We start from the raw sequence: 56,383 nt of genomic DNA, 5'->3' as shown, positions 1-56,383 counted from the left end.
CGGCTCGGGCTGCCCCCATCTGCCAGGAACCACGACCTGGCGCTCACCGACCCGCCGTACACACCGGAGGGCACGGGCCTGTTCGTGGCACGCGCCGTAGAGGGCCTGAAGGAGGACGGGCGGGTCCTGCTCGCGTACGGTACGAGCGACCGCACGCCCATGCTGGCCTTCAAGGTCCAGCAGGCGCTGTCGGACCTCAACCTCACCTACGAGGCCATATATCCCGACTTCAACCGATATTTCGGGGCAGAAGCCATCGGCTCCGCCGCCGATCTGTACATCCTCCGCCCCACCACCAAGACCCGCCCGGCCGTGACGTCCCGCCTGACCCGCCAGGCCACCGCCATCTACACCCAGGGCCCGCAATCCATCGAAGCCGCCAAGCCCCCAGCCCAGAAGTCCCCCGCCCCCGAACCAACCGGTCCCACCCCTGACCTGCTGGTGGGCGACTGGCCCAAGGACCTGGCCCAACCCCGGGTCAAGCTCTCGACCTGGCTGGCCAAGCCGTACGCCGCCGCCCCGGACCGCGTCGCCATAGCCCTGCCGCCCGGCTTGGAGGCCGCGCTCCCCCGCCTGCTCCTGGCCACCCGCGCCTCCCACGTACGCGTCCTCTGCGCCGACCTCCCGCCCCTGCCCGACGTGCTGTCCGCCGTCTACGAGCTGAGCACCGACGGTGGCGTACTGGACGCCGTACGCCTCCCGCAGCCCGGCGGCGACGCGGCCTCGGTGCTGCGCAGGATCCTGGACAACGGGCACGCCAAGCTGGCCAACACCTGGCGCGAGGCCCTCATCGCGGTGGCCCGCGCCCAGGGCTCGACCCTGACCAAGAACGAGGCCCGCACCCTCATCCGCGAGGCGGCCCCCTGGTCGGAGGACCTGACCCCGCTGGAGGCCCCCCTCCACTGCCTGTCCAGCCTCCCGAAGGCGGTCTCCACAACGGTCGCGGCCCTGACCACGACCACCTGACCCCGCCACTACCTTCCGGAGTCAGTTCGCCGTGCTCTAGGTCGTTGGCCTCATGTCGCCGTCTCAGGTCGCGGCGACGATGCGGCCCTGGACCACGCGTCCGAGGCCGTCCAGCGCGACCAGGGCGGCGACCAGGTCCTGGGCGGGCGCGGGCCCACCGGCCCAGCTCACCGTCACGTAGTGGCCCATCGCCCGGGCCTGGGCGCGGCTACCGGCGGCGTCGAACAGGATGCTCTGCCGTACGAACCCGTCCTTGCCCAGCGCCGACACCAGCGCGTCGGCGGCGCGCCCGTCGGTCAGGTTGAAGATCACGAACTGGCCCGCCATCGAACCGCCCTTGTACGTGGCCTGGAGCGCCTGCGTACAGCCCATGGCCGAGGTTCCCCAGAGCACCTCGTCACAGTCGGTGAACTGCTGCGTGGCGTCCAGCCGCATGGTGCCCAGGGTCTGGGTGGCCGGGGTGAAGACCTCTTGGATGGTCAGGGGGGCGGCGTCGTTCTGGCGGGCGTCGATGGCCGCGTAGAAGGCGGAGGTCGGCTCGGCGTGGAAGCTGGCGGGGCGGGGATCGTCACGGCGCAACCACAACCACCCGGCCACGGCGATGATCATCACGTTGGCGATCACGACGGGGATGACGACACGGCGGGACATCAGGAGGACGGTCCCGTGATCGAGACGACGCGGCGGTAGACGGCCTTCTCGGCCCCGCGCAGCGCCAGGGTGAGGGAGACGAAGTCGTCCTTGGGGGTGGGCTCCGTGCCGTCGGTTCTGCCGAGCCACACCAGGCCGACATAGTGGCCGAGGGCGTAGCCGCCCGCCTCGGAGTAGCCGCCCGCGGGGAAGACCGCCTTGGAGGAGGCCAGCGGGTGTGTCCACCCGCCCCGGTAAAGAGTCTTCAACGACTCGACCAGATCAGAGGCCGACTGGCCGTCTTTGAGGTTGAGTAACGTGTACTGGCCGATGTAACGGCCGTCGGAGCTGGCGTAGAGGCCGCGGGCGGCCTGGGTGCATCCGGCGTCCGACGCCTGTTCGAGGAGGTTCTCACCCCAAAGCGCCGCTGAGCAGTCGGCGTCGAGCTGCTTGGCGACGAGTTTGAGCTTGAGCTTCTTCGAGACCGGCAGCTCACTCTGGCCGAACACCTCCTTCTCGGTCAGCGCCCGCTCGTCCTTGGCCCTGTCCGCCACGGGGTCGAACAGCTTGGGCGAGCTCCAGCCGTGGAACACCTGCGGCAGCGTCGTGTCGGGCCCGAGCACGGCCGCGCTGGCCCTCCCCTCCGGCGAGTAGTCGCCGATGGAGCCGACCAGCGCCACCAATCCGACCGCGCTCGCCACCAGGCCCGCGACCGCGGCGATGATGACGAGCAGCTTCTGCTGCTCCGGCCGGAAGCCCCAGTCGGTGAGCAGCGGAAACTCCCAGTCAGAACGAGGGGTACGGCGCCGTTTCCGCGACCCGGCCGACGCCCGCCCACCACCGTCCGCGTCAACCGCCGATTGCCCCCCACCGTCATGACCCGCCGACCGAGCGCCACCGTCATCGCCCGCCAGCCAGCCACCACCGTCGTTACCCGCCGACCGGTTGCCTGCCGACCGCCCACCACCGTCGTTGACTACCGACTGGTTGCCTGGCAACCGGCCACCGCCGTTGCCTGCCGACCAACCGCCGTCATCCTCGCCGCCCGCCAACCAGCCACTGCCATCCGGATCCGCCGACCGGCTGCCACGATCCGCGCCGGTCGTGGACCAGCCACGCTCGTCCGCGCCGCCACCATCCGCCGGTGCCGCCGCCCGGCCGCGACCGCGCATCCGCGCCGCGGCCCGACCACCACGGGAGCCCGCCGACCGACCGCCACCGTCCACGCCCTCGGGCTGACGGCCACCGTCCACCCCCGCCGAACGACGCCCGCCGTCAGCTCCGGCCGAACGACGGCCACCGGCCGGATCTGCCGCCGAATGACGGCCACCGTCCGCTCCGGCCGAATGCCGGCCACCGTCAGCCGCCGCCCGACCTCCACCGCCCGGCTCCGCGGCCGAACGACCACCACCGCCCAGATCCCCGTCCGAACGACCACCACCGGCCGGACCCGAGGCCGACCGACCGCCGCCGTTCGCGCCCGCGGCCGACCAGCCACCACCATCCGTGCCAGCCGCCGACCAGCCACCGCCATCTGTCCCGGCCGCCGACCGGCCGCCGTCCGACCCCGGCGTCGCGCGGCCGCCCGTCGGGGCGGCGCCGTCGGCCGAGCGGCCGGCCCTCGGACCGGTTGCGGCTCTCCTGCGGGCCATCACAATCCCGCCGCCCCGATCATGCGGCCCAGCCCGAACGTGACCGCGGCCGCCACCGCGCCGACCACGAGCTGGCGCAGCCCGGAATACCACCAGGTGCGCGCCGTGACGGCCGACACCAGCGCCCCCGCCGCGAACAGCGCCGCGCAGGACACCACCGCCGACACCGCCAGCCCCTGGACCCCGAACAAGTACGGCAACAACGGCAACACCGCCCCCACGCTGAACGACAGGAACGACGACACGGCGGCCACCATCGGCGACGGCAGCTCACCGGGTGCGACCCCAAGCTCGTTGCGGGCGTGGACCTCCAGAGCCCGGTCCGGGTTCTGGGAGATCTGCCTGGCCACCTCATCGGCCAGCTCGGCCGCCACGCCCTTGTCCACGAAGCTCTGCGCCAGCTCCGCCCGCTCGTCGTCGGGGTGGCGGTCGAGTTCGCTGCGCTCGACGGCGATCTCGGCCTGGGCCAGCTCCCGCTGGCTGGCCACCGAGACGTACTCGCCGCCCGCCATGGACAGGGCTCCGGCGGCGAGCCCGGCGACGCCGCCCAGAGCGATGACCCTCGTGTTGGCGGTGCCGCCCGCGACTCCCGCGATGAGCGCGAAGTTCGACACCAGGCCGTCCATCGCGCCGAACACCGACGGCCGCAACCAGCCTCCGGTGACGTCACGATGCTGGTGGTGGATCTCCGCGCGGCTGTTCATCGCGAATTCTTCTCCTTCGTGACGGATTCGACGTCAGGGGCTGCCGCCTCCCCGCGACCGTCCTCCGCCGCAGAGTCGTCGTCCCCGTCACTCCGGTCCTCAGGGCTTCCGTCATCGCCACTCTCGTCCGCCGCAGCCGCAGCCGCAGCCGCGGACTCGGACTCGGACTCGTCGGATGCCTTACCAGGCTCTTCGTCGGCCTCAGCGCTCTCCCCGGACCCCGCAGACGGCTCCTCAGACGTCTCCTTGGAAGCCCCAGACGCGGCAGAGGTCTCCTCGGAACCCCCGGCCGGGTCGTCCGAGTCCTCTGTGTCCGCCTGGTCGGCCGGATGCGCCGGATCCACGTACGTTGCGGTCACCGGCACCACGATCTCCTCCGAATCCTTCTTCCTGGTCACCCAGAGATAGACCAGCGCCCCAACGAACAACACGATCGCCGTCCACTGGTTGATCCGCAGCCCGAGGAACGTCACCGCGTGGTCCACCCCACCGACCGGGTCGATGCGCAACCCTTCGATCCAGAATCGGCCGAGCGTGTAACCGGCGACGTAGAGGGCGAACAGCCGCCCGTGGCGCAGCGCGAAGCGCCGGCCCGCGAGGATGAGCGCGAAACCGAGCGCCAAGTCCCACAGCGACTCGTACAGGAAGGTCGGGTGGTAGAGGACGCCGGGCTCGCCCCCGTGGTTCGCGTCGATCTCCAGGCCCCACGGCAGCGTGGTCGGCGAGCCGTACAGCTCCTGGTTGAACCAGTTGCCCCAGCGGCCGATGGCCTGGGCGAAGGCGATGCCGGGCGCGACCGTGTCGGCGACGGCGCTCATGGAGATGCCGCGTCTGCGCACGGACCACCAGACGCCGACGGCGCCGAGCGCGATCGCGCCCCAGATGCCGAGGCCGCCCTCCCAGATGAACAGCGCCTGGTAGGGCTCCTTGACCGCGCGGCTGCCGAAGTAGGTCTGCCAGTCGGTGATGACGTGGTAGAGGCGGCCGCCGATGAGGCCGAAGATGACCGCGGGGACCGCGATGTCGACAATCGTCCCCTTCTGGCCACCGCGGGCGCGCCAGCGGCGCTCGCTCAGCCAGACGGCGACGATGACGCCGAGCACGATGCATAGCGCATAAGCCCGGATCGGGATGATTCCGAGATACCAGACCCCCTGAGAAGGGCTGGGAATCGAGGCAAGGGGCATGTCAGGTGAGGGTAGCGGAAGCGAGCCTACTTAGCCGCCTCCGTAATCGCATCGCGCAGTTCCCGCGGGCTGAAGAGTGCCTGATTGTCGATTTCTGTGCCGTTCAACTTCACCGTCGGCGTATGCGTGATCTTCTGCTCGTCCACGATCTTCTTGCTGTACGAGAGCTGCGCGGCGCTGTTCTTCCCCGAGGTGACGCACTGGTCGAAGCCCGGCGCGCTCACCCCGGCCTCCTTGCCCCACTGGACGAGCTGAGCCGGCGTGAAGCCCGCCACGGTCTCGGCGGGCTGGTTCTGGTAGAGCAGGTCGTGGAAGGCCAGCCACTGCTTGCCATCGGCGACGCACCGGGCGGCGCTGCCCGCGCGTACGGAGTTGGACCGGGTCGGCTCCTGCGAGAAGATCGTGATCGGATGGTAGACGACCTTGGCCTTGCCCTCGGCGGCGAGGTTCTTGAACGTCTGGCCGCTCACCCGCTCCAGCTCCTTGCAGGCCGGGCACTGGAAGTCCTCGTAGATGTCGACCACGGGCCTGGCCACGCCCGGCTTGGCCATCGCGACGCTGCCGTCGGCCTGCACGGAGATCGGCGCGAGGGCGGCGGAGGCCTCCTCCGAGCGCGAGTTGCTGACCGCGTACCACCAGCCGAGCCCGACCGCGGCCACCGCGACGGCTCCCGCGGTCACGTACGTCACCACGCGCCTGCGCCTGTCGCGGGCCCGGGCGGCGGCCTGCTGCTCTTTGATCTTCTCGCGGGCCGACTTGGACTGCGTCTTCGTGCGGTGGGCTTTGCTCATGAGTCGTCCTCCCCTACCTCTCCAGTGTCGCCCCCCAGGCCGAGGGCACCGTCGAGCGCGTAGCGTCCCGGCGGGAAACGCGCGGCCCAGGCGCCGAGCAGCACGAGGCCGGAGTCGCGCAGGATGTCGAGCAGGTACGTCGGCTCCTGTCCCTTCCCCAGCTGGCCGCCGCCGCCGAAGCAGCCGCAGTCGATCCGCAGGCCGTTCGCCCAGGCCCAGGCGATGCCGAACACGAACGCGAACATGAGCAGCCCCGCGATCACCGCGGCCGCCCTGGTCAGCAGACCGACGACCAGCAGCACGCCGACCACGATCTCCAGGATCGGCAGGGCGTAGCCCACCGTGACGGCGATCGACTCGGGCAGCAGCTGGTAAGCCTTGACCGCCACGACGGAGTCGGCCGGGTTGCCGATCTTGAGCGCGCCCGCCGCGATCAGCACCCCGCCCAGGACCAGCCGGGCAACGGTCGTCACCCAGGGTACCGCCGAAAACGCTCTAGGTGACGATAGGGACGCGTCCACAGGTCATCTCCTCTGTCTCTGTGCCGGGATGCGCACAGTACCGGGATTCCATCCGACCACGCCGGAGATAAGCGTCACCTAAGCCCCTCCCACCTGGAAGGTTGCGCTTTTTACTCGCTCAAGTTAAAAATTACTTATGCAAGTAAGAAGGGACGGCACCGTCACGAGCTCCGCCAGAAGGGCGCAGATCGTGACCGCGACGATCGCGACGATCGCCGAGCTCGGTTACCACCAGGCGTCCTTCGCCCGGATAGCCGAGCGGGCGGGGCTAAGCAGCACGCGCCTGATCTCGTACCACTTCGACGGTAAGGACGAGCTGATCGGCCAGGCGATCGCGACGATCTACGGGGATCTGGCGGCGTTCATGGGCGAGCGGGTGAGCGCGCAGCGGACGCCGGGCGGCGCGCTGGAGGCGTACATCCGCTCGCTGGTGGAGTACATCAGCGAGCACCGCGCCGAGATGCGCGCCGCCACCGAGATCTTCCTCAACTTCCGCCCCGAGGGCGGCTCGGCGGCGCAGGACGCGGCCACGAACCTGTCGGCGCTCTCCCACATCGAGCGAATGCTGGCCTGGGGGCAGGAGAGCGGCGAGTTCGGGAGGTTCAACACCCGGGTGATGGCGATGGCGATCCAGCGGGCGCTGGACGGGCTGCCGTTCCTGCTGGAGGCCGACCCGGACGCCGACCTGGCCGAGTACGCCGACGAGCTGGCCGGGTTGTTCGCCCGGGCGACCAGAGCATGAGCCCGCGGCTCAGAGGGCTGCTCACCTTAGCGGTGGACATCGGGCTGCCCATCGGGCTCTACTACGTGCTGCGCGCCGCCGGCGTCGACTACCACACCGCGCTGCTGACCAGCTCCCTCATCCCGGGCCTGAGCGTCGTCTCCGATCTCGTACGCCGCCGCAGGCCCGACCGCCTGGGCATGTACATGACGGCGATGATGCTGGGCAGCGCGGCGGTTTCGCTGCTGATCCAGGACACCAGGTTCCTGCTGGCCAAGGACGGCTGGTTCATGGCGGTCGCGGGCCTGTGGTTCCTGGCGAGCGCGCGCGGGCGCCGGGACCGGCCGCCGGCGTTCGTGTTCACCCGGTTCCTCCTCGAAGGGCGGATCGGGCCGAACCGGGAGTCGTGGGACGTGTTGTGGGAGCGGCTGCCGGCCTTCCGCAGGATCTGGCGGGTGGCGACCGTCATCTACGGCACCGGCCTGCTGGTGGACGCCGCCGTACGGGTCGTGATCGCCTACACCCTGCCGGTGGACGGCGTCCCGGGGATCAGCGGCGTGCAGTACGGCGTCTGGCTGGCGCTGATGCAGGTCGCCATCAACGTCTACCTCGTGCCCACGGGCCTCTACAACCGCTACTCCAAGCTCTACGCGGACCTCAGCCGCACGCCGGCGGATCCGGCGCCGCGCCCAGGTCGGTGACGGAGAAGTCGTCGAGGACGAAGTCGGCCCCGGCCTGCTCCGGCTCGAGCGAGCGCAGCCCGACCCACACGTCGCCGCACCCGGCGACCACCCGCTCGGTGAACCCGGCCGTGCTGCGATGCTCGGGGATCGGCGTGCGCCGGGTCTCGACGCTGGAGCCGCCCTTGTCGTAGCCGGTCACCCACTGGTAGGTGTCCGGCAGCGCGTTCTGGCAGTTGAACGACACCTCGTACGCGTGCCCGGGCTCGAACCGCGCGGTCCACGGCAGCGTTCGGTAGATCAGCCCCTGCCGCTCCTCATGGGCCTTCAGCGACCAGTCGCCGCTCAGCACGTCGTCGACCGCCTTGCCGTTCCACCCGGCCTGCGTGTACGGCTCGTGCCGCTCGGCCAGGTGTGTACGCGCGTCGAACGAGCCGCCCGCGTCCCCCTTCACGAACGGTCCCCAGCCGGGCTCGGCCGACTCGAACGTCTCCACCGCGCCCGCCGGTTCCCGCTCGAACACCCGCACGTCGTCCACCCGCACGTCCCCGGCAGCGGCGGCGGCGGAGATCCGCAGCGAAACCGGCCCGCGAGCCGCGGTGAACGTCACCTTGACCCGCTGGAAATACGTGTCGTGCTTCTCGTCGGAGGCGATGTAGTTCTTGGCCGTCGACCGCTCGACCCTCACCGACCGCCCACCGGCCTCCAGCGTGGTCGCCCGCGTCCGCCCCGGCTCGACCTCCACGAACGCCGACGCGGTGTAGGTCCGTCCCGGCTGGAGTCCGCGCAGCCGCTGCTCAAGCCGCGCGTGAGCGCCGCCGCCGAGCACCGCGACCTGTCGGCCCAGCTCGTCCTTCCGTACGCTCACGGGCCCGCTGACGGTCCACCCGTCGAGGGCGCCGCCGTTGAAGCCGGGATCGCGCACGCCGCTCCCCTGCCCCCAGTCCGGCTCGGCCTGCCGGGGCGCGTCATCGGGATAAAGGACATAAGGCACCCCTGCCTCGGCCCGCAGCGTGATCTTCCCACCGACCGGACTGACCGTGCCGGCCCGCACGCGCCCCTGGTCGGTGAGCCGGTAGACGGTCAGCACCCGGTCGGCGTCCCACGTGGTCTCGCCGCCCGCCGGGTTGTAGTGGTACAGCTTCCCTTGCCACGGCAGCAGGTACGTGCCGCCGTCGAGCACCTTGCGCCCTCCGGCGAACCATGCACGCCTGCCGTCCCGATAGGTCCCCCGCACACCCCCGCTGAAGACGATCTCGTCGGCGTTCCAGTCCATGATCTGGTAGTGCTGGAGGAACTTGGCGGGCAGGTTGTGCTCCCAGATGTTGCGGTAGAAGGCGGTGAAGTCGTTCTCCGCCGTCCAGCCCTCGAACTCCACGATGCGCGCGTTGTCCAGGATGGGATGGGTGTTCCAGACGTCCTTCTCGTCGTTGCGGATGAACCGGATGATCTGCGAGTTCAGCCCCTTGTTGGTGACTCCGCCGTAGTTGAGGTCGTTGGCCCAGTGCGCCCAGAGGGACGACCGTTCCAGCTTGTCCGACCACTCGGTGGTCACCTGCCAGCCCTGATCGCGCAGCTCCGCCAGCGTCCGGTCGGCGACCCAGCCGTACGGCCGGAACACGTCCACGTACAGGACCGCGAGGTTCGTGTCGGTCTCGTCCCGCAGCTGCCTGAACCTCCTGGCGAGGGTGCCTCTGGTCAGGTCGCCGCGCTGGTCGATCAGGTACGCCTGGTCGAGCCAGTTCCAGCCCTTGGCGTCCTTGTCCACGAGCTGCTCGTCGAAGTTCTTCGCCTCGGGGTAGGACTCGGTCGCGTTGACGTGCACGCCGAACGTGGCGTTCCAGCCCTTGCCCGCCTTGAGCAGCGCGTTCAGGTCCTTCAGGCCGCCCGCGCGGCGGTTGTAGTTACCGCCGTAGTCCGGGTGCGCCGCGTCGTGGCCCTCCGACTGGTACCCCTTGAGCAGCGCCAGCTGCCCGAGGCCGTCGGTGGCCAGCGAGATCCGCTTGACGTCGTCGAGCGTGCGCAGGAACGGGTGCGTGGCCTGGCTGGAGAAGTTGAACGGGATGTGCGCGACCACCCGGTCCCTCGTCTGCTCCGCGCCGGGCGCCCTGACGCCGATGCTCCTGAACGCGACCGCGCCGTCCTGCCAGTCCAGGCTCCCGTCGCTGTTGGCGTCGGGGGTGAGCACGACCTTCGCCCAGGGCAGCTCCTCGGTGAACGGCGCGCCGTCGGCGCGGTAGGTCCACTGCCCGCTCCACACGCCGACCCTGACGGTGCCGTCGGCGTCCTTCCTGGCCTGGTGCCAGAACCTGGCCGCATCCCGGTCGGTGACGCCCGAGGGGCGGTCGTAGGTGGAGTTCGACTCGATCGCCGCGGCCAGCCGATCGGTGTTCACGATCGCGTACGACGCCCCGGCCGGGGCCGCGTCCGGCGCCGTGTCCGCCGTGACGGGGGCGAAGACGTCGGCGGTGCGGGTGGAGTCGGGGTCCAGCCGGGTGAACGCGGTCGCCGCGCCCCGCTGCCCGCTCGACACCGACACCAGATCGTGGCCCGGCAGGTCGATCGTGCCGACGCGGAACGCCGCGGTGTCGGCCACCGAGTCGACCTTGAACGTCGTCACCCGGCCCCGCACCCCGATGCTCGCCCCGAGGGAGACGCCTGCCAGGCCGGGGAAGGTCAGCCGGTAACGCGTGGTCGCGCCGTCGTTGCCGGTCAGGGCGACGGTCACCGCGCGGGCCTGGCCGTTCAGCACGACGGCGGGCACCGCCGAACTGCCGCCCAGCGTGGCCCGGCTCGCCCTGTCGGTGTAGCGCAGGATCCGCGGGAAGGCCGGATCCAGCTCCACGCTCAGCGAACCGGAGGAGATCGTGATCGGCTTCGCCACGGCCGCGGAACTGGGCGACCGGTTCTGCAGGGTGGGGCCCGGCGGCGGCGTGCCGGCCGGCGAGGGCTCAGGAGACGGCAGCTCGTACGTCGGCGCAGGCGTGGGTGTGGGATCTGCGGACGCCGGGGCGGCCGTGGCCGTGAGCGCGAGGGCTGCTGCGACGGTTACGGGCCCTGGACGCATAGGTGTAAACCCGCCTTACCTCCGTACGCCCTGGGCCATCTCCTTGGCGAGGGCGGAGATGGACGCCCGGCCCGCGGCCTCGTCGGGCGCGTCGAGGATGCGGCGGATGAACGCCGACCCCACGATGACCCCGTCGGCGTAGGCCGCAACCTCGGCCGCCTGCGCGCCCGTGCCGACCCCCAGGCCCACGCACACCGGCAGGTCCGTGTGCGCGCGGGTCCGCTCGACCAGGCCCTCGGCGGCGACGTTGACCGTCTCCCTGGCGCCCGTGACGCCCATCAGCGAGGCCGCGTACACGAAGCCCGTGCAGCAGTCGACCACGGCCTTGATCCGCGCCTCCGTCGAGCTGGGTGCCACCAGGAACACCGTGTCGATGCCCGCGCCCGCCGACGCCGCGCGCCACGGCTCCGACTCCTCGGGCGTCAGGTCGGGCGTGATCGTGCCCGCCCCGCCCGCGCCGGCCAGGTCTCTGGCGAACCGCTCGGCGCCGTACTTGTCGATGGGATTCCAGTACGTCATGACGAGCGTGGCGGCCCCGGTGGCGGCGACCCCCTCGACCGTGCGCAGCACGTCGGCGATGCGCGTGCCGTTGGTCAGCGACCTGTGCACCGCGTCCTGGATCGTCGGCCCGTCCATGAGCGGGTCGGAGTAGGGCAGGCCGATCTCGATGACGTCGCAGCCGGCCTCCACCAGGGCCGCGGCGGCGGAGATGGCGCCGTCCTTGGACGGGAAGCCCGCGGGCAGGTAGCCGACGAGCGCGGCCCGGTTGTCCGCCTTGGCCTTGGCGAAAACCGTCTGAAGAGTCGTCATGTCTGTCCGTTCGAAGCTCGAGTCTCACTATGATGCCCCGTCGCGGGGCCTTCAGCGCGGGTGTGGCGACTCGTCAGAGGTTGAAGTATTTCATCGCGGTGCCCATGTCTTTGTCGCCGCGGCCTGAGAGGTTGACCAGGATGGTCGCCTCGGGGCCGAGCTCGCGGCCCAGCTCCTGTGCGCCCGCGAGGGCGTGGGCGGACTCGATGGCCGGGATGATGCCCTCGGTCCTGGACAGCAGCGAGAACGCGGCCATCGCCGCGTCGTCGGTGACGCCGTGGTAGGTGGCGCGGCCGGTGTCCTTGAGCCAGGCGTGCTCGGGGCCGACGCCCGGGTAGTCGAGCCCGGCCGAGATCGAGTGGGACTCGATGGTCTGGCCCTCGTCGTCCTGCAGCACGTAGGTGCGCGAGCCGTGCAGCACGCCGACCGAGCCCGCGGTGAGCGTGAGCGCGTGCTCGCCGCTGTCCAGGCCGTGCCCGGCCGCCTCGTAGCCGTGCAGCTGGACGCCCTCGTCGCCGATGAACGCGTGGAAGATGCCGATCGCGTTGCTGCCGCCGCCGACCGCCGCGCACACGGCGTCGGGCAGCCGGCCGGTCAGCTCCAGGATCTGGCGGCGGGCCTCGACGCCGATGATGCGCGCGAAGTCGCGCACGATCTCGGGGAACGGGTGCGGCCCCGCGACCGTGCCGAACAGGTAGTGGGTGGTGTCGACGTTGGTCACCCAGTCGCGGAACGCCTCGTTGATGGCGTCCTTCAGCGTCTGGGAGCCGTTGGTCACCGGCACCACGGTGGCGCCGAGCAGCTTCATCCTGGCCACGTTGAGCGCCTGGCGCTCGCAGTCGACCGCGCCCATGTAGATGACGCACTTCAGGCCGAGCAGGGCGGCCGCGGTGGCGGTGGCCACGCCGTGCTGGCCCGCGCCGGTCTCGGCGATCACCCGCTTCTTGCCCAGCCGCTTGGTCAGCAGCGCCTGGCCCAGCACGTTGTTGATCTTGTGGGCGCCGGTGTGGGTGAGGTCCTCGCGCTTGAGCACGATCCTGGCGCCGCCGGCCTGCTCGCTGAAGCGCGGCACGTCGGTCAGCGTGGTCGGCCGGCCCGCGTAGGTCCGCAGCAGGTGGTCGAACTCCCGCAGGAACTGCGCGTCGTTCTTGGCCTTCTCGTAGACCGCGGCCACCTCGTCGAGCGCCGGGATGAGCGCCTCGGGCACGTATCGGCCGCCGAAGATGCCGAACTTGCCGTGCACGTCGGGGTCGTCGCCGTGCGCGCCGTTGCCGGCCAGGTCGGCGGCGGTCAGGATGGAGCCCTCTTTTGCCACTGTTATCCCTCCGCTGAGTGGTCGGGCCGCGTCGACGGGTGGGCGCCGGCGGTCACCAGCGCCTCCACTGCCTTGCGCGGGTCCTTGCCGGTGACCAGGCTCTCCCCCACCAGGACGGCGTCGGCGCCGCCCCTGGCGTAGGCGAGCAGGTCGTGCGGGCCGCGCACGCCCGACTCGGCAATCTTGATCACATTATCCGGGATCTTGGGCGCCAGCTTCGCGAAGACCTCGCGGTCGACCTCGAGTGTCTTCAGATTGCGGGCGTTGATCCCGATGACCCGGGCGCCGGCGGCGACCGCCCGCTCGAGCTCCTCTTCGGTGTGCACCTCCACCAGCGGGGTGAGTCCGATCGACTCGGCCCGCTCGATCAGCGACACCAGCGCCTCCTGCTCCAGGCAGACGACCATCAGCAGCGCCAGGTCGGCGCCGTGCGCCCGGGCCTCCCAGAGCTGGTAGGAGGTGAGGATGAAGTCTTTGCGCAGGATCGGGATGTCGACCCTGGCGCGGACCGCGGCCAGGTCGTCGAGGCTGCCCCCGAACTTGCGCCGCTCGGTCAGCACGCTGATGACGTGGGCGCCGCCCGCTTCGTAGTCGGCGGCCAGCGCGGCCGGGTCGGCGATCGCGGCGAGCGCGCCCTTGGACGGGCTCGAACGCTTGACCTCGGCGATCACCGAGATCCTGTCACCCCCGAGCGCGGCCATCGCGTCTCTGGGCGCCTGGGCGCGCCCGGCTCGCTGCTTGAGCTCGTCGATCGACTCGGCCTGCTGACGTGCGGCGAGGTCGGCGCGCACCCCGTCAAGGATGTCGTCGAGGACACTCGGCCCTTCCGTCCGCTCACTCACGCGCTTGGGGTCCCTCCGGTCGACAGTGGGGGCGGCGGAGAGTTCGCGTCGCGTCCGCTCTCTGCCTTGTCCTGCGATGGTATCGGCCCCTCCGGGCTCACCTCACCACAGGCCCCCGGGTAAAACAGGGCCTACGGCGCGAGGAACGCCCCGAAAGGCAGATTACGGACGACCCAGTAGACCATGACGATCGCGATGAACCCCCAGAGCCACGCCGGGTGCGCGAGCGTCGTGCGTCTGTGCCTGCCCTGCCAGGCGCGTACGACCCACCGGCCCCACCAGAACAGCAGGAACGGGATCATCGCCACGGCGAGGGGGTTGAGCCCGAGCGCGGCGACCGGGTCGAGGTGGGCCAGCGCGTGCATGGTGCGCAGCGAGCCGCAACCCGGGCAGTAGAGGCCGGTCAGCCACAGGAACGGGCAGGTCGGGTAGTGGCCCGGCTGGTTGGGGTCCACCGCGCCGACGAACGCGAACGCCGACCCCGTGGCGGCCGCAACACCGAGCGGCGCGAGCAGGCCCTTGAGGCGAGCCGTGCCGCGCCGCTCGGTCGTTGCGATGCTCATGCTCCTAGTATCCGCCTTCCGATCGCGCCTCTAGTACGACGTGGTGGAGGGCACGGTCGCGGCGAGCAGGATGAACACGATGACGTAGAAGATGATGACCAGCACCCACCAGATGATGCCGATGATCATGGTGCGCTTCCACCAGGTCTTGGCCTCCTCGGAAGCCTGTATGGCGCCCTGGTAGTCGCCGATCTGCCACTTCGAGTTCACCTGCGACGACTTGACGATCGCCACGATGCCGAACGGCAAGCAGCAGAACAGCGTGGTGAGAATGGCCGGGACCAGATGGTTGTCCGGCGGCTGCTGCCCAGGGGCGCCACCGTAACCGCCGCCACTCGGCGGCTGCTGACCGTACCCGCCGCCGCTGGGGGGCTGCTGGCCGTAGCCACCGCCACTCGGCGGCTGCTGACCGTACCCACCGCCACCGCTCGGGGGCTGCTGGCCATAACCACCACCACTCGGCGGCTGCTGACCGTACCCACCGCCACCGCTCGGGGGCTGCTGGCCATAACCACCACCACTCGGCGGCTGCTGACCGTACCCGCCGCCACCGCTCGGGGGCTGCTGGCCATAACCACCGCCGGGCGGCTGGGCGCCGTAGCCACCGTCGCCCTGGTTTCCGTAACTCATCCTAATGACCCCTCATGTCGCCATCTTTGAGTCGAGTTGCGCGCGGCAGCCTAGCGAGAAACCATCTTCTACGTGGTCTAACGCCCAGTTTGGGGACAATTCGTAATCGGACCGCAAGCGGGTCGTCACGGTCCGGCTACGCTGGGAGTAAGTTACCGGCTGGTTAGTAGCTGTCCACGCTGGACGTGGCGGCGGCGCTGAACCCGATCAGGGACAGGATCATGCCGCCGAAGATGAGCCAGCACAGCAGCCAGATCACGACGGTGATGTACGAGGTGACGAGGCCGCCGACGGCCATGCCCTGGCCTTCCTCGCCGGTCCGCTTGATCCGGTTGAGCGCGATGTGACCGAGGATCACGCCGGGGATGCTGGTGATGCCGCAGAAGACCAGGCCGATGATGCCCAGGACGAGCGAGGCCACCGCCATGCCGTTGGTGGACCTGGGCTGCTGGGGGGCGCCGTACTGGCCGTAGTTCTGCTGGCCGTAGCTGGGGGGCTGCTGGCCGTACCCGCCGCTGGGGGGCATTTGACCGTAGCCGAGCGGCTCCTGCGGATAGCTCGGGGGCTGCTGGCCGTAGCCGCCGCCGCTCGGGGGCTGCTGGCCGTAACCACCTCCGCTCGGGGGCTGCTGACCGTAGCCGCCGCCGCTGGGAGGTTGCTGGCCGTAGCCGCCGCCGCTGCTCGGGGGCTGCTGGCCGTACCCGCCACCGCTGGGCGGCTGCTGGCCATAGCCGCCGCCGCTCGGAGGCTGCTGGCCGTACCCACCGCCGGGCGGCTGGGCGCCGTAACCGCCGCTTCCGCCCTGATCCCCGTAGCTCATGCGCTTGGCTCCTCAAATGTTCGTGGCGAGTTGCAACGGCAGCTTATTGACAAAACGTTTGCCACGTAGACACAGGTTCAGAACCGTAAAGAATTCGTCCTCGCCGAATCTCAGCGGGAATCGGTGGGGTCGTCGCCGCGGTCGAGCGCTTCCCACAGCGACTTGTCGTCTCGGGCCTGCGTCCCGGCCTTGTCCGCGCCCCTGTCGTAGCGGGCCGACATGCCCGCCCACCTGCTCCCGCGCAGGATCGCGACGACTCCCCCGGCGATCATCAGGACCGCTCCCACCGCCGCGACGGCCGGCCAGAGGGGCATGATCTCCCAGGGGAGGTCGGTCCGGACGTGCATGACGTTCCGGTCGCGCAGCCAGCCGGTCACGGTGTCGCCGTTCGTGGCCGCCCACGTCGCCGCCGCCGCGACGGCCCCGCACAGGGCGAGCAACGCTCCGACGACCCGGCGGCCCACGCCCTTGGTCGCCAGCACGGCCACCACACCCGCCAGTCCGGCCAGCGCCACGGGGGTCAGCACGGGGCCGAGCTCACCGCCGGTGGGCGCCACCGCGTCCGCGCCGCCCTCCACGAGCCGCACCCAGATCCGGCCGGCGGCGAACAACACGAGTACGCATCCCAGGGCGGTCCCCAGCACCCACCCCCACAACTCCCCGCGACCCGCCCTCTCCATGGACTCCATCCCGCCTTCCTAGCCGAGCGGGATCTCGAGCTGATCGGCGTCGAAGCACGTGCGGTCCCCGGTGTGGCACGCCGCGCCCACCTGGTCGACCTTGACCAGGACGGTGTCGCCGTCGCAGTCGAGCGCCACGGCTTTGACCTGCTGGACGTGGCCGGAGGTGACACCCTTCACCCAGAGCTCGGCACGGCTGCGGGACCAGTAGGTGGCCCTGCCGGTGGTGAGCGTCCGATGCAGCGCCTCGTCGTTCATCCAGGCCAGCATGAGCACCTCGCCGGTGTCGTACTGCTGGGCGACGGCGGGGACGAGGCCGTCGGGGTTGCGCTTCAACCGTGCGGCAATCTTGGGGTCCAGGGACATGCTGTCCATTCAACCAGCCCACCCACCCGCCTCCACCCTGGCCCAGGGGGTTCATGCACCGCTCGCCCGTAGCCGCCGGCCGGCTGAGCGTCGGACGCGGGTCTCGGGATCGGCGACGTGGCTCCCGTGCCCCTGGCGCCGTTCGCCACCCGGCGCGGGCCGCCGTGAGCGCTGGTGGCTGGGCGCGGGAGTCCGCGATCGGGCGGTCGCGTCAGTCCAGGGCCTGGGAGAGCGTGTCGTAGATCGGGAACAGGGGCGCCAGGTTCGTCCTGCGGAGCCGTCGCAGCACCTGGCCGTCCGGTGCCACCAGGGCCATCGTCCCGTCCCTCTCCCGCAGCGTGGCCAGCAGGCGCACCAGGACGCCCAGGCCCGTCGTGTCGATGAAGGTCAGCCCCGTCAGGTCCACCACCAGCCGGGGGCCGTGCGCCTCCACCGCGTCGTCGAGGCATTTTCGGACCTGGGACACGTTGTCCAGATCCACCTCGCCCGCCAGGCTGACCACCACGAGCTCGCCGTGTTGGCGTCGCGTCATCTCCAGCACATCCACGCCCATGCACCTCACATCCCATCCCGCGGGGGGCAGGCCCCCCGCGTCCCCCCAAAAAGCAAGGAAGAACCGCTCCCAATCGCAGGGAGCAAGCTCCCCGCGCTCCCCCCAAAAAAGCAAGGAAGAACCGCTTCCCAATCGCAGGGAGCAGGCCCCCGCGTCCCCCCCAACAGCAAGGAAGAAGCGCTTGCCATCACGGGGGGCAAGCCCCCCGTGCCCACAGCTAGGAAGAACCACCTGTCGTCGCGGTCCCGCCGAAAAGGTACACCGGTCTGCGCCGGGTCACGGTGGGTTTTGCAGAGAATGCGCTACGTGATGAAGTTGGGCGGAGTAGTTTCGGGTGCGACGCGTGCTAGGGGAGGACACCAAGGTGGTGCACGTCGCGGGCTCCGTCCTCGATCCCGACCTGGGGGATCACGTCTGCCTGCCGTTCGAGGGCGAGCGGGAGCGGATGGCCGCCACGAGGGCGTTCACGATGAACGGGTTGCGCCGCCGTACCAAAGTGATGATCATCACGCACGCCGACAGCCCCGACAGGACGCGTGACTGGCTGGCACCGCTCGTGCCGGGGTTCGCCGACGCGGAGTCCGCCGGGCAGGTGGAGATCCTGGCCTGTGCCGACACCCACTTCACCGACGGGTGTCTCGATCCGGACCGCGTGTACGGGGGGCTGGCCGACGCGAAGGACCGGGCCCGCAAACACGGCCAGCACGGCGTGTACGCCCTGATCGACGCATCCTGGGGCGTGCGCGACGTACCGGGGCAGGCGGCGTTCGAGGCGGCGACCAACGAGCTGTTCGGCGAGCGCTGGCTGGCGGCCGTGTGCCAGTACGATCGCACCCTCTTCCCCCGCGACGCCATCGACCGGGCCACCTCCGTGCACCCGATCTCGCCCGAGCAGGCGCTGCTGCGCTTCGCCAACACCTCCTCGCCCCGCGGGCTGCGGGTCTGGGGGGACATCGACCTCACCAACCGGCAGGCGTTCGCCTCGGTGCTGGCGCGGCTGGAGAACGAGCCCTGCGAGGTCGTGATCGACGCCTCCGAGCTGGACTTCATCGACGCCGGTTCCGCGCAGTTGCTGACCGTCACGGCCCTGGCCAGGCCCCGGGGGTCCACCGCGGTCCGCTGCCGGGACTCCGTCGCCCGGGTGCTGCGGCTGATCAGGGCGGACGAGTTCATCGCGGTACGACGGGTGGGCGATGTGTAGGCAGGTGCTCTGCGCGAGCTTCGCGCGGGGGCGTATCACGTTTCTCCGCAGGGCGGTCGCCGAGCACGCCGCCTACGAGGGGCTGACCGGCAGGCACCTGGAGGACTTCGTGCTGGCGGTCAACGAGATCACCACCAACGCGGTCGTGCACGGGGGCGGGCACGGGCGGTTGCGGTTGTGGTCGCACGACGGGCGGTTGTGGTGTGAGATCACCGACGAGGGGCCGGGGCTGCCGCCGGGGTGGGTGAGCGAGATGCGGCCGCCCACGGGGTTCGAGTGCCGTGGGCGGGGGTTGTGGCTTACGCGGATGTTGTGCGATCAGATCACGATCGTGTCCGGGCCTGGAGGCACGACTGTGACGTTCGCCGCCATCTGCGCCTGATGGCCGCGGGCTACGAGTGTGCCGCCGACACCCAGGACGCGTGCAGGTCGGCGTACACACCGGGCTCCTGGACCAGGTCCCCGTGCGGCCCGCGCTGCACCAGGCGGCCCGCGTCGAAGACGAGGACCTCGTCGGCGTTCTCCGCGGTGGACAGCCGGTGCGCGATCGAGATGGCGGTGCGGCCGCGGGTGACGCCTTCCAGGGCCCGGGCCAGCCGTACCTCCGTGGCCGGGTCCACCGCCGAGGTGGCCTCGTCCAGCAGGAGCAGGTCGGGGTCGGCGAGGTAGGCGCGGGCCAGCGCGACGAGCTGGCGCTCACCGGCCGACAGCGACTCCCCGCGCTGGCCGACGGGGGTGTCCAGGCTCGCGGGCAGGGTTTCGAGCCAGTCGGCCAGGCCCAGCTCGGTCATCGCGAGCTCGATCTCCTCGCGCGTCGCCGACGGCTTGCCGTAGCGGATGTTCTCCTCCAGCGTCCCGTCGAACAGGAAGCCGTCCTGCGGCACCATGACGATGCGCTCGCGCAGGGAGGAGAAGCGGACATCGCGCAGGTCGTGGCCGTCCACCGTGACGCGCCCCGAGGCGGGGTCCATCAACCTCGTCAGGAGCTTGGCGAACGTGGTCTTGCCCGAGCCCGTCTCCCCCACCACGGCGACGCGGGAGCGGGGCGGGATCTCCAGCGAGATCTCGCGCAGCACGGGCACCCCGCCGGGATAGGAGAAGTGCACGTCCTCGAAGGCGACGGAGATGGGGCCGCGGGGCAGGTTCACGCCCTCGTCGCCGGGGTCGGCCACGTCGGGCGGGGTGTCGAGCACGCCGAGGATGCGCCGCCATCCGGCGACGGCGTTCTGCGCCTCGTTCAGCACCTCCGTGGCCATCTGGAGCGGCGAGATGAACATGGTGACCAGGAACAGGAACGCCACCAGCTGCCCCTGCGTGATCTCGCCCGACAGCCCGAGCCGCACGCCGAGCAGCACGATCCCGGCGATGGCGAGGGCGGCCACGAGCTCGGTCAGCGGGAAGACGAAGCCGACGATGGTCTGCGCCCTGATCTGGGCGCTCCTGTTGCCGTCCACGGCCGTGTCGATGCGCTCCCCGGTACGGCGCTCCGACGCGTACGCCCTGATCACGGCGGCGCCGACGACGGACTCGCTGACCGCGGCCAGCATGTCGCCGGTGCGCTCGCGTACCGTCGTGTACGCCCGCGACAACCGCCGCTGAAAACGCGGCAGGGTGATCAGCAGCGGGACGAAGCAACCCCAGACCAGCAGCGTGAGCTGCCAGGAGTAGACGAACATGAGCACGGTGGCGACGAACAGCTGGCCGAACGCCACGATGATCATCAGCCCGCCCCACTGCATGAACGTGCTGATCTGGTCGATGTCGTTGGTGACGCGCGAGACCAGGGCGCCGCGGCGCTCGCTGTTCTGGGTGAGCACCGACAGGTCGTGCACGTGCCTGAAGCCGCGTACGCGCAGGGTGGCGAGGGAGGATTCGGTCGCCTTGTACAGGCGGACGTTCATGACGTATCCGGCGAGGGCCGTCAGCACCACCGCTGACGCACATATCAGGACTGCTCGGGTGATGTACGGGAGGTCCGGGGTGCCGCCCTTGAGACCCGTGTCGATCGTCTGCTGAACCGCGATCGGCACGATGATCTTGCCCAGGGTCGCGACGACGGCCAGTGCCAGCGTGCCCGCCAGCCCCTTGCGGAACTCGGGCGTGAACGACAACCCCTGCCGGATGGTGGCCAGCGCGGAGCGTTCCGAGTTCCCGTGGATGCCCTGCACGGTCATGCGCTGACCTCTTCCCCGGCCTCTTGGGCAGGTATGTCGATGGCGGCGCGCTCGGCTTCCTCGCGCTCGTAGGCGGTCACCAGGTTCCGGTAGCCGGCGCAGCGCGTGATCAGCTCCCGGTGCGGCCCCCGGTCCACGACCCGGCCGCGGTCCAGGTAGACGACCTCGTCGGCCAGGGCGATCGTGGCCATCCGGTACGCGACGACCACGACGGTGGACGCCTCGGCCGCGTCGCGGAGGCCGTACAGGATCTTGGCCTCGACCTGCGGGTCCACGCTGGAAGTGGCGTCGTCGAGGATGAGCAGGCGGGGCCGGCGCACGAGGGCGCGTGCCAGCGCGAGGCGCTGGCGCTGGCCGCCGGACAGCGACGTGCCGCGCTCGCCGACCCGCGTGTCGAGACCGGAGGCGAGCCGGCCGACGAAGCCCTCGGCCTGCGCGAGGCGCAGCGCCGCCCACACCTCCTCGTCGCCCTGGTCCAGGCCTAGCGCGATGTTGCCGCGCACGGTGTCGTCGAACAGGAACGTCTGCTGCGGCACCAGCGCCACCGACTCGGCCAGGCCGCCGTAGGCCAGCTCCCGCACGTCCACGCCGTCGAGCAGCACTTGCCCGGAAGCGGGGTCCACCAGCCGGACGAGCAGCTGCACGAGCGTGGACTTGCCCGAGCCCGTGGGCCCGACCAGCGCGACGGTACGGCCTTCCGGCACGTCGAAGGTGACGTCGTGCAGCACCTCGGCCTCGCCGTAGGCGTACGAGACGCCGTCGACCTCCAGCCTGGCGGGCGTGGCGGAGGAGGTGGCGGCGCGGCCGTACTCCATGGAGCCGGTCGCCTCCAGCACCGCCTGCACCCGCTGCCAGCCGACGACGCTGCGCGGCAGCTCGGCCAGCACCCAGCCCAGCGCCCTGATCGGGAAGGCCAGCAACGTGAACAGGTACGCCACCTGCACCAGGTCCCCGGAGTCGATCGCGCCGGTGGACAGGCGCATCGCGCCGACGGCGAGCACCGCGAGCACGCCCAGCGTGGGCAGCGCCTCCAGCAGCGGGTCGAACAGCCCGCGCACGCGCCCGACCGCGATGTTGGCGTCGCGCAGCTCGTGGGCGCGCCGCTGGAACCGCTCGGTCTCCAGCTCCTCCCTGCCCAGCGTCTTAACGACGAGCGCGCCGTCGAAGCTCTCGTGCGCGATCTCGCTGACCTCCGCGCGCAACTGCTGCGCGCGGGTGGCGAGCGGGCTGAGCCTGCGCTGATAGATCAGGTTAAGTACGGCGATAGCCGGAAAAATCAGGAAACCGACCAGGGCCAGCGTGAGATCCGTGAGTAACATCGCGACCGCGGCCGTGAACAGCATGACGATCACGCCCACCGCCATCGGCAGCGGCGCGAGCGGCGCCCAGGCGGCCTCGGCGTCGGCGCTGGCGTTCGACAACAACTGGCCGGTCGGGTGCTGGTGGTGCCAGGACAGCGGCAGCCGCAGGTACTGCTTGGTCACGTCCCTGCGCGACCTGGCCTGCATGCGGAACTGCAGGACGCCGGCCAGGATGCGCCGCCCGGCCACACCCAGCGACTTGACCAGCGCCGTGCCGATGATGAGGAACGTCCCGGTCCACAGGGCGCCTGAGGCGACGTTCCCCTCGCCGAAGGCCGGCAACACGACGTTCTGCGTCGCCCAGCCGAGCGCCCACGCGGAGGCGACGGTCATGCCGCCGTATAGCGCGCTGGCGACGACGGCCAGCGCGAACACCGCTTTCTCTGTGCGAATGGCCACCCCAAGGACACGAAGTCCTTGACGCATGACGGCCGAGGTGACCTTGCTCGCCACTCGGTGCGGTTCCCTTCAAAGCTGACATTTCTCTCTAAGTCACTATCACGCCGGATCAACCCGTTATTCCCCCGGGTAGGGTGACCTCGTGACTCATGCTCGTGATGAACGCGCCGCGCTCTGCGACCTGTTCGACCGGCTCGGACCGGACGCGCCGACGCTCTGCACGGGCTGGACCACCTCCGACCTGGCCGCCCACCTGGTGCTGCGCGAGCGCAGGCCGGACGCGATGGGCGGCATCGCGATCAAGCCCCTCGCCGGCTACACCGCCTCGGTGCAGAACGGCCTCAAGGCCAAACACCCCTACCCCGAGCTGGTCGATCTCGTACGCAAGCCCGGCGGCGTCTACGCCCTGCTGCCCTTCCTCGACGACGCCGTCAACACGCTGGAGTTCTTCGTGCACCACGAGGACGTCCGCCGCGCCCAGCCGTCGTGGGAGCCGCGCGAGTTGTCCGAGGACTTCGAGCGGCTCATCTGGAAGCGGGTCTCGTCGGGCACCCGGCTGATGTTGCGCAGGGCGCCGGTGGGCGTGGTGCTGCACCGGCTGGGCGGCGGCGTGGTGCTCGGCGGGCCGCGCGGCGGCGCCCGGGTGGAGGTCACCGGGAGGTCGGCCGAGCTGCTGATGTTCTGCTTCGGGCGGCAGGAGCACGCCAGGGTGGAGCTCACCGGCGATCCCCACGCCGTCGACCAGCTGCGCGAAGCCTCACTCGGCGTGTAGCCGTTACGTGTATCGGCGCTCGCCGATGGTGGCCTGTGCCGGCCGTCGCAGCGCGGCGATGAGCGTGTCGCCCGCTGCTCGGCGGCTTCGGGCCGGTGGTGACGCGCCTCGCTGGACGGGCTGCGGGAGCTGGTGAGCGGATCCGGCGGCGCTCGCCGCGCTGTGGGCGCAGATCATCGCCTGGGACCTCTTCGCGGAAACCCGGCGCGGCAGGCGCTCGTCCTTAGTCTCCAGCCCTTACCATGGCAGAGGAAAGAAGCCCCCCGGTTAGGATCATGAACATCTTCACAGAAGATGCCACTGATCGCCCAGATCCGGGTATATACGGCTGGGAACGGACTGCAGGAGGCCCCCCATGCAGGTCAAGAAGGTGATCACCTACGTGGCTGTCGCGTTCGTGGTCTTCTACCTTTTCACCAAGCCGACCGAAGCGGCGGCAGCGGTCAGCGGTGTCTTCGAAGGAATCCTTCAAGGAGCCAACCAGTTGGCCGTCTTCTTTACAAATGTTCTGACCTGACGGATGGTTCTTGTCTGCGTTTGATGCTTCCCCGCGCTGCCGGAACGTGTTACGCAGGCAGGATGAGAGATCGCCCGAGCGGCACCAAGATCAATCAGCTCGATCCCAACGCGCGGCGCATCCTCGAGCGAGCTGAGCTCGAGGGCATCGAGCTGATCCGTTTCCTGTACGCCGACCACGGTGGCGTGATCCGTGGCAAGGCGGCATCCCGGTCCCGGTTGGCCGAGCGGCTCAACACCGGCATCGGGCACACGGTGGCGATGATGGCGATGAACATGCTCGACCAGCTCCAGGACGTCGAGCACATGGGTCCGGTGGGCGAGGTACGCATCGTTCCCGACCCCGCCACGTATGTCCCGCTGCCCCACGCGCCCGGGGCGGCCGCGATGTTGTCGGACCTGTGCCTGCCGGACGGCTCGCCGTGGGGCGCCTGCGCGCGGACGTTCCTCAAGGACGCGATCGCCGAGCTCGCCACCGAGGGTTACACGCTGATGGCGGCGTTCGAGCCGGAGTTCACCCTCGGCCGCCGCCTGCCCGACCCGGCCGGCGGCCACGACCGGCTGGTGCCAATCGACGACTCGCTCTGCTACGCGAGCGCCGGGTTCGACACCGCGCACGACTACACCATCAAGCTCATCCGCGCCCTGGAGACGCAGGGCATGCGCGTCGAGCACTACCACCCCGAGCTGGGCCCGGGGCAGCAGGAACTGTCCGTACGCCACGCGCCCGCGCTGCGCGCCGCCGACAACCACGTCCTGTATCGCGAGACCGTGCGCGGCGTGGCCATGCGCATGCAGATGTGGGCCACGCTGGCTCCCAAGCCGCTGGCCGACCAGGCGGGCAACGGCGCCCACCTGCACCTGTCGTTGTGGAGCGACACCCAGAACGTGTTCGCCGACGACAGCGAGGTGCGCGACGGGTTCATCGGCGGCCTGATCGCCCACCTGCCCGCCCTGACCGCGCTGACCTGCGGCAGCGTCAACAGCTTCCGCCGCCTGGCACCCCGTACGTGGGCGAGCGCGTACGCCGTCTACGGCCCCGACAACCGCGAGGCCGCGGTACGCGTGTGCTCACCGCTCGGCGAGACCGGCGAGCCCAACCTGGAGCTGAAGCCGTCGGACTCCTCGGCGAACCCGTACCTGTCGCTCGGCGCCGTCATCCACGCGGGCCTGGACGGCATCCGGCGCAAGCTCGACCCCGGCGCGCCCGTGGACGTGGACCCGGACACCCGGCCGGGCCACTACCCCCGGCTGCCCGCCTCGCTGGATGAGGCGCTGGACGCGCTGGAGGCGGACGAGGTGCTCATGGAGGCGCTCGGGCCGCTGCGGCGCAGCGCGTATCTGGCCGTCAAGCGGTCCGAGGCGGCCGCATTCGCCGCCAAGGACGTCCCCTACGAGCTGTTCCACCACCTGCGGGTGTTCTGACGCCCAGATGCATGCGCCGGGCCACGGCCACGCATCGGCCCGCCGACGTCGCACCACGTCCAGCCGGCCCGGCTGGAGCGCCGCACGCTGGGGCGCCGCGGCGGTCGTCCGCCTCAGCGCCGTCGCGTCCGCCAAGGCGCAGCGCGCTAGCGGACCGGATAGCCTGCCAGGCGGAGGGTGTCCTTGACCTCGGAGATCTTCAGCGTGCCGAAGTGGAACACCGAGGCCGCGAGCACCGCGTCGGCGCCCGCCGCCACCGCCGGAGGGAAGTCCTCCAGGCGGCCCGCGCCGCCGCTGGCGATCACCGGCACCCGCACCGCCGCCCGGACCGCGCGCAACATCTCCAGGTCGTAGCCGTCGAGCGTGCCGTCGCCGTCCATCGAGTTGAGCAGGATCTCGCCCACGCCCAGCTCCTCACCGCGCGCCGCCCACTCCACCGCGTCGATCCCGGTCCCGCGGCGCCCGCCGTGGGTGGTCACCTCGAACCCGCTCGGGGTGCCCGGCGCCCGGCGGGCGTCCACGGACAGCACGACGCACTGGGCGCCGAACCGCCGTGACGCCTCGGTGAGCAGCTCGGGCCGGGCGATGGCGGCCGTGTTGAGCGAGACCTTGTCGGCTCCCGCGCGCAGCAGCCGGTTGACGTCATCCACCGAGCGCACGCCGCCGCCGACGGTGAGCGGGATGAACACCTGCTCGGCCGTCCTGCGCACCACGTCGAGCATGGTCTCGCGCTCGCCGGAGGACGCGGTGATGTCGAGGAAGGTGAGCTCGTCGGCGCCCTCCTCGTCGTAGCGCCTGGCCAGCTCGACCGGGTCGCCCGCGTCGCGCAGGTTCTCGAAGTTGACGCCCTTGACCACGCGCCCGGCGTCCACGTCGAGACAGGGAATGACTCTTACCGCTACGGTCATGCTCGCAGTGCCTCGATTTCGATCTCGACCAGCATTCTCGGGTCGACCAGTCCGGCCACCCGCACTCCGGTGCAGGCGGGGCGGACCTTGCCGAAGACCTCGCCGATGGCCCGGCCGACGAGGTCGAAGTGGCGCTGCTCCACCACGTAGTAACGCACCATGACGACATCTTCGCAGGTCAGACCACCCATGAGGACGGCTTCGAGGGCGATGTCGATCGCGGTCAGGCTCTGCTGGTAGGCGTCGCCGACGTGGCGTACCTCTCCGTCGACCGTGGCCGTGCAGCCGGACACGATCACCCGCTCACCCGCGACCACGGCGCGGGCGTAGCCGTACCTCTCCTCCCAGATGCCGCCTGAAAACACCCTCAGCCCGGTGCTTTCCATGCCGACACTCATTCGGCCCCCTCCCGGTGAAGCTACACGCGTACCGCGGCCAGTGCGCTTTCCAGAGTAAACGCGTGAGCGTAGAGGGCCCTGCCCACGATGACCCCCTCCAGACCGTTCGGGACCAGGGACGCGAGTGCTACCAGGTCATCGAGGCCGGAAACTCCTCCGCTGGCGATGACCGGCCTGTCGGTGCGGGCGCAGATCTGGCGGTAGAGGTCGAGGTTCGGGCCCTGGAGCATGCCGTCCTTGGTCACGTCGGTGACGACGTAGCGGGGGCAGCCGTCGGACTCGAGCCGGTCGAGCACCTCCCACAGGTCTCCGGCGTCCTCGGTCCAGCCGCGGGCGGCCAGCGTGGTGCCGCGTACGTCGAGCCCCACCGCGATCCTGTCGCCGTGCTCGGCGATGACCTTTTGGCACCAGTCGGGCTGCTCCAAGGCGGCGGTGCCGAGGTTGACCCGGCGGCAGCCGGTGGCCAGCGCGGCGGCCAGCGAGGCGTCGTCGCGGATGCCGCCGGACAACTCCACGTTCACGTCGAGCTTGCCGATCACGCCGGCGATCAGCTCCCTGTTGCTGCCCCGGCCGAACGCGGCGTCCAGATCGACGAGGTGGATCCACTCGGCGCCCGCCTCCTGCCAGGCCAGCGCGGCGGCGAGCGGCTCGCCGTAGCCGGTCTCGGTCCCGGCCTCGCCCTGGACGAGGCGTACGGCCTGACCGTCGACCACGTCCACGGCGGGCAGCAATACGAGCGACATTCAGATCCTCCGGTCGAAGGCGAGGGTCACGACAACGGGTGCGAGCAGCAGGGAGAAGACGAAGACGGCCAGGCTGAGCGTGAACGACCCCCAGACCAGCCACACGATCGCCTGGACGAGCAGGAAACCGAGCGCCACCACGACGTTCTGGGCGCGGTGGCGGCGGGCGATCAGGCCGCCCTGGCGGTAGAACCGCACCGGACGCGGGGTCAGGCGGGCGACCAGAGCGCGCCGGCGGGCCTTGCGGGCCTGCCGCTCCTCGTTGGCCCGGATCGCGCGCGCCCGCTCGGCCTCCCGCTCGGCCCTCCGGCGCGCCCGCTCCTTGCTCACAGGGCCTCCCCTGCGGGCACCTGCACGCGTGTCTGATCGTTCACTCGCCACGCTCGCTCACAGGGTGCCGAGCCAGTTCTTCAGCAGTACGGCCCCCGCGTCGCCGGACTTCTCCGGGTGGAACTGGGTGGCCATGAGCGGGCCGTTCTCCACGGCGGCCACGAACGGCACCCCGTGCTCGGCCCAGGTCACCACCGGCTCGGCGAACCCGTCGCCGGGCCGCAGCTCCCACTCGCGCACGGCGTACGAGTGCACGAAGTAGAAGCGGGCGGCGGCGTCGAGCCCCGCGAACAGGACGCTGCCGTCGGGGGCCTTGACCGTGTTCCAGCCCATGTGAGGCAGCACCGGAGCGTCGAGCCGTTCGACCGTGCCCGGCCACTCGCCGCAACCCTCGGTCTCCACGCCGTGCTCCACGCCCCTGGCGAACAGGATCTGCATGCCCACGCAGATGCCCAGCACCGGGCGGCCACCGGACAGGCGGCGGCCGATGACGCGATCGCCGTGGACGCCCTTGAGGCCCTTCATGCACGCCTCGAACGCGCCCACGCCCGGCACGACCAGGCCGTCGGCATTCAGAGCGGCGTCGAAGTCGGACGTCACGGTCACGTCGGCGCCCACCCTGGCCAGCGCGCGCTCCGCCGAGCGCAGGTTGCCTGACCCGTAGTCGAGCACCACCACTTGAGGACTCACCACCACAGCACCCCCGCCGTGATCGCCATCGCAGCGCCGACCGCGCAGACGACCGCACCGATCTTGAGCCCCTGCCTGAACAGAGAGAACACGCCACCGATCAGGAACAGACCGATGAACACCATCACCCCGGCGGTCCAGTTGTCCGTCATAGCACGCCTTTGGTGCTCGGGACGCCGCTGGCGCGCGGGTCGGGCTCCGACGCCTCGCGCAGCGCCCTGGCCAGGGCCTTGAACTGGGCCTCCACGATGTGGTGCGCGTTGCGCCCGTAAGGCACGTGGACGTGCAGGCAGATCGCGGCCTGGGCGACGAGCGACTCCAGGATGTGGCGCGTCATCGTCGTGTCGTAGTCGGGGCCGATCATCGGCGCCAGGCCCTCGGGCTCGGAGTGCACGAGGTAGGGGCGGCCCGACAGATCGACGGTGACCTGGGCGAGCGACTCGTCCAGCGGGCACGACGCGCTACCGAACCTCCTGATGCCCGACTTGTCGCCCAACGCCTCGCGGAACGCCGCGCCCAGCGCGAGCGCGGTGTCCTCGATCGTGTGGTGCGCGTCGATGTGCAGGTCGCCCTCGGTCTTGACGGTGAGGTCGAACAGCCCGTGCTTGCCGAGCTGGGCCAGCATGTGGTCGAAGAAGCCGACCCCGGTCGACACCTCGACCCGGCCGGTGCCGTCGAGGCCGACCTCCACCAGGACCGAGGTCTCCTTCGTAACGCGCTCGACGCGGCCTACGCGACTCACAGCACTCCTTCCAGGGCGGCACGGAAGGCCGCCATCTCCTCGCCGGTGCCGATCGACACACGCAGCCATTGTGGCGGGCCCACCTCGCGGATGAGCACCCCGCGCGCCAGCAGCCCCTCCCACACCTGACGCCGGTCGGGGAAGCGCCCGAACAGCACGAAGTTCGCGTCGGAGTCGGCCACGGCCAGGCCCTTGGAGCGCAGCCACGCGACGGTGTCGTCGCGCTCGCGCCGCAGCGCGTCGACCGTGCCGAGCAGCTCGGCGCGGTGCCGCAGCGCCACGCGCGCCGCCGTCTGGGTGAGGGTCGACAGATGGTACGGCAGCCGCACCAGCAGCAGCGCCTCCACCACGGCCGGGTGCGCGGCCAGGTAGCCGAGCCGGGTGCCCGCCATGGCGAACGCCTTGGACATCGTCCTGGTGACGATCAGCCTCGGGTGCGCGGGCAGCAGGGTGAGCGCCGACGGCGTGCCCTCGCGGGCGAACTCGGCGTAGGCCTCGTCCACGACGACCATGCCCGGCGCCGCCGCCAGCACCGCCTCGATCGTCTCCAGCGGCTGTGCGGTGCCTGTGGGGTTGTTCGGGGAGGCGAGGAAGACGATGTCGGGACGGTGCTCCTCGATCGCGGCGGTGGCCTTGCCCGGGTCGAGCGAGAAGTCCTCCTCGCGGCTGGCCTCGATCCACTCGGTGCTGGTGCCGCTGGTGATGATCGGGTGCATCGAGTATGACGGCTCGAACCCGATGGCGCCGCGGCCGTGGCCGCCGAACGCCTGCAGGATCTGCTGGAGCACCTCGTTGGAGCCGTTGGCGGCCCACACCTGCTCGGTCGTCAGGCCGTGACCGAGATAGGAGGCCAGGTCGGCGCGCAGGGCGGTGGCGTCCCTGTCGGGGTAGCGGTTGAGCTCACCCGCGTGCCGCCCGATCGCCTCGGCCAGGTCGGCGACCAGCTCGGGCGAGGGCGGATAGGGGTTTTCGTTGGTGTTGAGCCGGACGGGTACGTCGATCTGGGGCGCGCCGTACGGCGACTTACCCCGGAGGTCGTCCCTGATGGGCAGGTCGTCGAGGTTCACGCGGTCTCCGTGGGGGGCTCCGTGGGAACTTGCCAGTCGAAGCGGGCGCGGACGGCGGCGCCGTGGGCGGGCAGGTCTTCCGCGTCGGCCAGGACCGACACGTGGGCCGCCGCACCCGCGAGCGCCTCGCGGGTGTAGTCGACGACGTGGATGCCGCGCAAGAACGACTGCACCGACAGGCCGCTGGAGTGGCAGGCGCAGCCGCCCGTGGGCAGCACGTGGTTGGAGCCGGCGAGGTAGTCGCCGAGGGACACCGGAGCGTAGGTGCCCACGAACACCGCCCCGGCGTTCCGGATTTTTCCCGCTATTTCCCGGGCGTCGGCGGTGTGGATCTCCAGGTGCTCGGCCGCGTACGCGTTCACGACCTCGATGCCGTCGTCGATGGAGCCCACCAGCACGATGCCCGACTGCCTGCCGCCGAGCGCCTCGGCGATGCGCTCGGAGTACTTGGTCGCGGAGACCTGCCCCGGCAGCTCCTTCTCGACCGCGTCGGCCAGCTCGGCGCTGGTGGTGACCAGCACGGCGGCGGCGATCACGTCGTGCTCGGCCTGGCTGATCAGGTCGGCGGCCACGTGAACCGGGTCGGCCGTCTCGTCGGCCAGGATGGCGATCTCGGTCGGGCCCGCCTCGGAGTCGATGCCGATGCGCCCCTTGAGCAGCCGCTTGGCCGCCGCGACCCAGATGTTGCCGGGACCGGTCACCATCGTGGCGGGCGGGCACTCCTCGGTGCCGTAGGCGAACATGGCCACCGCCTGCGCCCCGCCCACGGAGTAGACCTCGTCCACGCCCAGCAGCGCGCACGCGGCCAGGATCGTGGGGTGCGGCAACCCGCCGAACGCCTTCTGCGCCGGGCTCGTCACGGCCAGCGAGCCGACGCCGGCCTCCTGGGCGGGCACGACGTTCATGACCACGCTGGACGGATAGACCGCGCGGCCGCCGGGGACGTAGAGGCCCACGCGCTCGACGGGCACCCACCGCTCGGTCACGGTGCCGCCGGGCACGACCTGGGTGGTGACCTCGGCGCGCCGCTGGTCGTGGTGGACCAGCCGGGCCCGCCTGATCGACTCTTCGAGCGCCGCCCGGACCTTCGGGTCCAGCTCGGCGAGCGCCCGGCCGATGGCCTCGGCGGGGACGCGCGTGGTGGCGATCTCGACGCCGTCGAACCTGGCGGTCAGCTCCCGTACGGCTGCCGCCCCGCGATGGCGCACCTCGTCGCAGATGGGCCGCACCTTCTCCAGGGCGGCCTCGACGTCGAGCTCGGCGCGTGGCAGCACGTCGCGCAGATCCTCGGGAAGAGAACCGCGCATGTCAATACGGGAAATCACTCTGACAGTTTACGGAGTCCAGCCCCCGAATCCCGCTCTGTCCATTATCCGGGACGCCGTCCAGGACAATGCCCACGACTCCCTGACGGCCGCAGGGCGGCGCTCGCCGACGCCGCGCCCACGGCCGCCGTCACCCCGGACCGGGCCTGCCGGGGCGTGAGCCGTGGCCGTCACGGGGGCACGGCCACGACCGAGGAAAGCCACGGCCATCACCTATGCCCGCCGCCGGCGCCCGCTAACGCGCCAAGCCAAGAAAAACTTTAAGTAAGTTACTTTTACCCTGGTCGCGTGTCCCGGTCGCGTCCCCGGCTCACGCCTCTCCTGAGGGCTTGTGAGTACTTTCACATTACGTGTCCATTATGTCCGACCCCTTAGGCTGGGCCGCCATGGGACAGTGGCGAGGCCCGGACGGCATCCTGGTCGAGGCGATCATTCTGGACGATCGCCCGCTGCTGCGTGTCTCCCACCGGGTCGACGGCAGGACCTACCTGCGCGGCTACTGCACCACCGTCTCCGAGCTCGGCGAACACGGCGTGGACCTGGCCGAACTGGTCGAAGACACCCCTCTTGACCATCTGTAGACCCCTATCCGCCACTGTCGATCAGGTGGACGGGGTACGGCATGCACCATGGTGCGGCTGCCGGCCTACGCGCCGATGCTGGCCCAGCTCGGCACCCTGACCTCCGTCCAGGGTGCGGACTGGGCCGTGGAGATGAAGTGGGACGGCGTACGCGCCCTGGCCTACGTCGAGGACGGGGCCGTTCGCCTGATGTCGCGCAACGCCAAGGACATCACCCCCGCCTATCCCGAGCTCCAGCTCATGGCCGGCGCCACCGGCGGCCACGCGGCCGTGATCGACGGGGAGATCGTGGCGTTCGACGAGACCGGGCGGCCCCGCTTCGAGGCGCTGCAGCCCCGCATGCACCAGCGCCACCCGACGGCCGTGGCGGAGCTGGCCGGGGCGGTGCCGGTCACGTACATGGCGTTCGACCTGCTGCACCTGGACGCGGCCAGCGTCGTCTCCCGGACCTACATCGAGCGCCGGGAGCTGCTGGAGAGCACGCTCACGCCCGGCTACCGGTGGGAGGTGCCCGTCTGGTTCGCCGACCACGCGGCGCGGGCGTTCGACTCCTCCAGAGAGCTCGGGCTCGAAGGCGTCGTGTGCAAGCGGATGGGCTCGCCGTACCGGCCGGGCCGGCGCAGCAGCGAGTGGACCAAGGTCAAGAACGTGCGCACCGTGGAGGTCGTGATCGGCGGGTGGAAACCGGGCGGCGGGCGGCGCGCGGGGATGATCGGGTCGCTGCTGCTCGGCGCCTACGACGGGCTCGGGCGGCTGGTGTACGTGGGGCACGTCGGCACCGGGTTCACCGAGGCCATGCTGCGTGACCTGCGCGAACGGCTGGCTCCCTTGGAGCGGCCCGATCCGCCGTTCGACGTGCCGGTGCCGCGCGAGCACGCCCGCGACACGCGCTGGGTGGAGCCACGGGTGGTCGGGGAGGTGCAGTACGCCGAGGTCACCGGGGACGGCATGTTGCGCCATCCCTCCTGGCGCGGGCTGCGGCCCGATCGCGAGCCGGACGAGGCCAGCACGACGGAGATCCTGCCTCCGGGGAGGGACGGAGACGCCGCCGTCGGCTGATCGCGACACGCGACCCCAAACTACATTTCGTCTCCAAATGGTGACTTAAAGTGATCGGATAGCTCGTCGATCTGCTCGGGGGGACACTGTGCCCAAGACCTTGGTCACCACGCTGACCACGCTGGCCGGCGTCGCGCTCGCGGCGCCCGCGGCGGCCGGCCAGCCGCCTGCCGCGACGGCCGACCGTCCTCCTGCGGCGGCCACGACAACCGGCTCGCCAAAGGACCAGCAGCCTGTGCCCGACTCGGCCGTGCGGGACCGGACGTGGGGGGCAGCGTCGTCGCCGCTGATGCGGCCGGAGCAGGCCGTGCGTTATTGGACCGTCGGCAAGCAGGCCAGGGCCAGGGCCGCGGACCTGCCGGAGAGCCTGCCGAGCCCCGGCACGGCCGAGCCACCCAGCCTGTCCGCCCAGGGCACGGCCGCGCGCCCCAGCATGCCTGGCCAGGTCACGGCCCAGCGGCCCGGCGAGGGCGAGACGGGGACGGCGCAGCGGCACAGCGTGCCCGTGGGCAAGCGGCTCACCCCCGGCGGGGACACCAACGGATACGCCCGGATGCGCCGCCCGTACACAAAGAGCGCCCTGAGCAGGATCAGCGGCCGGCTGTTCTTCGTCAACGCCGCCGGGCAGGGCGACTCCTGCAGCGCTTCCGTCGTGCGCTCCGCCGTCAGGCTGCTCATCGTCACCGCCGCCCACTGCGTGTACGGGGTGCCGGAAGGCGCGGCGACCGGCCGGTGGCACAGCAGCTTCGCGTTCGTGCCCGCCTACGACGGGCGGGCGGCCTCCGTCAGGCAGCGAGAGCCGTACGGCCGGTGGGGCGGGCGGCGGGCGTGGAAACCCGACGGCTTCACCGGCATGAACGGCGGCGACTGGAACTCGCCCTACGACATCGCCATCATCGAGGTGGGCAGGAAGAACGGCACCCTCCAGGAAGCCGTCGGCGCCTTCACCCCGATGCTCAACCAGGGCGGCAAGCACACCATCGCCACCATCGGCTACCCGGGCCTGCTCGGCAGGAAGCCGTACGACGGCCGGGACCAGCTCTGGTGCCTGGGCAGGACCCAGCCGTCGAACGGGATCACCGGCGCCGACACCATGCTCGCCGCCCGCGCCACGCCGAAGACCGGGCGGATGGAGACGTACAACTGTCACCTGTTCAAGGGCCACAGCGGCGGGCCGTGGGTGGTCGAGGGCACCGGAGACCTGGTGGGCGTGTTGTCGGCGGGCAAGGAGGACGGCGAGACCGACGGCAACTCCGTCGCGAACGCCCTCAACCTCGAAGGCTACGGCGCGATCGTGCAGCAGGCGGATCCGCGCGGCGTGTACGACGCGCTGTCCATCAGGACGTCGGGGCCGTCCGAGCCGATCAGCCGCGGGACCGCCGCCACCGTCACCGCCATCGTCACCATGCGCGGCCTGATGGCCGCGGCACAGGTTCCCGTCACGATCACCCTGCCGCCCGGCACGAGCCTCGGCACCGTCACCGGCGCCGACTGCCACCAGGCGGACCGGCAGGCCACCTGCACGATCGGCGCCGTCCACCCGGGCAGGCCGGCCAGGATCACCGCCACCGTGAACATCGCCCCCGACGCCGAGCGCCAGCTGAAGATCGTCGCTCGCGTCACGTCCACGCGCCTGGACCCGTCCCAGAAGGACAACACCAGCGCCGTGCACATCACGACCGTCCGCTAGGTACCCGGGCGCAGGGGCTGAGCTCTTTCGGGTCTTTACGGCAGAGCACAGGCCACGGCGCGGGCCCATCAGGCGGGCTCGAGGGCGGGCTCCTTCAGGGTGCGGGCCAGCAGCCAGGCCAGCAGTGGGAACACGATCAGGCAGGCCAGCGCCACCCTCAGCGTGGCCGCCTCCGCCACGGCCCCCACCAGCGGGCTGGCCAGGCCGCCCACGCTCACCGCCAGCCCCAGGGTCACCCCGCCGGCCGTGCCCACCCTGGTCGGCAGGAAGTCCTGGCCCAGCGTGACATGCAGCGAGAACGGGGCGTACAGGGCGATCGAGGAGGCGGCGATGAAGGCGTACGCGACGGGACCGGGCGCGAGCACCACACCGGCGACCGCGGGGACGGCCACCGCGTAGGCCAGGCGCATCGTCCGCACCCGGCCCCAGCGGGCCGCGAGCCTGCCGCCCAGCACGGTGCCCGCTGCCCCGCCCGCGAACAACACGAACAACGCCACCGCGCCCGCCGCCCCGCCACCCATGTACAGGGCCACGAATGCGCTCAGCCCGACGTACACGATCGAGCGGAAGACGATCACCAGCGTCAGCCTGACGAACGACGGCCAGTCGTCGTGGCCGGACACCGGCCCGGCCGCCCGCACCGCCCGCCCGCCCCCGGCCAGCGCCCGGATCGCGGGCAGCGTCATCACCGCGCCCAGCACCGCGGGCGCCACCAGGAACGGCGAGGCGCCCAGCCCCCACCCCGCCAGCAACGGCGTCACCAGCACGGGAGCCGAGGCGAAACCGAGGGTGCCGCCCAGCGAGAACCAGCTCATCCGGACATGGCTGCCGTCGCTGGCGATCCTGGCCAGCCGCGCGGACTCGGGATGGTAGGCGGCCACGCCCAGCCCGGACAGCGCCACGGCCAGCCAGGTCAGCGCGTAGGAGTCCGAAACGCCGCCGAACGCCACCCCGGCGCCCGCCACCACCATGCTCAAGGGGATCAGCCACGGCATCCGCCACCGGTCGGTCAGCACGCCGAAGAGCGGCTGCACGATCGACGACGACAACGTCGCCGCCAGCACGATGCCGGAGACGGCGACGTACCCGTACCCGCGGCCGGCCACCAGGAACGGCACGAGCGCGGGGACCGCACCCTGGTAGAAGTCCACGGAGGCGTGACCGGCGGCGAGCGTGGGGACCCTGTTCACACCTCCGATCCTGGCTCAGGTGCCCACTGGCCAGCTTCCGATAAAATGCCAATCGATGACGGAAATCCGCCACCTCCCCGAGGCTCCCACCGGACGGCGTCCCCTGGCGCCGGGATCGGGCATCGACGCGCACCGGCACGACACCCACCAGATCGTGTACGCCTGCCGCGGCGTCCTCTCCGTCACCACCGGCTCCGGCACGTGGGTCGCCCCGGCGAACCGGGCGATCTGGGTCCCGGCCGGCACGGTCCACGAGCACCGCGCACACGGCGACACCGACCTCCGCCTGATCGGCCTCACCGGCAACCCCCTCGGTCTCGACCGCCCCGCCGTGCTCGCCGTCGGCCCCCTGCTCCGCGAACTGATCATCGCCTACACCGACGACGCCGAGTCCGGCGATCCAGCCCAGGGCGACGCCAAGTACCGGGGTGAGCGAGGGCGGTTGCTGGCCGTGCTGCTCGACCAGCTCAAGCACGCCCCTGAACAGCCCTTCCACCTGCCCACCGCCGACGACCCCAGACTGGCGGCCGTCTGCGCCATCCTGCACCGCGACCCGGCCGACCCCAGGACCCTGACGCAACTGGCCGCGCAGGCGGGCACCAGCGATCGCACGCTGGCCCGGCTGTGCCGCCGCGAGCTCGGCATGAGCTTCCCCCAATGGCGCACCCAGCTACGCCTGCACCACGCGCTGCTCCTGCTCGCCGACGGCGTCCCCGTGACCGCCGTCGCCCATCGGTGCGGATGGGCCTCGGCGAGCGCGTTCATCGACGTGTTCAGGCGGGCGTTCGGGTACACCCCGGGCCAGGCCTTTACATTGTAGATTCGCTACAATCGGATCCCGTGAGCAAATCGAAGGGCAAGAGCGGCGGCACCCCGGCCACCATGGCGCTGGCCAAGGCCAAGGCCGACTTCACGCTCCACCCGTACGAGCACGACGCCTCCGCCCAGGCCTACGGCGAGGAGGCCGCCGACGCGCTCGGCGTGCCGTACGAGCGGATCTTCAAGACGCTGGTGGCCGAGGTCGAGAGCGGACTCGCGGTGGCGGTCGTGCCGGTGTCGGGCAAGCTCGACCTCAAGGCGCTGGCCGGCGCGCTCGACAGCAAGCGGGCCGCGATGGCCGACGCCACCAGAGTGGAGCGGGTGACCGGCTACGTCGTGGGCGGCATCAGCCCCCTGGGCCAGCGCAAGCAGCTGCCGACGGTGGTCGACTCCTCGGCGCTCGACTTCGAGACGATCTACTTCTCGGCCGGGAAACGCGGCCTGCAGATCGAGACCGCGCCCGACAACCTCATCACGCTCACCAGAGCCGTCACCGCCCCCATCGGCAAGGCCGGCTAGTCGGGAGACCAGCCATACGGGCCGCGGGAGTCGCCCCAGTACCGCTCCTCCGGCCAGCGCCGCTCCTCCGGCCAGCGCCGCTCCTCCGCCCGGCGCCGCTCCTCCGGCCAGCGCTGTTCCCTGGGCCACCCGAGTTCCGCGTCCATCGGGTCCTGGCCGAGCAGCCACTTGAAGAGCCTGCGATGCCGCCTGCCGAACGGGTGGTCGCCGCGCTTCTTCTTGCGCTCCTCCTCCGCCAGCGCCTGCTCCAGCCCGGGCGTGTTGCCGCCGCCGAAGCGCCCCATGTCCGGCCCCGGGAACCCCTTGGGCTCGATGCTCTCCAGCGCCGACCCCATCGATTCCACCCAGATCGGCCCCGGCAGCGACGCCCCCTGCACCGAGCCGTAGTACTGGTCCCCGATCTGCACCCCCTGCAGCGGGAACCGGTAGGAGCCGCGGATGTCCCCCACGCTGACCGCCGCCGCCAGCGCGGGTGTGTAACCGGCGAACCAGGCCGAGGTGTAGCCGTTGTTGGTGCCCGTCTTGCCCGCGGCCGGCCTGCCGATGCTCTGCCCCTGCATGGTGCCCTTGTCGAACACGCCGCCCAACACGTAGTTGACGGCGTCCGCGACGGGCCGCTCGATGACCCGCTCGCAGGCGGGCGGCACGTGCGTGCGCCGCCCGTCCCTGCCGGTGATCTCCATGATGGCCAGCGGCCGGCAGTAGAGCCCCCTGGCCGCGAACGTCGCGAACGACGCCGCCACCGTCACCGGATCCATCTCATTGACGCCCAGCGTGAACGTCGGGACCTCCCGCAGCGCCTTCCCGTCCGCCCTGATCGCGCCGAGCGCCTTGGCCGTGCGCACCACGTTGCAGAGCCCGACCTTGCGCTCCAGCATCATGTAGAAGATGTTCACGGACTTCCAGGTGCCGGTCTCGATGCTGTGCGGGCCGCCGGAGCCCTCGCCGCTGGCGTTGAGGATGCGCGAGTCCGGATCGTTCACCTGCTTGCCGGAGCAGTCGCGGTAACCGGCCGCCGGCACCAGCTCCCCCGGCGTGTTGAAGCCGTCGTTGAACCTCCACCCCTGCTGCAACGCCGTGGCCAGGGTGAACACCTTGAACGTCGACCCGGCCTGGAAGCCCTGGCCGCCGCCGTGCGCCACGTCGGCGGGCAGGTTGAAGGTGGTCTTGGGGCCGTTCTTCCTGTTGCCGGGGTTGCGGCCGAACCGCTTGCTGGCCGCCATCGCCCTGATCCGCCCGGTCCGCGGCTCCACCATGGCCTCGGCCGCCACCTCGGTGTCCTCGGGCGAGACATGCCGGCTGATGGCCTTCTCGGCGGCGCGCTGCGCGATCGGGTCGAGGCTGGTCCTGATCACCAGCCCGCCCCTGGCCATCCTGGCCCGCCGCTCGGCGGGGGTGCTGCCGAAGGCCGGATTCGTGAGCAATTCCTCCTGCACATACAGGCAATAGAACGGGAACTCGCTCTGCTCACACCCTCCGGGCTCGGGCCTGAGTCTGAGGTCGAGTGGCGAGCTCTTCGCGCTCGCCGCCTCCTGCTGCGTGATCTGCTTGAGCCCGGCCATGCGGTCGAGCACGAGGTCCCGCCGCATCTTCAGCCGCTCCCGGTGCGCCGCGCCGAGCGAAGGATCGGTCGAGTACGGCATCTTCACCGCCCCCGCCAGCGTGGCCGCCTGGGTCAGGGTCAGCCGGGAGGCCGACGTGGAGAAGAAGCGCCTGGCCGCCGCCTGCACGCCGTGCGCTCCGGCGCCGAAGTAGGCGATGTTCAGGTAGCGCTCCAGGATCTCGTCCTTGCGGTACTTCTTCTCCAGCGCCAGCGCCAGCCGCAGCTCGGTGATCTTGCGGGCCAGGTTCGGGGCGCGGGCCCGGTCGCGTTCGGTGTCGGTGCGGGCGCTCTCCACCAGGATGTTCTTGACGAGCTGCTGCGTCAGCGACGAGCCGCCCTGCCGGATGCCGCCGGCCTGGGTGTTGGTGAGCAGCGCCCGGATCGTGCCCCTGACGTCGAGGCCGCCGTGCTCGTAGAAGCGGGCGTCCTCGATGGCCACGATCGCCTTGCGCATCACCGGCGCGACGGCGCCGAGGCGCACGTTGGTCCTGTTGGCCTCGTAGAACTGGGCGAACTGCCGGCCGTCCTTGTCCAGCAGCCTGGTCACCTGCGCGAGCTGCTCCTCGCGCGGGGCGGGCGGCAGCTCGACGAAGGTGTTCGCGACGCTCCTCGCGGCGATGCCGCCCCCGCTGACCACGGGCGCGAGCAGCGCCGCCGTCAGCACCCCGCCGAGCGCCCCCGCCATTGCGAGCGCGCCGACGGATCTGAGTAGGGTCACTCAGATGATCTGCGACGCCCCGATAGGCGGCAAACACCCGCTTCCCGCCTCTTTACCGTTGCCGTGTGATGTTCAGACCGAGTGAGGCGAACTGCTCGTACGGCCGGTGGTAACCGCGTTCGATGTGGTGCACGCCGCGCAGCGTGGACGTCCCGTCGGCCACGGCGGCGGCCAGCACGGCGGAGAATCCGGCCCTGATGTCGGGCAGCGTCACGTCGGCGCCCCTGAGCTGGGACACGCCGCGCACCACGGCCGAGTGCCTGGCGTTGGTGTCGTGGTAGCGGCAGGCGGGCCCGCCCAGGCACTGGTCGAACACCTCGATCTCGCAACCCATCTTCTGCAGCGCGGGGACGTACACCAGCCGGTTCTCGAAGACCGTCTCGTGCAGCACCGACATGCCCTGGCTCTGCGTGAACAGCACCATGAGCGGCGTCTGCCAGTCCGTCATGAACCCGGGGTGGGTGTCGGTCTGCACCGCCGCCGCGCGCAGGCCCTCGGGGGGCGCGGTCGCGCACAGGTACTCGTCGTTGATGTCGAACTGGGCGCCCATCCTGGCCAGCGTGGTGATCGCGGTGACCAGGCGGTCCTGCGGGCAGCCGTGCACCCGCACCTCTCCCCCGGTGACCAGGCCCGCCGCCAGGTACGAGAACGCCTCGATGCGGTCGCCGGTCAGCCAGGTGGAGGCGCCGCGCAGCCGTTCGACGCCCTCGATGACGATCCTGCGGTCGGGCGAGAGCTCGATCCTGGCCCCCATCCGCTGCAGGAACAGCGCCAGCTCCACCACCTCCGGCTCCATCGCCGCGTTCTTCAGCACGGTCTTGCCCTCGGCCAGCACCGCCGACATCAGCACCGTCTCCGTGGCGCCCACGCTCGGGTACGGCAGCTCGATCCGGGTGCCGTTGAGGCGTTTGGCCTTGGCGAAGATGCCGCTGTCGCCGACCTCCACCTCGGCGCCCATCGCGCGCAGGGCCTCCACGTGGAAGTTCACCGGCCGCCGCCCGATCGGGTCGCCGCCGACCAGCGGGACGAACGCCTCCCCCGCCAGGTGCAGCAACGGGCCGAGCATGAGGATGGGGATGCGGTTCAGCCCCGTGAACGCGTCGGGCACCCGCGGTTCGATCTCCGGGCCCTGCGCGATCCTGATCTCCGTGCGGGAGATCTCGACGTTGATGCCGAGCGCCCGCAGCATGGCGGCGGTGATCCCGACCTCGCCCACCTCGGGGGCGTTGTGGATGCTGCTCTCCCCGGTGCCGAGCATGGCCGCGACCATGTGCTTGGACACGCCGTTCTTGGAACCGCGCACCTCGACGTCCCCGCGGAGCGGACCGGAGGGATCTATCAACCAGACCTCTTCTGCAATCACGAAGCGAGCCTAGCCGGGCGATACCATCGAGCTGATTCGGACGTACATGTGAGGGGGAGTGGCGTGACGAGGGAAGTACGCGCTTTTGCGGTAACTGTCCTCACACTCGCCGCTCTCGGGGTGGCCGCCGGGCTGCTCTGGTCGGGGCTGACGCCCCGGGCCCCGTACCAGGTCACGGAGCAGGGGACGGTGCTGGCCGACCCGACCACGCAGGCGCTGATCGCGGCCGACGGCTGGTTCGCGGTGATCACCGGCGGGCTGGGGCTGCTGTGCGGCGGGGTCGCGTGGTTCGCCGGGCGGCGGTGGATGTTGCCGGTGCTGCTCGGGTTGTGCGCGGGCGGCGTGCTGGCCGCGATGCTGACGTTGTGGGTCGGGTCCACGTTCACGATCGGGGCGGTGGTCGTCGAGGCCGCCGCGGTGCCCGGGGTGAAGGTCGTGCCCGGGGCGCTGAAGCTGACCGCCTCCGGGGTGCTGGTGTCCTGGCCGCTGCTCGGGGTGGGGTTGTTCGGGCTGCTGGAGGGCATGCACGGATACCGCGAGTCGCCCCTGCGGCATCCGTTCGGGGAAATGCCCTAGATCGGCGGGCGGCGCAGGCCGTGCTGGGTGGCCTGCTCGAACGCGCGGGCCACGCGCAACACCCGGGCGTCCTCGAACGGCCTCCCGACAATCTGCACCCCCACCGGAAGATCATCCGTCGTGAACCCCGCGGGCACGGACGCGGCGGGCGCGTGCAGGACGCTGATCCAGTACGCCGAGCGCATCCACGCGAGGTAGTCGGGCAGCTCCTGGCCGTTGATCTCGCTGACGTGCGGCTGCTCGATCGGGAACGGCGGGACCTGGCTGACCGGCGCGATCAGCACGTCGTAGGTGTCGAAGAAGCCGGCCATGCGCTGGTAGAGGCGGCTGCGTGCCTGCTCGGCCCGGGCCAGGTCGGCGCCCGTGACCTTGTGACCCTGCTCGACGTTCCAGGCGGTGTTGGGGCCGAGCCCGGTCAGGTCGTCGAAGGACAGCGCGTAGTTCCACGCCCGGTAGGTCCTGAACGCGTCCTCGGCGTCCGACAGGTCCAGCTCGACCTGCTCGACGCGGGCTCCCAGCCGCTCGAACACCGCGGGCGCCGTCGCGGTGACCGCCGCCGTCCGCGGATCCACCGGCAACCCGCCCAGGTCCGGGCTCCACGCCACCCTCAGCCCCGCCACGCCCTGCTCGGGCTCAGGGGTGAAGACCTCCTTGATGGCGTACGGGGAGCGGCGGTCGAACCCGGTGATGGCCCCGAACATCAGCGTGACGTCCTCGACCGTCCTGGCCATCGGTCCCAGGACGGACAGGGTGTACCAGGCGTTGGCGTCGGAGATGACGGGGACCCGGCCGGGGGTGGGGCGCAGGCCGACGACGTTGCAGAAGGAGGCGGGGTTGCGCAGGGAGCCGCCCATGTCGGAGCCGTCGGCCAGCGGGACCATGCCGGTGGCCAGCGCGACCGCGGCGCCGCCGCTGCTGCCGCCGGCCGACTTGGACAGGTCGTACGGGTTCCTGGTGGCGCCGAAGACCTCGTTGACCGTGTGGGAGCCGGTGCCGAACTCCGGGGTGTTGGTCTTGCCGATGGTGATGGCGCCGGCGGCGCGGAGCCGCTGGACGATCAGGTCATCCTTTTCCGGGATATTTTGCGAATAGAGCGGCGATCCGTAGGTTGTCCGGATATTTGCGGTGTCGACGAGGTCCTTGTGCGCGACGGGCACGCCGTGCAGCGGCCCACCCGGCTCCCCCGCGTCAGCCGCCTTGGCCGCTTCGAGCGCCTGCTCGGCGACCAGGGTCACGATGGCGTTCACCCGCGGGTTGACCTGCTCGATGCGGTCGAGGTGGGCTTGCAGGACCTCCACGGCGCTCACCTGCCTGGTCCTGATCAGGTGTGCCAGCTCGGTCGCGGTCATGTAGTGCAGTTCGCTCACCCTGCGATCCTCGCGCACGGGCTCGCGAGGTGCGACGGCGAGGGTTGCCCAGCACCACCACACCCACTCGTCGGGTTCCCACCGGACCGCCGTACCGGATGGGGGTTTGAGGACCGGCGACGGCGGGTCAGGCGCCCAAACATGCCGGGCCGAGCAGCTGCTTGAGGTCGCCCATCAGGGCGGGCGAGGGCGTCACTCGCAGCCGGTCGTCCACCCGCATCACCGTCGTCCTGGGTCCGTTGTGGACCTGCAAGTGCACCTCCGACGTGCCCGGATGCATGGCCAGGATCTCCTTCAGCCGCCCCACCACCGGCGGCGTGCAGCGGGTCAGCGGCAGGCTCACCAGCAGCGGCCCGCCGGCCTCCTGGGTCAGGTCGGGCGCCGTCACCTCCATGGCGATGATCTTCGCCACGTCCTCGCGCTTGTCGATCCGCCCCTTGACGAACACGATCGCGTCCTCGGCCAGGATCGTCGAGCACAGCTGGTACGCCGACGGGAAGATCATCACCTCGATCGCGCCTTCGAGGTCCTCCAGCTGGGTCAGCACCCAGGTGTCGCCCTTCTTGGTGACCTTGCGCTGCACCCCGCTCAGGATGCCGCCCACGGTCACCACCTGCCCGTCGGACCGGCTCTCGTCCTGCACGGCCGCGATCGAGCAGTCGGCCCCCGCCGAGAGGATGTGCTCGACCCCGAACAGCGGATGGTCGGAGACGTAGAGACCGAGCATCTCGCGTTCGAACTGCAGGAGCGTGTTCTTGTCCCACTCCCCCACCGGGATCTGCACGTCGAACGTCTGGTCCTCGCCGCCCTCGATCGCACCGAACAGCGAGTCCTGGCCGATGGCCTCGTTCTTCTTGATGTCGATGATCGCGTCGACGGCCTGCTCGTGCACCATGACCAGGCCCTTGCGCACGTGCCCCAGCGAGTCGAACGCCCCCGCCTTGACCAGCGACTCGATCACGCGCTTGTTGCAGACTATGGCCGGCACCTTGCGCAGGAAGTCCTTGAACTCGGCGAAGCGGCCCTTCTGTTTGCGGGCGGAGATGATGCCGTCGACGACGTTGCCGCCCACGTTGCGGACGGCCGACAGGCCGAAGCGGATGTCGGTGCCGCGCGGGGTGAAGTCGAAGTCGGAGTCGTTGACGTCCGGCGGGAACACCTTGATGCCCATGCGGCGGCACTCGTTGAGGTAAAGAGCGGACTTGTCCTTGTCGTCCTTCACCGAGGACAGCAGCGCGGCCATGTAGGCGGCCGGGTAGTTGGCCTTGAGGTAGGCGGTCCAGTAGGCGATGAGGCCGTAGGCGGCGGTGTGGGCCTTGTTGAAGGCGTAGTCGGAGAACGGCAGCAGGATGTCCCACAGCGCCTTGACGGCGGCGTCGGAGAAGCCGTTGTCCTTCATGCCCTGCTCGAAGGAGGCGTACTGCTTGTCCAGCTCGGACTTCTTCTTCTTGCCCATCGCGCGGCGCAGCAGGTCGGCGCTGCCGAGCGAATATCCGGCCACCCGCTGCGCGATGGCCATGACCTGCTCCTGATAGATGATCAGGCCGTAGGTCGTGTCGAGGATGTCCTCGAGCGGCTTCTCCAGCTCGGGGTGGATCGGCGTGATCTCCTGCTGGCCGTTCTTGCGCAGCGCGTAGTTGGTGTGGGAGTTGGCGCCCATGGGGCCGGGCCGGTAGAGGGCGAGGGCGGCGGAGATGTCCTCGAAGTTGTCGGGGCGCATGAGGCGCAGCAGCGAACGCATGCCGCCGCCGTCGAGCTGGAACACGCCCAGCGTCTCGCCCTTGGCCAGCAGGTCGTAGCTCTTGCGGTCGCCGAGCTCCAGCCCGGGCAGGTCGACCTTCTCCCCCGTGGTCGCCTCGATCATCTTGAGGCAGTCATCCATGATCGTGAGGTTGCGCAGGCCCAGGAAGTCCATCTTCAGCAGGCCGAGCGTCTCGCAGGTCGGGTAGTCGAACTGCGTGATGATCGCGCCGTCGGCGTCGCGGCGCATGATCGGGATGTGGTCGGTCAGCACCTCGGCCGACATGATCACGCCGGCGGCGTGCACGCCGGTCTGCCTGATCAGGCCCTCCAGGCCCTTGCCGAGGTCCATCGTGGCCTTGACGTCGACGTCGTCGTCATAGAGCTTGCGCAGCTCGCCCGCCTCGTTGTAGCGCGGGTGGTCCTTGTCGAAGATGCCGGCGAGAGGGATGTCCTTGCCCATGACGGCGGGCGGGAACGCCTTGGAGACCCGGTCGCCCAGCGCGTAGGGGTAGCCCAGGACGCGTCCGGCGTCCTTGATGGCGGCCTTCGCCTTGATGGTGCCGAACGTGGCGATCATGGCGACCTTGTCGGCGCCCCACTTCTCGGTCACGTAGCGGATCACGTCGCCGCGCCTGCGCTCGTCGAAGTCGATGTCGACGTCGGGCATGGACACGCGCTCGGGGTTGAGGAACCGCTCGAAGATCAGGCCGTGCGGGATCGGGTCGAGGTCGGTGATGCCCATCGCGTACGCCACCAGCGACCCCGCGGCCGAGCCACGACCGGGGCCGACGGGGATGCCGTTGTCCTTGGCCCACATGATGAAGTCGGCGACCACGAGGAAGTAGCTCGGGAAGCCCATCTGCTCGATGATCCCGATCTCGTATTCGGCCTGCTTCTTGTGCTGCTCGTCGTAGCCCTCCGGCCAGCGCCGGTCCATGCCCTCCCAGACGCTCTGGCGGAAGAACGCGCTCTCCGTCATCCCCTCCGGGATGGGGTAGGTGGGCATGAGGTTCTTGAACTCGAAGAACCCGCTCGGATCGGCCCGCTCCGCCACCAGCAGCGTGTTGCGGCACCCCTCGGCCCACAGGTCGGAGGAGTCGACCGCGCGCATCTCGTCGGCGGTCTTGATGTAGTAGCCGCTGCCGTCGAAGCGGATCCTGTCGGGGTCGGACAGCTGCTTGCCGGTCTGGATGCACAGCAGGGCGTCGTGGGAGGCGGCGTCGGACTCGTAGGTGTAGTGCGAGTCGTTGGTCACCAGCGGCGGGATGTTCAGCTCCTTGCTGATCCTGGTCAGCCCGTCGCGGACGCGGCGCTCGATGTCGAGCCCGTGGTCCATGATCTCCAGGAAGAAGTTGTCCTTGCCGAAGATCTCCTGGTATTTCGCGGCCGCCTTGAGCGCCTCGTCGTCCTGGCCGAGCCGCAGCCTCGTCTGCACCTCGCCCGACGGGCAGCCAGTGGTGGCCATCAGGCCTTCGGCGTGCTCGGCGAGGATGTCGGCGTCCATCCGCGCCCACTTGCGGACGAACCCCTCGGTGTAGGCGCGCGACGACAGCCGCATCAGGTTGTGCAGGCCCGCCTTGTCGCGCGCCCAGATCGTCATGTGGGTGTAGTAGCCGCCCGCCGAGACGTCGTCCCTCTTCTGGTGCGGCTCGCCCCACAACACCGGCTTCTTGTTGTGGCGCAGCTCCGGCGCGACATAGGCCTCGATGCCGATGATCGGCTTGATCCCGGCGGCCGTGGCCTGCCGGTAGAAGTCGTAGGCGCCGTGCAGGTTGCCGTGGTCGGTGATCGCGATCGCGGGCATGCCCAGGTCGCCGACCTGTTTGAACATCTGCTTGAGCCGGGCGGCCCCGTCCAGCATCGAGTATTCGGTATGCACGTGCAGATGGACGAACGAGTCACTGGACGACACGGAGCGGCGCCTCCCGGTCTCGATGTTGATGACGCGCTCTGACTCTAGTGGTCCCGACCGACAATCCCGGGGCCGCACGCGCGGGGCCGTACGGACCGGCGTGCCGGGACCTTCGCGATCAGTAGCCCCGATATCGTCGTGTTCACCTTGAGTAGTTGAGGAGACACTCGGTGCGCACGCAGACGGACGAGGGTTACACCCACGCGCTGGGCAACCGGCAGGTCCAGATGATCGCCATCGGCGGGGCGATCGGCGTGGGACTGTTCCTCGGCTCCGGCGGCCGGCTGGCCGCCGCCGGACCGGCCCTCGTGCTCTCGTACGCCGCCGCCGGGGTGGCCGCGTTCTTCGTCATGCGGGCGCTCGGCGAGCTGGTGCTCTACCGCCCGACGTCGGGGTCCTTCGTCGATTACGCCGCCGAGTTCATCGGCCCGTGGGCGGCGTTCGCCAGCGGCTGGATGTACTGGATCAACTGGGCGTTCACCGGCATCGCCGAGCTGACCGCGATCGCCGCGTACATCCATTACTGGGCGCCCGCGTTCCCGGAGTCGCTCACGGCCCTGATCGCCCTGGGCTTCGTGCTGGCGGTCAACCTGTTGTCGGTGCGGTTGTTCGGCGAGCTGGAGTTCTGGTTCGCGATGCTGAAGGTGCTGGCGATCTCCGTCTTCCTGGTCTTGGGGTTGGTGCTGGTCGTGTTCACGGTCGGCGCGGCGGGCCCGCAGAACCTCACCGCCCACGGCGGCTTCCTCCCCATGGGGTTCCCCCTGGTCCTGATGAGCCTGCAGTCGGTGGTGTTCGCGTACTCGTCGATCGAGCTGGTCGGCATCACGGCGGGCGAGACGGCCAGGCCGCACGAGATCATGCCGAAGGCGATCAACGGCGTGGTGTGGCGCATCGCGATCTTCTACGTGGGCTCGGTGGCGCTGCTCGCGATGGTGCTGCCGTGGACCGCCTACCGCGCGGGCACCTCACCGTTCGTGACGGTCTTCTCCGGCCTCGGCATCCCGTGGGCCGCCGACGCCATGAACCTCGTCGTGATCACCGCCGCGATGTCGTCCTGCAACTCCGGCCTGTACGCCACGGGCCGCATCCTGCGCTCGATGGCCATGAAGGAGGAGGCCCCCCGCTTCGCCGGCGCCCTGAGCTCCCGCCACGTACCGATCGGCGGCATCCTGTTCACCGCGAGCATGTTCCTGGCGGGGGTGGCCCTGTTCTACTTCCTCCCGGAACGCGCCTTCAACATCGCCACCGCCGCCGCCTCGCTCGGGGTCATCACCACCTGGGGCGTGCTCGTCTACTGCCAGACGCGGTTGCGCAGGACGGGCCATCGCTCGGAGTTCCCCATGCCGGGCTCGCCGTACACGAACTGGCTGACGCTCGCCTTCCTGGCGCTGGTGGTGCTGCTGATGCCGTTCGCGGACCGCGATCAGCGCGTCGCGTTCTTCCTGATCCCCGCGCTGGTCGCGGCCATCGCCCTCGGCTGGCGGATCGTCCGGCGCAGGCGCACCAGCCGGTGCCCGAGCCCGGATCGATCAGGGGCTGGGTAGTCTCGATGGCGCAGGAGGTCGCCACTCGGGGAGGTCGCGCTGGAGGAGTCAAGCCGGAAGGACCAGCCGGGCCACCCGAACGACCGGACACCGACGAACGGGCCGGGGTGGAAAGCCGCCCAGATCGCCACGGCTGTCCAGATCGCCACCGCCGCCGCGATCGGCATCGCGCTCGCCCTGGCCGGCCTGCCCCTGGGGGTCTACCCGAAACTGGCCTGCGCCGTGCTGGACATGGGCTGCCCGGCGAGGGATGAAGCGCACGGCCGGTTACCTCAGTTGACTCGCCTGACCCCGGTCCAGGTCGCCCAGAAGGGCGCGTACCTCGCACTCGGCGACTCCTACTCCTCCGGCGAAGGCGTCTTCGACCTGGACAAGCAGCCCGTCAACGACGGCGCCGACCGCTGCCACCGCGCGACCGGCTCGTACGTGCCGCTGGTGGCGCAGGCGTACCGGTTCGGCGGCGGCACCGCCTTCTACGCCTGCAGCGGCGCCACCACGCGGCAACTCCTGTCCGGCCAGTACGGCCAGCAGCCCCAGATCAGCCGCGTCGGCCCGTCCGCCAGCCTGGTGACGCTGAGCATCGGCGGCAACGACGCCGGTTTCACCAAGGTCCTCACGGGTTGCATCGTCAAGCTGCCATGGTCCACGGCCTGCGTCGACCAGGACACGGCGGTCGGCCGCCGCATCGAGGAGCTCCGCCCCAGCCTGCTCAAGGTCCTCAGGGAGCTGCGCGTACGAGCGCCGGACGCCCGCGTCATCGTCCTCGGCTACCCCCGGCCGTTCCCCGAGGAGCCGGAGGTGAGCGTCGACAACCTCAGCCCGGAGGACCAGCGCTGGCTGAACGCCATGACGAGACGGCTCAACGACCTGGTGGGTTCGGTGGCGGCGGAGTTCGACCGGGCGCTGGCGGCATTGGGGGCGCCCGGCAGCGTGGAGTACGTCGACGCCTACGAGGCGTTCACCGGGCACGAGGTGGGGCGGCCGCAGCCGTACCTGAACGGGTTGAATGTGGACATGGAGCAGCTGACGGTCAACGCGCGCAGCTACCACCCGACGGGCGAGGGCTACCGCCGCTTCGCCGACCTCATCACCAAGCAGATCGCCAGGGGCCCCGGCCGCCCCATGAACAACTTCCAGCTGACGCCCCCGTAAGATGCCATCGCCCGCGGCGAGTCGCGTCGGCGCGCGGCGACGCCTACTGAGCGGCCCGTTCCTCGGCCAGGTGCAGGCCCGCCTCGATGACGGCGTTCATGATCGGCGCGAGCCGGGTCTCTCCGAGCGTGGGCGCCCGCAGCGCCATCCCGGCGACGAGCGCGCGTTCCCGGTCCAGGTCGCGCCCCGCGAACCCGCCCACCGGCTTGAGCCGCTGCACGATGCCCGCCAGCGCGGCCCGGCGCTCGAGCAACGTGGCCAGCGCGGCGTCCACCCGGTCGATCGCCTCCCTGCACTCGGGCAACGTGGCAGGCGCCTCGTGCCGGATGAGCGCTCCGACGACCGTCACGGCCTCCTCGGCCACCCGCAGGGCCACACCGGGATCCCCTTCCGGCTCCGTCCCGGGACCCGCCTCCGTTGCGAGACACGCCACCGTGCCTCCCTCAAGGCGCTCCGCGAGGTCCTCGGCCCGGACGAACTCTCGAGGCGCCCCCCGGACCGGATCCGCGGCCCCGGCGCCCGCGTAGGTCCCGATCCCGGCCCGCCTCACGTCGCTCCCCGTGCCCCGCCCCGAACCGCCCGCGGCACCGCGCCCCTGCCCGCCGTCCACGATCAGCCCGTCGGCGCCGGCCGCGACCGCGGCGGCGGACAGCCCGATGTTCCTGGAGACGTCGGCGAGCACAGGCCGCCCGGAAACGGCCCGCGCGGCCCGCATCAGCCCCAGGTCCAGCTGATCTCCCTCGCACAGGATGACCCGCCCGTCGCCCTCGCCGGCGCAGTATTCGGCCAGCCCCAGCCACTCCTCCATGGAGGCGGAGGCCCGCCGCTCCACGACCACCGGCACCCCGAGCCCGGCCGCCGCCCGTACCAGCGGGATGTCGCGCGTCCACGCGGCCCCCACCACCACGGCGTCGGCCAGCGCGGCGATCGCCGGCAGGTCGGCCGCCGAGAACGGCTCCACCAGCGTGGCCCGCTCCCCCAGCACTTCGTACGCGTCCTCCTGCCCGCGCTGCGCCCGCAGGTTGACCCGGCCGCCGATCACCACCGCGGGCCCTTCGCCCACGAGCAGCTCGCCCACGGCGACCGCGTGCCGTTCCAAGGTCGATGACATCTCGACTCCCCAATCGGCCGGCCCCCTGGAACCGGCGTGAAAATCAAAAAGGCAGAGACGGGTTGTCTCTGCCTCGTGCCGACTCCAGGTGATGATCGCTATCCGACGACCGGCCCTCCCGGAGCCGGCTCGGTAAACGCATAGCGACAAGTCATATCTGAAACCCTACACCCACCCCTCCACCTGCTGGACGGTGCCTCTCACATGGCGGACTGACCTTCCGGCGAGTCGCCGTTGATCCGTCGCTATGGGAGTATTTCTTGGCCTAGAGGAGGGTACGAGGCCGTTGACGTCGGATCGCACACAGCACGGACGCCGCATCGCCGGCCGATACCAGCTGCAGGAACCCATCGGCAGGGGTGGAATGGGCATCGTCTGGCGTGCCCACGACGAGCTGCTCGACCGCACGGTCGCGGTCAAGGAGGTCAGGTACGCCGCCGCGCTGGGTGAAGAGGTGCAGCTGCTCAACCGGCGCACGATGCGCGAGGCGAGGGCGGCGGCCAGGTTCGAGCATCCGAACGTGATCGTCGTCCACGACGTGATCGAGGAGGACGGCCGGCCCTGGATCGTCATGCAGCTCGTGCAGTCGCGGTCCCTGGGAGCCGTGATCAAGCAGGACGGGCCGCTGCCGGTCAAGCGGGTGGCCGAGATCGGCTTAGCCGTGCTGGACGCGCTGCACCGCGCCCACGAGGCGGGCGTGCTGCACCGCGACGTCAAACCCGAGAACGTGCTGCTGGCCGATGACGGCCGGGTCGTGCTCACCGACTTCGGCATCGCCACACTCGAGACCGAGACGCAGCTCACGGTGACGGGCCTGGCCGGCACGCCGGCGTTCATCGCGCCCGAGCGGCTCAAGGGCCTGCCCGCGCGGCGCGAGTCGGACCTGTGGTCGCTGGGCGCCACGTTGTTCACCGCCGTGGAGGGCCGCTCGCCGCACGAGCGCGGGATGGCGCTGGCGACGATGCACGCCGTGCTGACCGACGAGCCGGATCCGGCGCCGCACGCGGGCCCGCTCACCGAGGTGATCAGCGGGCTGCTGACGAAGGAGCCCGTGCAGCGGCTGACGTACGAGGAGACGCAGCGGCTGTTGCGCCGGGCCATCGCGCAGTCGGACCCGCCGCCCACGGCGCAGTTCCCGGCCGCCGAGCCGTCCCCTCCGGCCCGCAAGTTCTGGGGGGCGCAGCAGCTCCGCGTGCCCGCTCCGGCCAAGTCCAAGCGCGCCGCCGCACCCGTGGAGGACGACACCCCGACCGACCCGAACCTGGCCCCGGTCGCCGCCGTGCCCGAGACCGGCGCGCGGATCACCCCCGCGCCGACCAGGGACCCGGGGCCGCCCGCCGAGTCCACGATGGACGCGGCCAGGACGGACCAGCGGCGGGCCGGGCCGATCATCGCGGCGGCCGTGGCGGTCGTGCTCGTCGCCGGCATAGGCGGCTACCTCGGCCTGCGCTCGGCCCCCGAGAACCGCACGCCGCGGACGGAGACGTCGCAGGCCTCCGTCGCCACCGCGACGGAGGCGTCGCCGAGCGCCTCCCAGCCGCAGTCGCCCTCGCCCACGGGCACAGGCACGGGCACGCCCGCCACGTCACCGAGCCCGAGCGCGACCCCGTCGGCGAGCCCCGAGGAGACGGCGAACGCGCTGCCGTCCGGCTGGAAGATGTACAAGGACAAGGAGATGGGCTTCTCCATCGGGCTGCCCAAGGGCTGGGAAGTGTGGGACCGCAGCGGCAGGCAGGTCAAGTTCAAGGGTCCGGGAGCGGCCTCCAACGCGTACCTCATGATCGAGGAGGCGGCGAAGCCGGGCAAGGACCCGTACGCGGACTGGAAGAAGCAGGAGCCGTCGCTCAAGAACAACTTCGGCGGCTACAAGAAGCTCGACATCAAGAAGGTCGACTACATGAAGGCCGCCGCCGACTGGGACTTCACCTGGAACACCAACACCGGCAAGACCCGGGTGCGCAACCGCGGCTTCCTCACCGACAACGGGCGGGCGTACGCGATCTACTGGCACACCCTGAACAGCCACTGGAAGAAGGACTACCACTTCTTCGAGGGGTTCTGCGACACGTTCAAACCCAAGAAGTAGGCTTCCCCGAGTGGAAAGGCAGGTCGGCAACCGCTATCGCCTCATCGAGCCGCTCGGCGAGGGTGGCATGGGGGTGGTCTGGCGGGCCTACGACGAGCTGCTCGACCGCACGGTGGCGATCAAGGAGGTTCGCTACACGGGGGTCGGCGAGGTCAAGCGGGCCGAGCTCAACGGCAGGACCATCAGGGAGGCCAGGGCGGCGGGCCGCCTCGACCATCCGTCGGTGATCGTCGTCCACGACGTCGTCGAGGAGGACGGGCGGCCGTGGATCGTGATGCAGCTCGTCCGCTCGCGTTCGCTGGCGCAGGTGGTCCGCGAGCAGGGGCCGCTGCGAGTCGAGCAGGCCGCGGTGATCGGCGGCCGGGTGCTGGACGCGCTGCGGGCCGCGCACGCCACCGGGGTGCTGCACCGCGACGTGAAGCCGGAGAACGTGCTGCTGGCCGACGACGGCAGGGTGGTGCTGACCGATTTCGGCATCGCGTCGCTGGAGGCCGAGGCGGGGCTGACGGCCACCGGCGGCCTGGTGGGCACGCCCGCGTACATGCCGCCCGAGCGGCTGAACGGCGAGCCGGCCAGGCCGGAGTCGGATCTGTGGTCGCTGGGCGCGACGCTGTACGCGGCCGTCGAGGGCGAGCCGCCGTTCAAGCGTGACTCGTGGGCGGCGACGGTGGCGGCGGTGCTGCGTGACGAACCGGAGCCGCCGGTCCGGGCCGGTGTGCTGGAGCCGGTCATCATGGGCCTGCTGCGCAGGAGCCCGCCGGACAGGATGCCCGCCGAGGAGGCCGCCCGGCTGCTGTACGCGGCCGCGAGCGGCGGATCCCAGCCAACGGCCGACCGTTGGACCGGCGACCGGACAGCCGTCCGGCCCTCCGCGACCACTGGCGAGCCCGGCCCATCAGGGCACTCCGGGCAGTGGGCGGCCGGTGGTGTGCCGCACCAGACGGTTCCCCCGCGAGCCAGGCGCGGCAGAGCGCTGTGGATCTGGATCCCCGCCGCCATCGCCGCCGTCGCGGTGCTGGGCACGGGCGGCGTACTGCTGTCCAGCCGATGGACGGCCCCGCCCACGACCAGCCCCACCCCCACTCCCACCCCCACTCCCACTCCCACTCCCACGAACGAGCCCACCACCGGCCAGCCCACCCCCACCCGGCAGCCGCTGCCCGCAGGTTGGCGGGCCTTCACCAGCTCGGCGGGCCGGTTCTCGATCGCCATGCCCAGGCAGTGGCAGGCGAAGAAGAACCCCGGCAGGGACAGCATCTCCATGAAGGGCCCCGGCACCCCGGGGGCGTTGATCGTCGAATGGACCGTCCCCGACACCCCGTGGCAGGATCCGGAGAAGCACTGGATCGGCCTGGAGAAGGAGATCAGGGCGAAGGGCGAGTTCCAGGGCTACACCCGGGTCGGCATCACCTCCACCGGCTACCTGGGCCTGCGAGCCGCCGACTGGGAGTTCACCAGGATGCGCGGCGGCGAGCTGATCCACGTGATCAACCGCGGCTTCCGCACCGCCGACGGCCGCCCGTACGCCCTCTACTGGGAGACCCCGCACTCCCGCTGGGACAGGGACAGGCACTACTTCGAGACGTTCGCGAGGACCTTCAGACCGCTGTGAGAGAGCAGGCGCACTTCTGGCGGCACCCGGCGGTGCCGGAGACCGACCTGCTCAGGGCCCGCTACGTCACCCACCGCTTCTCCAGGCACGTGCACGACGGCTACGCCATCGGCCTCATCGTCGCGGGCGTCGAGGAGTTCGACTACCGCGGCACCCTGCACCGGGCGGCCGCGGGCGAGGTCGTGCTGGTCAACCCCGACGCCGTGCACACGGGCCAGGCGGGCACGCCGGGCGGGTGGGCGTACCGGATGCTCTATCCGTCGGTCGACGCGCTGGCCGGGATCGCCGCCGAGCTGGGCGCCCCCTACGCGACGCCGCACTTCCCCGAGCAGGTGGTGCGCGACGACGCGGTGGCGGCGCTGCTCGCCCGGGCGCACCAGGCGGCCGAGCGCGGCGACGCGCTGGCCGCCTCGACGCTCAGTCGCACGCTGTTCGCCCGGCTGCTGACCCGCCACGCCGCGCCGAAGCCGGTCGCGGTGCTGCCCGCCGAGGGCCGGCGGGCCGTGCGGGAGGCGCTCGACCTGCTGCACGAGAGCCTGGTCGACCCGCCGACGCTGGACGATCTCGCGGGCGCGGTGGGTGCGCGGCCGTTCGCGCTGCTGCGGGCGTTCAAGGCCGCGACGGGCCTGCCGCCGCACGCCTACCTCACCTCGCTCCGGGTACGCCAGGCGCGCCGCCTCCTCCAGTCCGGCGTACGCCCGGCGCAGGTGGCCGCCGAGGTGGGCTTCACAGACCAGGCCCACCTCAACCGCCACTTCAAGCGCATCGTGGGCGTGCCGCCCGCCGCCTACCAGCGCGCTGCAGGAACGTACAAGACCGGCGATCCCCCCACCACCTAGCCTCTGGCGGCATGGAACCGACAACACACCGTTCCGCCGCGATACGGGACGGTCTGGGCGTGGGCCTGGCCGTGGGGCTGTCCGGGCTCGCCTTCGGCGCCGCGGCGATCACCGCGGGCCTCACCGTGCCGCAGGCGTGCGTGCTGAGCCTGCTGACGTTCACCGGCGCCTCGCAGTTCGCGCTGACGGGGGCGGTCAGCGCGGGCGGCGACCTGGTGGCCGCCACCCTGGGCGCGCTGCTGCTCGGCGGCCGCAACACCCTGTACGGCCTGCGCCTGGCCGACCTCCTCCAGGTACGCGGCCCCCGCAGGTTACTGGCCGCCCACGGCGTGATCGACGAGACCACGGCCGTCACCCTGGCCCAGCCGACCCCGCAGGCGGCCCGTACGGGTTTCGCGACCACGTTCGCCAGCCTCTACCTCACCTGGAACCTCACCACTCTCGCCGGCGCCCTCGGCACGTCGTTCCTGGGCGATCCCGGCGTGCTGGGGCTGGACGTGGTGGGCCCGGCCGCGTTCCTGGCCATCCTCTGGCCCCGGCTGGCGGAGCGCGCCGAGCTGCGCCGGCTGGCCGCGGGCGCGGCGGCGATCGCGCTGTGCGCCACCCCGTTCCTCCCGCCCGGCGTGCCCGTGCTGCTGTCGGCGGCCGCCGTCCTGGTGGTGATGGCGCGATGACGTTGTGGTGGGCGATCGCCGCCGTCTGCGCGGGCTGCTACGCGCTCAAGCTGGCCGGGCTGGCCGCGCCGCGCAAGGTGCTCGACCATCCGGCGGTGCGCAGGTTCGCGGAGCTGGTGCCGGTCGCGCTGCTGGCGGCGCTGATCGCGGTGCAGACGTTCACGGAGAAGGGCGGGCTGAGCTTCGACCCCGCGCGTACGGCGGGGCTGGCGGCGGCGGTCGTCGCGCTGCTGCTCCGCGCGCCTTTCCTGGTCGTGCTGGCCGCCGCGGCCGTGGTCACCGCGCTTGCCCGGATCTTTCTGGGGTAGTTGCCGTGCATGTCCGATTCAGCGGGGATGGTCGGTGGGCGATATCGGCTGCTCAGGACGATCGGCCAGGGCGGCATGGGCACGGTGTGGCAGGCGCACGACGAGGTGCTGGGCAGGGACGTGGCGGTCAAGGAGGTGCTGCCGCCGCCCGACCTCACGGGCGCTGAGCGCGAGGTGTTCGCGGTACGGACGTTCCGCGAGGCCAGGGCGGCGGGACGGGTGGCGCATCCCGGCGTGGCCGCCGTCTACGACGTCCTCGAGGAACGCGGTCACCCCTGGATCGTCATGCAGCTCGTGGCCTCCCGCACCTTAGGCGAGCTCATCCGCGACGAAGGGCCGATGGCCCCGCTGGAGGCCGCGGGCATCGG

Annotated in this window: 56 protein-coding genes (2 of these 56 running past the window's edge); 23 read left to right on the top strand and 33 right to left on the bottom strand. The window is 71.0% G+C overall.

Features of this window, described 5'->3' with window-relative positions; genetic code table 11:
* Positions 1 to 966, top strand: partial view of a bis-aminopropyl spermidine synthase family protein gene (locus tag ACFLIM_RS01945; RefSeq protein ID WP_393161175.1) — the 3' portion only. It extends 582 nt beyond the left edge of the window; the window shows 966 of its 1,548 coding nt (coding positions 583-1,548); its start codon lies off the left edge, out of view; the stop codon is at positions 964 to 966.
* Positions 967 to 1,029: 63 nt separating this feature from the next.
* Here the strand turns inward: ACFLIM_RS01945 and ACFLIM_RS01940 are convergent, their stop codons facing one another.
* From ACFLIM_RS01940 to ACFLIM_RS01915, 6 genes are all read right to left on the bottom strand, one after another.
* Positions 1,030 to 1,617 carry a hypothetical protein gene (locus ACFLIM_RS01940; RefSeq protein WP_393161173.1) on the bottom strand — a complete coding sequence of 196 codons (588 nt, stop codon included), beginning with the start codon at positions 1,615 to 1,617 and terminating at the stop codon, positions 1,030 to 1,032.
* On the bottom strand, positions 1,617 to 2,594 hold the full coding sequence (locus ACFLIM_RS01935; protein WP_393161171.1) for a hypothetical protein: 978 nt from the start codon (positions 2,592 to 2,594) through the stop codon (positions 1,617 to 1,619). Before ACFLIM_RS01935 ends, ACFLIM_RS01940 begins: the two co-directional genes overlap by 1 nt.
* A gap of 653 nt (positions 2,595 to 3,247) precedes the next feature.
* Positions 3,248 to 3,952, bottom strand: coding sequence for a VIT1/CCC1 transporter family protein (locus ACFLIM_RS01930; RefSeq protein WP_393161169.1), 705 nt, complete (start codon positions 3,950 to 3,952; stop codon positions 3,248 to 3,250).
* Complete coding sequence (gene lgt, locus ACFLIM_RS01925) at positions 3,949 to 5,139, bottom strand: prolipoprotein diacylglyceryl transferase (RefSeq protein WP_393161167.1); 1,191 nt, start codon at positions 5,137 to 5,139, stop codon at positions 3,949 to 3,951. Before lgt ends, ACFLIM_RS01930 begins: the two co-directional genes overlap by 4 nt.
* Positions 5,140 to 5,165: 26 nt before the next feature.
* Positions 5,166 to 5,930, bottom strand: coding sequence for a DsbA family protein (locus ACFLIM_RS01920; RefSeq protein WP_393161165.1), 765 nt, complete (start codon positions 5,928 to 5,930; stop codon positions 5,166 to 5,168).
* Entirely contained in the window at positions 5,927 to 6,403 is a 477-nt protein-coding gene (locus ACFLIM_RS01915; RefSeq protein ID WP_393161163.1) for a MauE/DoxX family redox-associated membrane protein, read from the bottom strand. The genes ACFLIM_RS01920 and ACFLIM_RS01915 overlap by 4 nt, the downstream gene beginning before the upstream one ends.
* A 184-nt stretch (positions 6,404 to 6,587) precedes the next feature.
* On the opposite strand from ACFLIM_RS01915, the gene ACFLIM_RS01910 reads away from it, so the two are divergent.
* Positions 6,588 to 7,193, top strand: a complete 606-nt coding sequence (locus ACFLIM_RS01910) for a TetR/AcrR family transcriptional regulator (protein ID WP_393161161.1) — start codon at positions 6,588 to 6,590, stop codon at positions 7,191 to 7,193.
* A complete protein-coding gene (locus ACFLIM_RS01905) occupies positions 7,190 to 7,873 on the top strand; it encodes a VC0807 family protein (protein ID WP_393161159.1) in 684 nt (227 codons plus the stop codon). The genes ACFLIM_RS01910 and ACFLIM_RS01905 overlap by 4 nt, the downstream gene beginning before the upstream one ends.
* Here the strand turns inward: ACFLIM_RS01905 and ACFLIM_RS01900 are convergent.
* From ACFLIM_RS01900 to ACFLIM_RS01875, 6 genes are all read right to left on the bottom strand, one after another.
* Complete coding sequence (locus tag ACFLIM_RS01900) at positions 7,830 to 10,919, bottom strand: endo-alpha-N-acetylgalactosaminidase family protein (protein ID WP_393161157.1); 3,090 nt, start codon at positions 10,917 to 10,919, stop codon at positions 7,830 to 7,832. The genes ACFLIM_RS01905 and ACFLIM_RS01900 overlap by 44 nt on opposite strands.
* Before the next feature lie 15 nt (positions 10,920 to 10,934).
* Positions 10,935 to 11,729 carry a tryptophan synthase subunit alpha gene (gene trpA / locus ACFLIM_RS01895; RefSeq protein WP_393161155.1) on the bottom strand — a complete coding sequence of 265 codons (795 nt, stop codon included), beginning with the start codon at positions 11,727 to 11,729 and terminating at the stop codon, positions 10,935 to 10,937.
* Positions 11,730 to 11,802: 73 nt separating this feature from the next.
* Positions 11,803 to 13,008: a tryptophan synthase subunit beta gene (gene trpB / locus ACFLIM_RS01890; protein ID WP_393161593.1), complete on the bottom strand. Its 1,206-nt coding sequence runs from the start codon at positions 13,006 to 13,008 to the stop codon at positions 11,803 to 11,805.
* 38 nt (positions 13,009 to 13,046) lie between these two features.
* Positions 13,047 to 13,886, bottom strand: a complete 840-nt coding sequence (trpC, locus tag ACFLIM_RS01885) for an indole-3-glycerol phosphate synthase TrpC (protein ID WP_393161153.1) — start codon at positions 13,884 to 13,886, stop codon at positions 13,047 to 13,049.
* 131 nt (positions 13,887 to 14,017) lie between these two features.
* Positions 14,018 to 14,449, bottom strand: a complete 432-nt coding sequence (locus ACFLIM_RS01880; RefSeq protein ID WP_393161151.1) for a DUF2752 domain-containing protein — start codon at positions 14,447 to 14,449, stop codon at positions 14,018 to 14,020.
* 30 nt (positions 14,450 to 14,479) lie between these two features.
* Complete coding sequence (locus ACFLIM_RS01875; protein ID WP_393161149.1) at positions 14,480 to 14,698, bottom strand: CD225/dispanin family protein; 219 nt, start codon at positions 14,696 to 14,698, stop codon at positions 14,480 to 14,482.
* Between the two features lie 36 nt (positions 14,699 to 14,734).
* On the opposite strand from ACFLIM_RS01875, the gene ACFLIM_RS01870 reads away from it, so the two are divergent.
* Entirely contained in the window at positions 14,735 to 15,109 is a 375-nt protein-coding gene (locus ACFLIM_RS01870) for a hypothetical protein (protein WP_393161147.1), read from the top strand.
* A gap of 133 nt (positions 15,110 to 15,242) precedes the next feature.
* Here the strand turns inward: ACFLIM_RS01870 and ACFLIM_RS01865 are convergent, their stop codons facing one another.
* From ACFLIM_RS01865 to ACFLIM_RS01850, 4 genes are all read right to left on the bottom strand, one after another.
* Entirely contained in the window at positions 15,243 to 15,899 is a 657-nt protein-coding gene (locus ACFLIM_RS01865; RefSeq protein ID WP_393161145.1) for a DUF4190 domain-containing protein, read from the bottom strand.
* 110 nt (positions 15,900 to 16,009) lie between these two features.
* Entirely contained in the window at positions 16,010 to 16,588 is a 579-nt protein-coding gene (locus tag ACFLIM_RS01860) for a Trp biosynthesis-associated membrane protein (RefSeq protein ID WP_393161143.1), read from the bottom strand.
* Positions 16,589 to 16,597: 9 nt separating this feature from the next.
* The gene (gene hisI, locus ACFLIM_RS01855; RefSeq protein WP_393161141.1) at positions 16,598 to 16,945 is read right to left on the bottom strand and encodes a phosphoribosyl-AMP cyclohydrolase; all 348 of its coding nucleotides are present in this window, start codon (positions 16,943 to 16,945) and stop codon (positions 16,598 to 16,600) included.
* A 211-nt stretch (positions 16,946 to 17,156) separates the two neighbouring features.
* Positions 17,157 to 17,492, bottom strand: a complete 336-nt coding sequence (locus ACFLIM_RS01850) for an STAS domain-containing protein (protein ID WP_393161139.1) — start codon at positions 17,490 to 17,492, stop codon at positions 17,157 to 17,159.
* Between the two features lie 340 nt (positions 17,493 to 17,832).
* Here ACFLIM_RS01850 and ACFLIM_RS01845 point away from each other — a divergent pair, with 340 nt between their 5' ends.
* Entirely contained in the window at positions 17,833 to 18,699 is an 867-nt protein-coding gene (locus ACFLIM_RS01845; protein ID WP_393161137.1) for an MEDS domain-containing protein, read from the top strand.
* A complete protein-coding gene (locus tag ACFLIM_RS01840) occupies positions 18,692 to 19,081 on the top strand; it encodes an ATP-binding protein (RefSeq protein ID WP_393161135.1) in 390 nt (129 codons plus the stop codon). Before ACFLIM_RS01845 ends, ACFLIM_RS01840 begins: the two co-directional genes overlap by 8 nt.
* A gap of 10 nt (positions 19,082 to 19,091) precedes the next feature.
* Here ACFLIM_RS01840 and ACFLIM_RS01835 read toward each other — a convergent pair whose 3' ends face one another.
* Together ACFLIM_RS01835 and ACFLIM_RS01830 are read right to left on the bottom strand one after the other, a co-directional pair.
* On the bottom strand, positions 19,092 to 20,873 hold the full coding sequence (locus ACFLIM_RS01835) for an ABC transporter ATP-binding protein (RefSeq protein WP_393161133.1): 1,782 nt from the start codon (positions 20,871 to 20,873) through the stop codon (positions 19,092 to 19,094).
* Positions 20,870 to 22,660, bottom strand: a complete 1,791-nt coding sequence (locus ACFLIM_RS01830; RefSeq protein WP_393161591.1) for an ABC transporter ATP-binding protein — start codon at positions 22,658 to 22,660, stop codon at positions 20,870 to 20,872. The genes ACFLIM_RS01835 and ACFLIM_RS01830 overlap by 4 nt, the downstream gene beginning before the upstream one ends.
* Before the next feature lie 115 nt (positions 22,661 to 22,775).
* Here ACFLIM_RS01830 and ACFLIM_RS01825 point away from each other — a divergent pair, with 115 nt between their 5' ends.
* From ACFLIM_RS01825 to ACFLIM_RS01815, 3 genes are all read left to right on the top strand, one after another.
* Entirely contained in the window at positions 22,776 to 23,405 is a 630-nt protein-coding gene (locus tag ACFLIM_RS01825; protein WP_393161131.1) for a TIGR03085 family metal-binding protein, read from the top strand.
* Between the two features lie 355 nt (positions 23,406 to 23,760).
* The gene (locus ACFLIM_RS01820; protein ID WP_393161129.1) at positions 23,761 to 23,922 is read left to right on the top strand and encodes a hypothetical protein; all 162 of its coding nucleotides are present in this window, start codon (positions 23,761 to 23,763) and stop codon (positions 23,920 to 23,922) included.
* A 62-nt stretch (positions 23,923 to 23,984) separates the two neighbouring features.
* Entirely contained in the window at positions 23,985 to 25,346 is a 1,362-nt protein-coding gene (locus tag ACFLIM_RS01815) for a glutamine synthetase family protein (RefSeq protein ID WP_393161127.1), read from the top strand.
* Between the two features lie 146 nt (positions 25,347 to 25,492).
* Here the strand turns inward: ACFLIM_RS01815 and hisF are convergent, their stop codons facing one another.
* Genes hisF through hisD form a run of 9 tightly spaced genes read right to left on the bottom strand, consistent with a single transcriptional unit; the run spans position 25,493 to position 31,549 of the window.
* Complete coding sequence (gene hisF / locus ACFLIM_RS01810; protein WP_393161125.1) at positions 25,493 to 26,254, bottom strand: imidazole glycerol phosphate synthase subunit HisF; 762 nt, start codon at positions 26,252 to 26,254, stop codon at positions 25,493 to 25,495.
* Positions 26,251 to 26,640, bottom strand: a complete 390-nt coding sequence (locus ACFLIM_RS01805; RefSeq protein WP_393161123.1) for a Rid family hydrolase — start codon at positions 26,638 to 26,640, stop codon at positions 26,251 to 26,253. Before ACFLIM_RS01805 ends, hisF begins: the two co-directional genes overlap by 4 nt.
* Positions 26,641 to 26,672: 32 nt before the next feature.
* Entirely contained in the window at positions 26,673 to 27,395 is a 723-nt protein-coding gene (gene priA, locus ACFLIM_RS01800) for a bifunctional 1-(5-phosphoribosyl)-5-((5-phosphoribosylamino)methylideneamino)imidazole-4-carboxamide isomerase/phosphoribosylanthranilate isomerase PriA (RefSeq protein ID WP_393161121.1), read from the bottom strand.
* Positions 27,396 to 27,725, bottom strand: coding sequence for a hypothetical protein (locus tag ACFLIM_RS01795; RefSeq protein WP_393161119.1), 330 nt, complete (start codon positions 27,723 to 27,725; stop codon positions 27,396 to 27,398). It lies immediately after the preceding gene.
* 57 nt (positions 27,726 to 27,782) lie between these two features.
* Positions 27,783 to 28,415 carry an imidazole glycerol phosphate synthase subunit HisH gene (gene hisH / locus ACFLIM_RS01790; protein WP_393161117.1) on the bottom strand — a complete coding sequence of 211 codons (633 nt, stop codon included), beginning with the start codon at positions 28,413 to 28,415 and terminating at the stop codon, positions 27,783 to 27,785.
* On the bottom strand, positions 28,412 to 28,567 hold the full coding sequence (locus tag ACFLIM_RS01785; protein ID WP_393161115.1) for a hypothetical protein: 156 nt from the start codon (positions 28,565 to 28,567) through the stop codon (positions 28,412 to 28,414). Before ACFLIM_RS01785 ends, hisH begins: the two co-directional genes overlap by 4 nt.
* Positions 28,564 to 29,157, bottom strand: a complete 594-nt coding sequence (gene hisB / locus ACFLIM_RS01780) for an imidazoleglycerol-phosphate dehydratase HisB (RefSeq protein ID WP_393161113.1) — start codon at positions 29,155 to 29,157, stop codon at positions 28,564 to 28,566. Before hisB ends, ACFLIM_RS01785 begins: the two co-directional genes overlap by 4 nt.
* Entirely contained in the window at positions 29,154 to 30,224 is a 1,071-nt protein-coding gene (locus tag ACFLIM_RS01775) for a histidinol-phosphate transaminase (RefSeq protein ID WP_393161111.1), read from the bottom strand. Before ACFLIM_RS01775 ends, hisB begins: the two co-directional genes overlap by 4 nt.
* Positions 30,221 to 31,549 carry a histidinol dehydrogenase gene (gene hisD / locus ACFLIM_RS01770; RefSeq protein WP_393161109.1) on the bottom strand — a complete coding sequence of 443 codons (1,329 nt, stop codon included), beginning with the start codon at positions 31,547 to 31,549 and terminating at the stop codon, positions 30,221 to 30,223. Before hisD ends, ACFLIM_RS01775 begins: the two co-directional genes overlap by 4 nt.
* 359 nt (positions 31,550 to 31,908) lie before the next feature.
* Between hisD and ACFLIM_RS01765 the strand changes: the two genes are divergently transcribed.
* From ACFLIM_RS01765 to ACFLIM_RS01755, 3 genes are all read left to right on the top strand, one after another.
* Positions 31,909 to 32,130, top strand: a complete 222-nt coding sequence (locus tag ACFLIM_RS01765) for a hypothetical protein (protein WP_393161107.1) — start codon at positions 31,909 to 31,911, stop codon at positions 32,128 to 32,130.
* Positions 32,131 to 32,178: 48 nt separating this feature from the next.
* Complete coding sequence (ligD, locus tag ACFLIM_RS01760) at positions 32,179 to 33,189, top strand: non-homologous end-joining DNA ligase (protein ID WP_393161105.1); 1,011 nt, start codon at positions 32,179 to 32,181, stop codon at positions 33,187 to 33,189.
* 88 nt (positions 33,190 to 33,277) lie between these two features.
* Positions 33,278 to 34,879 (top strand): trypsin-like peptidase domain-containing protein, encoded by a 1,602-nt coding sequence (locus ACFLIM_RS01755; RefSeq protein ID WP_393161103.1) that lies wholly within the window; start codon positions 33,278 to 33,280, stop codon positions 34,877 to 34,879.
* Between the two features lie 68 nt (positions 34,880 to 34,947).
* Here the strand turns inward: ACFLIM_RS01755 and ACFLIM_RS01750 are convergent, their stop codons facing one another.
* Complete coding sequence (locus tag ACFLIM_RS01750) at positions 34,948 to 36,069, bottom strand: MFS transporter (RefSeq protein WP_393161101.1); 1,122 nt, start codon at positions 36,067 to 36,069, stop codon at positions 34,948 to 34,950.
* A 55-nt stretch (positions 36,070 to 36,124) separates the two neighbouring features.
* On the opposite strand from ACFLIM_RS01750, the gene ACFLIM_RS01745 reads away from it, so the two are divergent.
* Complete coding sequence (locus ACFLIM_RS01745; RefSeq protein WP_393161099.1) at positions 36,125 to 36,889, top strand: AraC family transcriptional regulator; 765 nt, start codon at positions 36,125 to 36,127, stop codon at positions 36,887 to 36,889.
* A 62-nt stretch (positions 36,890 to 36,951) separates the two neighbouring features.
* Entirely contained in the window at positions 36,952 to 37,407 is a 456-nt protein-coding gene (gene ybaK / locus ACFLIM_RS01740) for a Cys-tRNA(Pro) deacylase (protein WP_393161590.1), read from the top strand.
* Here the strand turns inward: ybaK and ACFLIM_RS01735 are convergent.
* On the bottom strand, positions 37,404 to 39,728 hold the full coding sequence (locus ACFLIM_RS01735; protein WP_393161097.1) for a transglycosylase domain-containing protein: 2,325 nt from the start codon (positions 39,726 to 39,728) through the stop codon (positions 37,404 to 37,406). The two genes, ybaK and ACFLIM_RS01735, sit on opposite strands and share 4 nt — an antisense overlap.
* A 52-nt stretch (positions 39,729 to 39,780) precedes the next feature.
* Positions 39,781 to 41,091, bottom strand: a complete 1,311-nt coding sequence (gene murA, locus ACFLIM_RS01730; protein ID WP_393161095.1) for a UDP-N-acetylglucosamine 1-carboxyvinyltransferase — start codon at positions 41,089 to 41,091, stop codon at positions 39,781 to 39,783.
* A 63-nt stretch (positions 41,092 to 41,154) separates the two neighbouring features.
* Between murA and ACFLIM_RS01725 the strand changes: the two genes are divergently transcribed.
* Positions 41,155 to 41,667, top strand: coding sequence for a hypothetical protein (locus tag ACFLIM_RS01725; RefSeq protein ID WP_393161094.1), 513 nt, complete (start codon positions 41,155 to 41,157; stop codon positions 41,665 to 41,667).
* Here the strand turns inward: ACFLIM_RS01725 and ACFLIM_RS01720 are convergent.
* Positions 41,664 to 43,034, bottom strand: a complete 1,371-nt coding sequence (locus ACFLIM_RS01720) for an amidase (RefSeq protein WP_393161092.1) — start codon at positions 43,032 to 43,034, stop codon at positions 41,664 to 41,666. The genes ACFLIM_RS01725 and ACFLIM_RS01720 overlap by 4 nt on opposite strands.
* Positions 43,035 to 43,161: 127 nt before the next feature.
* Positions 43,162 to 46,689, bottom strand: a complete 3,528-nt coding sequence (gene dnaE, locus ACFLIM_RS01715) for a DNA polymerase III subunit alpha (RefSeq protein WP_393161090.1) — start codon at positions 46,687 to 46,689, stop codon at positions 43,162 to 43,164.
* Positions 46,690 to 46,859: 170 nt separating this feature from the next.
* On the opposite strand from dnaE, the gene ACFLIM_RS01710 reads away from it, so the two are divergent.
* Together ACFLIM_RS01710 and ACFLIM_RS01705 are read left to right on the top strand one after the other, a co-directional pair.
* The gene (locus tag ACFLIM_RS01710; protein ID WP_393161088.1) at positions 46,860 to 48,233 is read left to right on the top strand and encodes an amino acid permease; all 1,374 of its coding nucleotides are present in this window, start codon (positions 46,860 to 46,862) and stop codon (positions 48,231 to 48,233) included.
* A 276-nt stretch (positions 48,234 to 48,509) separates the two neighbouring features.
* Positions 48,510 to 49,385, top strand: coding sequence for an SGNH/GDSL hydrolase family protein (locus ACFLIM_RS01705; protein ID WP_393161086.1), 876 nt, complete (start codon positions 48,510 to 48,512; stop codon positions 49,383 to 49,385).
* A 43-nt stretch (positions 49,386 to 49,428) separates the two neighbouring features.
* Here ACFLIM_RS01705 and ACFLIM_RS01700 read toward each other — a convergent pair whose 3' ends face one another.
* Positions 49,429 to 49,713, bottom strand: coding sequence for a chorismate mutase (locus ACFLIM_RS01700; protein WP_393161589.1), 285 nt, complete (start codon positions 49,711 to 49,713; stop codon positions 49,429 to 49,431).
* Between the two features lie 1,030 nt (positions 49,714 to 50,743).
* Between ACFLIM_RS01700 and ACFLIM_RS01695 the strand changes: the two genes are divergently transcribed.
* The 6 genes in view from ACFLIM_RS01695 to ACFLIM_RS01670 are tightly spaced (at most 11 nt apart) and all read left to right on the top strand, a layout consistent with a single transcriptional unit that may run on beyond the window.
* Complete coding sequence (locus ACFLIM_RS01695; RefSeq protein ID WP_393161084.1) at positions 50,744 to 52,582, top strand: serine/threonine-protein kinase; 1,839 nt, start codon at positions 50,744 to 50,746, stop codon at positions 52,580 to 52,582.
* Between the two features lie 10 nt (positions 52,583 to 52,592).
* Positions 52,593 to 54,194, top strand: a complete 1,602-nt coding sequence (locus tag ACFLIM_RS01690; RefSeq protein WP_393161082.1) for a serine/threonine-protein kinase — start codon at positions 52,593 to 52,595, stop codon at positions 54,192 to 54,194.
* Positions 54,191 to 55,033: an AraC family transcriptional regulator gene (locus ACFLIM_RS01685; protein WP_393161080.1), complete on the top strand. Its 843-nt coding sequence runs from the start codon at positions 54,191 to 54,193 to the stop codon at positions 55,031 to 55,033. Before ACFLIM_RS01690 ends, ACFLIM_RS01685 begins: the two co-directional genes overlap by 4 nt.
* Before the next feature lie 11 nt (positions 55,034 to 55,044).
* Positions 55,045 to 55,707, top strand: coding sequence for an AzlC family ABC transporter permease (locus ACFLIM_RS01680; protein WP_393161078.1), 663 nt, complete (start codon positions 55,045 to 55,047; stop codon positions 55,705 to 55,707).
* Positions 55,704 to 56,015 carry an AzlD domain-containing protein gene (locus ACFLIM_RS01675; RefSeq protein ID WP_393161076.1) on the top strand — a complete coding sequence of 104 codons (312 nt, stop codon included), beginning with the start codon at positions 55,704 to 55,706 and terminating at the stop codon, positions 56,013 to 56,015. Before ACFLIM_RS01680 ends, ACFLIM_RS01675 begins: the two co-directional genes overlap by 4 nt.
* Before the next feature lie 9 nt (positions 56,016 to 56,024).
* On the top strand, positions 56,025 to 56,383 hold the beginning of the coding sequence (locus ACFLIM_RS01670) for a protein kinase domain-containing protein (RefSeq protein ID WP_393161074.1). It continues 862 nt past the right edge of the window; only the first 359 of its 1,221 coding nucleotides appear in the window; it begins with the start codon at positions 56,025 to 56,027; its stop codon lies off the right edge, out of view.

The sequence above is a fragment of the Nonomuraea marmarensis genome (assembly GCF_043197025.1).
Lineage (GTDB): Bacteria > Actinomycetota > Actinomycetes > Streptosporangiales > Streptosporangiaceae > Nonomuraea > Nonomuraea marmarensis.
This window is presented reverse-complemented; position numbering and strand designations above follow the sequence as displayed.

Excerpts from the sequence above, each read along its gene's own strand:
- hisI (WP_393161141.1), bottom strand. The coding sequence starts at position 16,945 with ATGTCCCTGGACCCCAAGATTGCCGCACGGTTGAAGCGCAACCCCGAC.
- ACFLIM_RS01910 (WP_393161161.1), top strand. The coding sequence starts at position 6,588 with ATGCAAGTAAGAAGGGACGGCACCGTCACGAGCTCCGCCAGAAGGGCG.
- ACFLIM_RS01785 (WP_393161115.1), bottom strand. The coding sequence starts at position 28,567 with ATGACGGACAACTGGACCGCCGGGGTGATGGTGTTCATCGGTCTGTTC.
- ACFLIM_RS01930 (WP_393161169.1), bottom strand. The coding sequence starts at position 3,952 with ATGAACAGCCGCGCGGAGATCCACCACCAGCATCGTGACGTCACCGGA.
- ACFLIM_RS01830 (WP_393161591.1), bottom strand. The coding sequence starts at position 22,660 with ATGCGTCAAGGACTTCGTGTCCTTGGGGTGGCCATTCGCACAGAGAAA.
- ACFLIM_RS01900 (WP_393161157.1), bottom strand. The coding sequence starts at position 10,919 with ATGCGTCCAGGGCCCGTAACCGTCGCAGCAGCCCTCGCGCTCACGGCC.
- priA (WP_393161121.1), bottom strand. The coding sequence starts at position 27,395 with ATGTCGCTCGTATTGCTGCCCGCCGTGGACGTGGTCGACGGTCAGGCC.
- ACFLIM_RS01680 (WP_393161078.1), top strand. The coding sequence starts at position 55,045 with ATGGAACCGACAACACACCGTTCCGCCGCGATACGGGACGGTCTGGGC.
- ybaK (WP_393161590.1), top strand. The coding sequence starts at position 36,952 with ATGGCGCTGGCCAAGGCCAAGGCCGACTTCACGCTCCACCCGTACGAG.
- trpA (WP_393161155.1), bottom strand. The coding sequence starts at position 11,729 with ATGACGACTCTTCAGACGGTTTTCGCCAAGGCCAAGGCGGACAACCGG.
- ACFLIM_RS01765 (WP_393161107.1), top strand. The coding sequence starts at position 31,909 with ATGTCCGACCCCTTAGGCTGGGCCGCCATGGGACAGTGGCGAGGCCCG.
- lgt (WP_393161167.1), bottom strand. The coding sequence starts at position 5,139 with ATGCCCCTTGCCTCGATTCCCAGCCCTTCTCAGGGGGTCTGGTATCTC.
- ACFLIM_RS01940 (WP_393161173.1), bottom strand. The coding sequence starts at position 1,617 with ATGTCCCGCCGTGTCGTCATCCCCGTCGTGATCGCCAACGTGATGATC.
- ACFLIM_RS01870 (WP_393161147.1), top strand. The coding sequence starts at position 14,735 with ATGGTTGTCCGGCGGCTGCTGCCCAGGGGCGCCACCGTAACCGCCGCC.
- ACFLIM_RS01695 (WP_393161084.1), top strand. The coding sequence starts at position 50,744 with ATGGGAGTATTTCTTGGCCTAGAGGAGGGTACGAGGCCGTTGACGTCG.
- hisF (WP_393161125.1), bottom strand. The coding sequence starts at position 26,254 with ATGACCGTAGCGGTAAGAGTCATTCCCTGTCTCGACGTGGACGCCGGG.
- ACFLIM_RS01905 (WP_393161159.1), top strand. The coding sequence starts at position 7,190 with ATGAGCCCGCGGCTCAGAGGGCTGCTCACCTTAGCGGTGGACATCGGG.
- ACFLIM_RS01840 (WP_393161135.1), top strand. The coding sequence starts at position 18,692 with ATGTGTAGGCAGGTGCTCTGCGCGAGCTTCGCGCGGGGGCGTATCACG.
- ACFLIM_RS01865 (WP_393161145.1), bottom strand. The coding sequence starts at position 15,899 with ATGAGCTACGGGGATCAGGGCGGAAGCGGCGGTTACGGCGCCCAGCCG.
- ACFLIM_RS01835 (WP_393161133.1), bottom strand. The coding sequence starts at position 20,873 with ATGACCGTGCAGGGCATCCACGGGAACTCGGAACGCTCCGCGCTGGCC.
- ACFLIM_RS01815 (WP_393161127.1), top strand. The coding sequence starts at position 23,985 with ATGAGAGATCGCCCGAGCGGCACCAAGATCAATCAGCTCGATCCCAAC.
- ACFLIM_RS01805 (WP_393161123.1), bottom strand. The coding sequence starts at position 26,640 with ATGGAAAGCACCGGGCTGAGGGTGTTTTCAGGCGGCATCTGGGAGGAG.
- ACFLIM_RS01745 (WP_393161099.1), top strand. The coding sequence starts at position 36,125 with ATGACGGAAATCCGCCACCTCCCCGAGGCTCCCACCGGACGGCGTCCC.
- ligD (WP_393161105.1), top strand. The coding sequence starts at position 32,179 with ATGGTGCGGCTGCCGGCCTACGCGCCGATGCTGGCCCAGCTCGGCACC.
- ACFLIM_RS01920 (WP_393161165.1), bottom strand. The coding sequence starts at position 5,930 with ATGAGCAAAGCCCACCGCACGAAGACGCAGTCCAAGTCGGCCCGCGAG.
- ACFLIM_RS01880 (WP_393161151.1), bottom strand. The coding sequence starts at position 14,449 with ATGAGCATCGCAACGACCGAGCGGCGCGGCACGGCTCGCCTCAAGGGC.
- ACFLIM_RS01675 (WP_393161076.1), top strand. The coding sequence starts at position 55,704 with ATGACGTTGTGGTGGGCGATCGCCGCCGTCTGCGCGGGCTGCTACGCG.
- ACFLIM_RS01860 (WP_393161143.1), bottom strand. The coding sequence starts at position 16,588 with ATGGAGTCCATGGAGAGGGCGGGTCGCGGGGAGTTGTGGGGGTGGGTG.
- ACFLIM_RS01820 (WP_393161129.1), top strand. The coding sequence starts at position 23,761 with ATGCAGGTCAAGAAGGTGATCACCTACGTGGCTGTCGCGTTCGTGGTC.